Raw genomic sequence first — 57,671 nt, 5'->3', positions numbered from 1 at the left:
GCAAAAATTAGTGGAGCTTTATCAATCGAAAGAAGTGGAAGCGTTCATTGAAAAAACGTTTAAAGGAAACACCATTCCTGCCTATGTTTCTGTAGATGAATTAGTGAATTATCAAGACGCTTGGACAAAACCAGCTAATGAAAAGTAATGATGTATTCAAGAAAAAGGGGAGATAAGAGCATGGCGAGAGAATCAGTGCTGAAGCAGCATAAGCAAATCATTGAAGATCATATCGACCTTAATTCCGATTTATATATCGAAACGAGCCAAGCCATTCATGCCAAACCTGAAATTGGGAATCAAGAGTTCTTCGCCTCGGATACATTAACCGGAATACTTCGAAATGAAGGATTTGAAGTGACCCGCAATATTGCCGGGCATGAAACAGGATTCATCGCCAAAAAAATCTCTTCAAAGAAAGGACCTACAATTGCCTTTTTAGCCGAGTATGATGCATTGCCGGGTTTAGGCCATGCTTGCGGCCATAATATCATCGGAACAACGAGTGTTGCGGCAGGCATTTCCCTGGCTCAAGTGCTGGAGGAAACGGGCGGAGAGGTGATCGTTTTCGGAACACCGGCTGAAGAGGGTGGGCCGAATGGAAGTGCAAAAGGAAGCTTTGTGAAGCACGGTCTATTTGATGGGGTGGATGCGGCCATCCTTATCCATCCTGCAGGAAAAACGGGTGTAACAAGTCCGTTTTTGGCTGTCGACCCCCTTGATTTTCATTTTTACGGGAAGTCAGCACATGCAGCAGCTGCACCTGAAGAAGGCGTGAATGCACTTGACGGTGTGATTCAGCTGTTCAATGGCATTAATGCTTTGCGTCAGCAGCTCCCGGCCGAGGTCAAAATTCATGGAATCATCACCAATGGCGGGGAAGCGCCTAACATCATTCCTGAATATGCTTCCGCCAGATTTTACATTAGAGCAACAACATGGAAACTTTGCCAGGAGGTATCCAATAAAATACGTGCAGTTGCTGAAGGGGCAGCACTTGCCACAGGAAGCACGGTTAAAGTGGAACGTTTCCAAAATGAAGTACTCGATTTTGTCATCAATCCAGTTCTGGATGAACTGCTAAAAGAAGAACTGACTCAATTAGGGGAAGCGGTGGCTCCTCGAAAAGAGAGTGGCTTTGGCTCGACGGATGCAGGTAATGTAAGCCATGCAGTGCCGACAGCACATCCTTATATAAAAATTGGACATGATGAGTTGATTGCCCATACGAATGAATTCCGCGACTGTGCCAAATCTCCTGCTGGAGACAAAGCCATCCTGACCGGAGCAAAAGCTCTAGCACTTACAGGGTATAAATTGCTTTCGGATAAAAACCTGTTGGATCAAGTGAAAGCGGCATTTCATGAAGCGAAGCAAAAATAAATAAGATGCAGGAAAAAAATAGTTGACTACGGAGCATGTAGTTAGTATTATAATAATACCAAGTAATTAAATAGGAATTATAGGTTAATTGACCGGAAAACCGGAGACTTTTCTTTCATGTAAAGAGGTGTCTCCGGTTTTTTGTGAATGGGCAAGTCAATACGTATTAAAAAGGAGGATTTATCATGGGGATATTATTGCGTAAAGCCATTGAGAAAAAAAGGAATTTCCTGATCAATAAGTTGATTAGCAAGGGAGTTTATAAAAAGAATGACATCCATCTATTTGAATTGACCTTAACCGATTTAGAGAATGAATATATTAAAATAAGCAAAATCGAAGAGAAGGAATCCGCCGATCATTCCCCCTGTCTAGGGATACATTTCATATAATATCAGAATAAAAGGAGAGGGTGAAATGAGGAAGGGTGTGGAAGGAAGGCGGAAGGAATTAATTTATAAACTTATGATCCATACTGTAAATAAAACGGTGGAACAGCTTATGAAGTTAACCTTGAAAGAATTGGAAACGGAATATAAAAAGGTTCAAAATGACTGTCACCCCCATAGTGATGCGGGTTCCATACATTGGATCCATACAAAACGGCAGTAGGGTGAATGTGGAACCTTAATTCACCATAAAAAATTTCATCATTTTGCTAACGGCTGCTTGTGCTGATTCTGCATGATATTTTGAATGGTAAGGATCGCTGAATCCGTGTCCCCCCATGAATTTATGAACTTCGACATCCTTACTTTCTAAAGCTGAAATTAACTCGTCGACATTAAATGATGGCTCTTCTAATGGGAAAAATAGCAGTGCAGGGCATCGTGGCGCCAATTCTGCATAATTCCTAATACGCGAACCGTAGTAACCAACAATTCCATCGACACACTCTTCCTCACTGCACAGCCAAGCTACAGTTGCCCCTGCACTGAATCCAAGAATGAAAATCTTTTGGTATGCATCTTTTATATCCGACACTATATCCTTTATCTTATATAAAGCACCCGTGAAACCCACGTTCTCCATAAAATGCCGATAAGCAGCTTCCTCTTGGGAATAATCAAATGGCGTCTCACGTTCTAACAAATCCGGACAGATCACATCAAAACCCTGTTTTGATAATAACTCACAAAAACCCTGCATATGTCGGTTCAGGCCATATATTTCGTGAATGACAATGATGACAGTATCGGACTTTTTCTGTATGTTCAGCATGTATAACCTCCTAAAACTGTGTAAAAATTAAAAACTAGATAGATAAAAGCCAACCAATTCTTTTCATCCTTAACTATTACAAATCATAAGTACATTACCATCAGGATCTTGAAAGTTAAAATAAGCAAAGTCTCCAATACGCTCTATTTCTTTAACAATACGTATGTTATTACCCTTAATGAATTTATAGGCTTCGTCTATATCCTTTACGTAGAAATTAAACAATACATTGTTGCATGGTTCGAATCTATAATCAGGATCTAATGTATGGTCATCTAACGTTAATCCAGTTTCATATGTTATAGGAATATTGTAAACAGGCGATTCTACAGAATCACTATTATGAGGAATGCCAAGGAGATTACTATACCATCCAACTGATTTTTTTAAATCTTTAACATGAATGAAAACATTGTTAACTTTAGGGTAAATAGGAGAATTTATTGATTTCATACTTTTCCACCTTTCGTTAACCTTACCTAAGAATTCACGAATCTCGATAAAAAACCTTTTTTAATCATTGAGTAGACTCCATATTCAACAGCTGCACAGAAACGCCCATTTTTTTTAATATGTGTCAGCCTTTTCCCCATTATAATAGATAAAGAAAAGGTTGTTTAAGACAGCCCTTATCGTTAGCTATTCCAAATGCGTAGTACTATTTGAAAATCTTATAAGTTTGTATGGATGATCAGTATACTCAAGAAGATGTATTCCTGTATTATCAGAATTGAACCATACATCATTAATTGCGGGTGGTAATTGAAGAAAGCTTTCAATTATTTTAGTAATCATCCCTCCGTGGGATATAATGGCGATTCGTTTATAATTAGCACTGTTCTCTCTAATATAAGCGAGTACATTTTGAGCTCGTAATCTAAAATCTAAATTATTCTCCCTATCCTGCATCTCTCGTAAATCTTCCAGAAGTGTGACTGGACATTTGATAGTATTTGATAAAGTTTCGGCAGTTTTACTAGCACGAAGCAAGGTGCTTGACCATATAAGTTCTGGTGGAAACTCAACGGATACCCGTCTGCACATTTTTTCTACTTGTTTAACTCCCTTAACAGTTAGTGGTAAGTCAGTAGTTCCTTTGTAATTTTCTTCTAGAAAATCGTCTTCTGACTCACCATGCCGAATTAATAATATCTGCAAGATATCACCTCAATTTTGTTTATTTATCCCAATTTATAATTCTACTCAACTTTAATAAAACCTTTAAAAGAATAAAAATTGAGCTATTAGTTATATCTTTAAACTCTACATTAATGTTATAAGGTCGTATCATGCCCTTTTTCACACGTTTATTTGATTGTGGTGCTGTTAACAAGTAAGCTTCAGCACTCCTGAAGATAAGTTAACCCTTGAAATAGCAAAACAACCACGTGACAAAATTGTAAGACGGCAGCTTAAACTGTTAGGAAGAACGATGGCGATATATTTCCTTTCTCTTTAATATGTAAGAAAAAGAGGAAGGTTGGGTATGAAATGGACTTTTTTGAGTTGAATACCAATCTATTCAGAATGATCAATGACTTAGGGAAACAGTACGATTATTTAAACCCTTCTGCCATTTTCATTGCCGAGTACATGGTATTTTTATTAGCTTTGGCAGTCATCTTAATATGGTTCACTCGAAATGAACAGAGTAGGATGATGGTTGTTTGTGGGCTGATTACATTTGTAATAGCTGAAATGATGGGAAAAATGGCAGGGAGATTACATTCGAATAATCAGCCATTTGCCGAATTGGCCAATGTTAATCAGTTAATTGAAAAAGCAGTGGATAATTCATTTCCAAGCGACCATACGATCTTGTTTTTCTCGTTTTGTGTATCGTTTTGGCTTTTCAAAAGAGGATGGTGGTTATTATGGATCATGTTGGCTTTCCTTGTTGGCATTTCCCGTATTTGGGTAGGTGTCCACTTTCCGGCGGATGTGCTGGCAGGAGCAATACTGAGCACCATTTCAGGATTGGCGGTTTACCTTGTTGTTCCTAAAATAAGCGTGATTCATAAATTATTAGGGGGATATGAGAGGTATGAAGAAATGGTTCTATCCCCGTTAACTAAATCGAAGGAAAAAAAATCAAAGGATTTGTAAGCGAAAACAGGGTTGCTAAGGCAGCCTTTTTTTATAATACAAAAATATCCATATGATGATCCTGATGGTAAAATTATGTGAAAGCAATCCATCGCAATGGGGGACTTAATATTGATTGATATCCAAGAAATCAAAGACATTATCAGGCATCGCTATCCATTTCTTTTAGTTGATAGAGTTTTGGAACTGGAAGAAGGAAAGAGGGCGGTGGCCATTAAAAACGTCACGGCAAATGAAGAGTTTTTTTCTGGTCACTTTCCCGATTACCCAGTGATGCCAGGTGTGTTGATCGTAGAGGCATTAGCACAGGTAAGTGCTGTTGTCATGCTTACAAAAGAAGAAAATAAAGGGCGGATCGGGCTTTTGGCCGGGATCGATGGATGCCGTTTTAAAAGGCAAGTAAAACCAGGGGACCAATTACGTTTAGAAGTGGAGATTACTCGCTTGAAAGGTCCTATCGGTAAAGGCACAGGAAGGGCTACTGTCGAGGGGGAAACTGTATGCGAGACAGAGCTCATTTTTGCTTTTGGTGATTGATGATGATACCGATAAAAAAAGCTTACGGGTATGTGACAAGAATTAATAATGGAGAAACACAGGTATTGTTTTTTCAACATCCCATTAAGGAAGCCGGTATACAGATACCCAAGGGAACGGTGAAGCCTCAAGAAGATGCTTACCAAGCAGTGATTAGGGAAATGAAAGAAGAAACAGGTCTGGAAAACTTTCATGTGGAGAAATTAATAACAGAAGATTTTTGGGAGAACGTCGATGGTGCCATACATAATAGATATTTTTATCAAATAAGTGTTTCGAATGTTCCTGATGAATGGGACCATCAGCCGACGGGTGGAGGAGATGAAGCGGGGCTGACATTTCATTTCTTCTGGATTTCATCCGAACATGAAGTGCAACTTATCAAAGGGCATGGAGATTATTTAAACCGGATATTTACCTAACCTGCAGTTTATCACAGCCGGCCAAGATCATTATTGATCTTGGCCGGCTGTTTTTTAATGATCAGGTTTGTTTCTCGGTAATGAAAGCTTTTACGGTTGGCGGTTCATATGTAATGAATTGATCAAGAAGTCCATTAGGTTCAACATCTACCAGCGCCATGGAACGGAATTTTTCATGCAGGAACTGTTCGTCGGCCATATGGTTGAATAAAGCGACCAAGGGATCATAATAGTGATTGATATTTAAGAGTCCGCAAGGTTTTTGATGAAGACCAAGCTGAGCCCAAGTGAAAATCTCAAAGAATTCTTCCAATGTTCCAGGCCCGCCTGGCAAAGCCATGAACCCATCTGCAAGCTCAGCCATTTTTGCTTTTCTTTCATGCATGGATTCCACGACGATCAGCTCGGTTAAGTTCTTATGTGCTATTTCCTTTTTTTCTAGGAAATCCGGCATTACGCCAATTACATTTCCGCCTGCTTCCAAGACGGAATCTGCAACTGCACCCATGATTCCTACACTTGATCCTCCATAAACTAGGGTAATCTTACGTTTTGCCAGTTCTTCACCCAGTTTTTTAGCCTCTTCTACATAGACAGCAGATGCACCTTTGCTTGATCCACAAAATACAGCTAGACTTTTCAAAATATCACATCTCCCATTTAGTAATCTTGCTTTCTTATCATACAAAATTATAGGGGATTTGTTAAACTTGAATGATAAAAAAGGAAGGGTGGATGGATATGGACGTCACTGAATTTCAACAATGGGTAAAAGATTATTATGAAGCACGGGGATGGTCAGAATTGGACATTTTCATTCGCATTGGCTTTTTGGCAGAAGAAACTGGAGAGGTTGCACGAGCCATTCGCTCCCTTGAGATCGGCAGGGATAGACCTGATGAAGTTATTGGTTCGTTTGAAGAGAACATGCAGGAACTAACCGAAGAATTGGGAGATGTGTTAGGAAACTTGATTGTCATTGCGAACAAATACAATATCCCCTTGGAAGAAGTGTTCAATGCCCATAAAAAGAAACTATCTGAACGCTATAATCAAGCATAAGTTTCTTTTCGTGTGAACAAAAAGTTTGCCCACATAATTTCAGTAAACCTGTGAAAGAGCTGTGACTATCAGCTCTTTTTCTTATGGGTCAAACGATAGTTTATCATCCCATTTTATTCCTTAAAAAGAAATGATTTCAGCCTTTTATCACCCTCCATTAATAAAGAATTCACAAAATATGGGTAGTATGCACGATTGAGATTGGATTTTATTGGGTATACACTTGGATTAAAGGAATGAACGTTCATTCCGCATCTTTTGAAAAAAGGGGGGATCATTATGATCACGGCAGCAAATAAACGAGACAGTATAGTAAAAAGCGCTTTAGTGCTTTTCGCAGAACGGGGATATGATGCGACGACGATTCCGATGATTGCTGCTTCGGCAGGAGTTGGAGCGGGTACCATTTATCGTTATTTCGAGAATAAGGAAGTGCTGGGCAACAAGATCTTTCAAGAGTACTTGGATATTTTCACTGAAACGGTCAAGAATGGATTTCCTCATGATGATTCAATTCGCACGCAGTTTCACCATATTTTTAAAACGATGGTTCACTTTACAACCGAGCAGGACCAAGCTCTTTATTTTATTAAAATCCATAGTGGGGCCCATTTTTTAAATGAAGATAGTCATGCCAGCTTTCAAGGGCTATTGAATATATTCAAAAACTTCTTTGATTCAGGAAAAGAGAAAAAAGAAATTAAGGAGCTTCCTTCTTCAGCTTTGATTGCCATCATTTACGGAGCTTTTCTTGAGCTTGAGCGACTTGTTCGCATCGGGGAGTTAGAACCTGACCCAAAACTTTTGGCAGATGTGGAAGAAAGCTTTTGGGATGCAGTGCGATTGCACGTTTGAGACACTTTCAATATAAACGGAATGAACATTCATTCCGAAATTTAACTATCGTAAAGAGGTGCTAATAAAATGGAAAATACAACTCAGTTTCCACAGCCAAAGACATATGGCCCCCTAGGCAGCCTGCCTATCATTGATAAGGATAAGCCGCTTCAGTCTTTCATGAAGCTGGCACGGGAACTTGGGCCGATTTTTCAGTTTCAATTTCCGGGTCGAATCACTACATTCGTCTCCAGTGCTGCCCTCGCTAAAGAAATATGTGATGAAACAAGGTTTGATAAGAAAGTCGGTCCAGCCCTGCAGAAAGTGAGGGCGTTTGGCGGTGATGGTCTCTTCACAAGTGAAACGAAGGAACCGAATTGGAAAAAGGCCCATAACATCCTGCTGCCCAGCTTTAGCCAGCAGGCAATGAAGGGCTATCATGCTAAAATGGTGGATCTTACTACCCAACTCATTCAAAAATGGGCTCGCCTGAATCCGGCTGATGAGATAGATGTTCCTGAAGATATGACACGATTGACCTTGGATACGATCGGACTATGCGGGTTCAATTTCCGCTTTAACAGTTTTTATCGGGAGACCACCCATCCATTCGTCAACAGTATGGTGCGTGCGTTGGATGAAGCGATGAGCCAAACGCAGCGGCTTGGCATCCAAGATAAACTGATGATCAAATCTAAAAAACAATTCAGGGAAGACATTCAATATATGTTCTCTCTAGTGGATGAATTGATTGCCGAACGAAAACAAAATGGTGATCACGGAGAAGATGACCTTCTTTCCCATATGTTGAAAGGAGTCGATCCTGAAACGGGTGCATCACTGGATGATGAAAATATTCGTTTCCAAATCATTACCTTTTTAATAGCTGGGCATGAAACGACGAGCGGTCTCCTATCGTTCGCCATCTATTTCCTCATGAATAACAGAGACAAGTTAAAAAAAGCGCAGCAGGAAGTAGATGAAGTGCTTGGTGATGATGTTCCTGAGTATAAACAAGTGAAAAAGCTGAAATATGTCCGGATGGTGCTGAATGAAACGCTTCGTCTGTGGCCGACAGCTCCGTCGTTTTCCGTATATGCAAAAGAAGATACCATGCTGGATGGAAAATACAATGTGAAGAAAGATGATGTGTTCTCGCTGCTCATTCCCGAGCTTCACCGTGATCCATCCGTTTGGGGTGATGACGTTGAATCGTTCATTCCTGAGCGGTTCGAGGATTTGGATTCCATCCCTTATCATGCGTATAAACCGTTTGGAAACGGGCAGCGCGCCTGTATCGGACAGCAGTTTGCCCTTCATGAAGCGACACTGGTGCTTGGCATGGTTTTACAGCACTTTGACCTGATCGATCATGAAGAATATCAATTGGAAGTTAAAGAAACATTGACTCTTAAACCGGACGGATTGACCATGCGCGTTTCACCGAGGAAGCCGGCGATGTCGTTTACCGTTGCTTCTTCAGAACCAAAGTCTCCGGAAAAAGGTGCCGCGGTATCTCCAACCGAATCAGTACATGGAACACCATTACTCGTCCTGTTTGGATCAAACATGGGAACAGCGGAAGGGATTGCTCGCGACCTTGCCGAAACAGGGAAGCGGCAAGGCTTCCATGCCGAGGTTGCCCCTTTAAATGATTACACCGATCGGCTTCCAAAAGAGGGAGCTGTTCTCATAGTCTCGGCATCTTATAATGGAAATCCCCCTGATAATGCAGGTGACTTCGTTTCATGGCTAAAGGAAAGCCATGGTGACACATTGGATGGTGTTCACTATGCGATCTTCGGCTGCGGGGACCGCAATTGGGCCAATACGTACCAACGCATTCCAATCTTCATTGATGAGCAGCTGGAACAAAAAGGAGCAGTGCGGCTGTCAGAAACAGGCTATGGGGATGCAAGCGATGACTTTGAAGGGGATTACGAGAAATGGTCAGAAGCCCTTTGGCCGAATCTTGCCGAAGCCCTGAACATTGAAGTGAATAAGAATGATCGGGAAGTCAGCTCGATTACGATGAACTTCGTAAGTGATGTGAGCGGCACACCGCTTGCCCGCACCCATCATGCGTTTACATCCATTGTAAAAAGGAATACTGAATTACAGCATGAAAATAGCGGAAGAAGTACACGGCATATAGAATTAACGCTGCCAGAGGGAATACATTATCAGGAAGGCGATCATCTCGGGGTGCTTCCGCAAAATCCAGCGGAACTTGTTGAGCGAGTGCTCAGTCGATTTAACCTAAACGGCCAAGATTACGTGAATCTGACTGGGGATTCCGGAAAAGCAGCCCATCTTCCTACAGGAAAACCGGTAAAATTGGAAGAGTTACTATCAAACCATGTGGAGTTCCAAGAACCCGCCACCCGGTCTCAAATACGGGCGCTTGCCACTCATACGGTATGTCCTCCACATGTAAAAGAACTTGAAGATCTTCTATTGGATAATACCTATAAACAAGAGATCCTGAACAAGCGCGTAACCATGCTTGACCTAATCGAAAAGTATCTTGCATGTGAAATCCCGTTTGAACGTTTCCTGGCTTTACTGCCACCTTTAAAAGCAAGATACTACTCCATCTCAAGCTCACCACTCCACAACGAAGGAGAAGCAAGCATCACCGTAAGCGTCGTCCGTGGAGAAGCTTTGAGCGGCAACGGGGAATACAAAGGAATTGCATCGAATTATTTGGCAGAACGCTCCCAAGGAGACAAAATAGCCTGCTTTATCAATACGCCGCAATCCAACTTCCAGCTGCCAAAGCAAACAGGAAAACCAATCATCATGATCGGCCCTGGAACAGGCATTGCACCATTCAGGGGATTCATACAATCACGTCGCGCTTTAAAAGAAAAAGGTGAAACGCTAGGGACGGCCCACCTCTACTTTGGATGCCGTAATCCGGAACACGATTTCCTCTATCAAGAAGAACTCGTCCAAGCCGAACAAGAGGGCCTTGTAACACTGCACACCGCTTACTCCAGATGTCCCGGTCAAGAAAAAACATATGTCCAGAACCGATTGGCGGAAAACGCCCATGACATCCTTCCTTTATTAAAAGAAGAAGGAGGACACCTATACATCTGCGGAGACGGAAGCAAAATGGCGCCAGATGTTGAAAGAACCATAATTGACAGCTATATGCATATCTATCAAACACAGAGAGAAGAAGCCACAGAATGGCTGCAATCATTAGAGGAGAATGGCAGATATGCGAAAGATGTTTGGGCAGGAGCATAAATAAGAAGAGCAGCGATCCTTAAAGGAATCGCTGCTTTCTTTATGAAAACACGAACTCACGAGTAAAACAGCGAAACTCACGAGTAAAGCCCTAATTCACGAGTAAAACAGCAAAACTCACGTAAATCCCGAATTCACGAGTAAAACAGGAAAACTCACGAGTAAAGCCCTAATTCACGAGTAAAACAGCAAAACTCACGAGTAAATAGTGCAAATTCACGAGTAAATCGCTTGAATTCACGAGTAAATCGCTCAAACTCACGAGTAAAACAGCGAAACTCATTAAAAAAGTGCAAATACATGAGTAAATAGCGGAAATCTCGAATATATCACTCAAACTTTCGAATATATCGCCCAAAATCTTGAATATATCGATCAAACTCTAAATATATCAATCAAACTCACGTATATATCGCTCAAACCTGAATGATGACGGAGAGCGTTTACGGATTCTATATTCATTGTTAGAATTTGAGAATGTGTTAATACTTTGGAGGCAGTGGAAGTGAGGGATGTTTGGTCAAGATCCTTCTTACTATATATGTATTAAGTATTTTTTGCTTTACTCTGCTTAACCAGCTTAGTCATGATGTGGCAAGAACTAACGATAAAGGGGTTCTTTTTAAAATGTTTAAGTATACTGTTTGTTTTGTAAAGAAGAATAATGAACTTCTTATGCTTAACCGGGAGAAAGCTCCAATTATGGGTGTCTGGAATGGGGTGGGTGGGAAAATCGAGAAAGGTGAAACACCTGATATGGGTGCGCAGCGTGAGGTATTTGAGGAAACGGGAATAGAGGTAGAGTCCTTTTTTTCTAAAGGAACCGTAACGTGGGAGACTCCAGAAGGTGAATTGGATGGAATATATGTATATTTGTATATGGCGGATAAGGATTTAATTTTTGAAACACCGAAAAAAACGCGGGAAGGCATTCTTGATTGGAAGTCCATTGATTGGATACTTCATCCGCTAAATCTCGGAATTGCTGAGATGGTTTCACAGTACTTACCGGTTTTATTGAAAAAAGAAGGAAACTATACATTCACTTACAAAAATGGTCAAATGCATAGATCTTGAAAAACCACCTTACTCATTCTCGAATCTCGTACCCTTTTGAAACTTGAATCCTTAAAGGCGAAATTCATCAGAATAATAGTTGCTTTATTCCTATCAGCTAATTACCGGAAGTGTTGGGTTGTTATTCTATGTTGTTTCCATACTGGGTTTCTTAATGGACTAACAAGGTTAGTTCAATAACTAGGTTGTTTACGGCACCCTTGCAATTAAAGGGGAAGGTTAAAATAAAAAGTTGAAGAATATATAGAATGAACGGGAGGTGTATGAAAATGAAGATAATGGAACTGCCAATTGAATTTGAATTTAATGGACAAAAAAATCATATTAATCCTAGCTTGATTATTTCAAAGGATGAACTAACCTTGGTCGATACAGGGTATCCAAATTTTTTACCTTTCATTGAAAATGAATTTTTAAAAAATGGTTATGACATGAAGAAGTTAAAGAATATTATCATTACTCATTATGATATTGATCATATAGGCTCCTTATATGATTTCAAGGAAAAGTATCACCACATTAACCTGATCGCAAGTGAAGTGGAGTCAAAATATATTAGTGGTGAAATGAAGTCAGAGAGATTGGTTCAGGCCGAAGAAATGCTGGAAAATATGCCAATTCAAGAAATCGAATTCGGGAAATGGTTTATCCAACAATTAAAGAATTTAAAGCATGTTTCAATTGATGAAAAGGTACATGATGGTGATTGGATTTTGGATAACGAATGTAGAGTAGTAGCAACACCGGGACATACTTCAGGTCATATTTCATTATATTTTCCACGTTTAAAAAGTGTAATAGCAGGTGATGCAGCTGTTATAGAGAATAATGAATTGCTCATTGCTAATCCGCACTTTTGTTTAAATGTCGAGAAAGCAGAACAGTCTTTAAGAAAGATTAAGGATCTAAAAGCTGAAAACTACTACTGTTACCATGGCGGGACATTCACTTTATAAATGGGTCCTTGCTTAACCTCTTTTTGTCCATATACTCGATAATTGAGTCTGTCTGCAATTATTAAAGAACGTTCGGAGTTGATTTCAGAAATCCGCTCCCTTTCCGCCGACTGTCTGCCAAGCCCCTTACCGCAAGCGGCTGCGGGATTTCGGCTAGCCAGTTATTCGGCAGGAGTGTCGCAAATTCTTCAATCTAATAAGGTTTCATTTTATATCGAAAAGTGAAAATTAATGAAGGATAAACGGGTCTTCATTTGAATGGTCCGGGGTGAGACCATTCCGGAGATTTGTAGACTAACTCGATAATAATCAAGTTGTCAAAACTTGAACATTTATTTCCACTCTAGGCATTCACTTTCGGCAGGTGCTCGCCCTCGGCACTTTTGCGCCTGGGGGAACTCCTTAATACTCGATTTTCTCGCAGGAGTCTCGACCCTTCCGATCCACAACTAGAATGTTTTTTTACTAGACTTAAATCAGCCTAAATACTGCTTTAATATTTCTAATCCTATTTTTAACTCATCGAATGAGTTTGTGGAAGAAAGGGCAATACGCAAATACATATCAGGAGTGGTCTGCCCGCTTTGAAAACGATTGGAATGAAATACCCGAATGCCGCGCCTTTTCAAATCGGTTTCCAGCTGTAACGCATCGTTATGCCCTTTAATTGGAAGCCAGCGATATAGACTGAGAGGATGTCCGACATCCTTTCTTAAGGGGAAATATTCCGAATAAATATCATTTGCAGTTTGTGCAAGCCGTTTCTTATGAGAAACAATTTCATGAGCCTTTCCTGATAGGATTAGCTCTGTGATGACCTCTGCATCAAAAGAAGAGGTCTTTACATTTATGTTGAAAATGGCCTGGGAAATTTTCTCGCGTAATGTTTCTCCATAAACCATATAGGCAACTCTTAATCCGGAACATATGGACTTAGAGGTGCCGCAAATATAAACGCTCTGTTCCGGAAGCAAATGGAACATCGGCTGCCGGTAGTCGGAGATAATGCCTGCCGTCAGAAATGCATGAATATCATCCTCAATCAAAATTAAACGATGCTTTCGGATTACCGCTGCCAATTCTTGCTTTCGTATATCCGACATCATGATTGTGGTCGGATTGTTGCAGGAGGGCATCAGAAATATCCCGTCAATATTTGTTTGACAGCATTGCTTTTCAAGTTCATCTGGCAGCATTCCAAACTGGTCCCCGTGAATGGGAACTAACTTAATATGAAACATCTTTGCCAGCTCGATAAAGTTTGAATAGGTATATAAGTCGGTTGCAATTCTATTACCAGGCTCAAACAAAGCAGCGAGGGCAACAGCCAATGCATTTTGGGCACCGGAAACGATTGCTATATGCTCTTGATCCGCGTGAATGCCGAAAGATTCCATCCAGTTTAGAGCTGCTGTTTTTTGATGTGGGATACCAGTCGGATCGTTGTAATTAAGCAGCTGCTCCAAATAACTTTTGTTCACGGTTTTTTGTAAAGTTTCTGAAACGATATCATTGGTTTGCTCAAAAGATGCTACAAAACCAAGATCGATGCTGTTTGCCGTTTTATCCGCGGAAATGGTTATGGAACGAGTGGCATTAGGAGCCACAAAGGTTCCGCTTCCCGTAACGGCATATATCAATCCCTTTACCTCGCACATTTTATAGGAACGGGTAATCGTAGTGAAATTTAAGTCAAGAAAATCTGCCAATTCTCGTTGGGGGGGCAACTTGGTTCCAGGTGCTAAAAAGCCATTTGTTATATCTTGTTCAAGTAATGATGCGAGAGATTTATAAAAAGGACGCTTTAATGCATTCTTATCAGGTTTCCAGGACATTGGATAATTGTCAAATGAATTTACTGGCATATTTCACCTCTCCTAGACTTATTCCATACAATCATATCATTTTTTGTATGGAATTCTAATATTGAAACGGTCGGCTTTAAAAGAATATAAGGTGATTAGCCTATCAGACTCCCCCATTTTACTGAAATGGGGGAATTTTATTTTAATTGTAATCCATACAATTAACTTGTTTTTTGTACGGATTTTGTATGTTAAGTTTAAATAAATTTAGCCATCAGGATGTGATTTATATGAAAAAACGAACTCAACTGATACCAGCATTTCGTGCGGCTTTTCCGTACACAGTGCCCATTTTGGCAGGCTTTTTATTTTTAGGCATAGCTTATGGGATCTTTATGAATTCATTAGGATTCAGCGCAATTTACCCGATATTGATGAGTCTAACGATATTTGCAGGATCGATGGAGTTTATTGCAGCCAATTTATTGCTTGTCGCGTTCAATCCGATTAACGCCCTTTTTCTAACCTTAATGGTGAATGCACGGCATTTGTTTTATGGCATATCCATGCTTGATAAATATAGGGGGACAGGTAAGAAAAAGCTGTATCTGATTTTTGGGCTTTGCGATGAGTCTTTTTCCATCAATTGTACCGTTGATGTACCGAAGGATGTGGATAAGGGCTGGTTCATGTTCTTCGTGACACTGCTCAACCATTGCTATTGGGTGATAGGAGCAGCGATTGGCGGCATCTTTGGCTCTTTTGTCAAATTCAATACAGAAGGACTCGATTTTGTTATGACGGCTCTCTTTGTCGTGATTTTCATTGAACAATGGATGAAAGAGAAAAACCATCATAGTGCTCTTGCTGGGCTTGGCCTGTCAGCTGTCTGCCTACTTATATTTGGCGGAAGCAACTTCATTATCCCTGCCATGTTTGCCATTTTGGGGTTACTATCCTTACTTAGGAAGCCGTTAGAGAAAGTTGAGGTGAGAACCATATGACAATGACTTTAACTCAGCAAATCATTACAATTGCGATGGTTGTTTTAGGCACAATGCTTACAAGGTTTCTTCCGTTCATCGTTTTCCCATCAGGAAAACCCACACCGAAGTATGTACAGTATCTCGGTAAAATGCTGCCATCCGCAGTAATTGGGCTTTTAATCATTTATTGTTTAAAGGATGTAAGCCTGCAATCCGGAAGTCATGGCATCCCTGAATTCATTGGGGTGGCGGTAGTTGCCCTGCTTCACATTTGGAAGAAAATGATGCTCCTCTCGATAGCAGGGGGAACGATTGTCTACATGATGCTGATTCAATTGGTTTTTTAAAGAGATAATGATCAGCACAGCCAACTCCCATCACAATTATTGATATCAATGGAATTGGAAGGGGCAGGTATAGGCCCGTGTAAAGGAAGTCAAACGAAACTATGGAACAGGATTTTATCGGATAGACGTCCTGCATGAGCAAAACCTGTTCGCAGCCATGGAGGCAGTGTCATACCGAAAAGATCATTATTTTATAGAACTTGATGAACAAAATTAAGCACTAATAGTTTATAAGCAGAGCTGTCTTTAAGGCAGCTTTTTCTTATGGCATTTTAGGGCAGGGTAGTTACATGCATTTCTTTATAAGTTATTGAAACATTAATCAATCCTCTTTCCAGCAATCCTGAAATGGGTCGGTTATTCTGAATCGCTGAAAAGGCTAGGCAGTGGGCATGCCTAGCCTTTTCATACTCAGGAAAGTTGTTGTGCAGGAGTAAACTTGTAGTTTCTTAGGGAAATCATTACCGAACTTACTATCAATGATAGTACACCCACGAATACCACGTATTGTGTACCCAGCTCTGATATGAATAATCCACCTGCTGCAGCACCAATTGTCGTTCCCAAGTTAACCGCTGTTAAAAATAGTCCATTAGCGAAATCAGGAGATTCGGGGGCTGAAGACATGATCCAGTATTGATTGATATTACCCCCTATACCAGCTAAAATCCCCCAAATTAATGTAAGGATAGCCATAGGTATGGTGAATTGTCCAAATAAGAATAATATGATGTAAACTGCTCCCAATGCAAAAGGGAAAATCACTACAGTTTTGTTCGCATTTTTAGTAAGCAGCTTCCCTGCCGCGATGTTTCCAATAATATTGGCACCACCGTAAATGAGTAACATTAAACTGATTGTATTAGAAGACATATTCGTGACAGTTTTCAGATACTCAGTAAGATAGCTATAAACTCCAAATACGGCTGAGTTCAATAAAATGACAGCGACAATGGAAAGCCATGTAATCGATTTTTTTAATACGGATAATTGCGCTCCGTAAGAAAGTTTTTCCTCAACAGGCATGGATGGTACAAAAAACAATGTAGCAAGAAATACAATCGCATTAACAATCGCAAAGAATGCCATCGCCATTTCAATCGAATCGGCATTAGCAATAAAACTTACGATGGGTACACCGACTACCATTCCAGCGGATACTCCGATAAAAACTTTAGAAACAGCTTTTGGGGCTTCTTTCTTGCTGACGGAGTCTGCCGCTACGGTAAAAGCCAATGAACAGTAAATCGGATGAAAAAAGGCTGGAACTATACGGGCAACTAATGCAAGGGTAAAGTTAGTTGTAAATATGGATACGATGTTCCCCAAAACGAAAACACCTAGCACAAGCAGCATGACCCTCTTCCGGTTCATCCCCGAAAATAATAACGGCATAGTTGGACCGGATACAGCTACAGCAAGGGCAAAAAGACTCACAAGCAATCCTGCTTTTGAGATGCTGACATGAAAGTGATTGGCCATGGAAGGCAAGATGCCGATTACCCCCATTTCAGTATTGATGATTCCGAAAACACCGATGGTTAATATAAAGATAAGTAAGTTATTTGGTTTAGTCATAAAATAGATTTCCTTCTTTCAGGAAAGTGTCATTTTCTGGTAGAGAAAAGGAGTCATCTTACATTTATCAATTAGGTCAACTTTTTCAATTGTAACGGTAAAATCACTATTGATATCTACTCCAGATTCAATTTTCCCTAGTTTAATAAGACCTATCCAAAGGCCTTGTAAAATAGCTGAATTCCATGCATTGCGTATGGAATTCAGACAAAAAAATGTGAGTCCCCGACAAGATTTGCAGGACTCACACAGTGGTTTCACTCAAAGTAACATTGGCACGAAAAGCTCGCTGCGATTCATACAGGCCTTATTTCTTCTTCAGATTTTCTTTGAAGAAGGACTCGAGCTTATCAAAGGGGATTAAATTCACCCGGTCGTACAGATCCACATGACCTGCGCCCGGAACAATGTAGAGTTCTTTCGGTTCGGCCGCCAAATTGTAGGCTTCTTCGCTGAACTCTCTGGAATGAGCGTTTTCACCCGTGATGAAAAGCATCGGACGAGGGGAAATGGTCTCAATGTCTTCGAATGGGTAAAAGTTCATGAACTTGACGTTACTGGTCAGAGTAGGGTGTGTCGTCCGTTCCGGCGATGTGCCCTTGGGAGTGAATTCACCTCTTGGAGTGCGGTAGAAGTCATAAAACTCACGTTCAATCGCCGTTGAGTTTTCATTCAGTTCATGTACTGTCCCACTGGTGTATTTGGTTTTACCGCCTGTGAACTCCACATAGCGTTGCTCTGCTGCCTCTTCGAGAATCTTCTTTCTCTGCTCAAGAGTCTGCGAGTGTTTAAGCCCGTTACGGTTGGCGGCACCCATGTCGTACATACTGACTGTCGCAATGGCTTTCATGCGCGGGTCGATCTTGGCTGCGCTGATGGCAAAGCTCCCGCTGCCGCAAACCCCGAGAACACCAATCCGATCTCTGTCAACAAATGGCCGGGTGCCTAGGAAATCCAACGCAGCACTGAAATCCTCGGCATAGATATCCGGCGAAACAGCGTTGCGGGGCTGACCCTCACTCTCTCCCCAGAAAGACAAATCCAAGGACAAAGTAACAAATCCCCGTTCAGCCATTTTAGTGGCATACAAATTCGCACTTTGTTCTTTTACTGCGCCCATAGGATGCCCGACAATGATCGCGGGATTTTTGGTGTTCTTCTTCAAACCTTTAGGTATAAAAAGGTTCCCTGCGACATTCATGTTGTATTGGTTTTTAAACTCAACCTTCTTCATGGTTACCTTGTTGCTTTTGTAAAAATTGTCTGCCCCATTGGACATATCCGGCGTATATGCAGCGTCAACGAAGGTCTTGGATGCAATGATGGTCATGGATAAAAGTAAGCCCAGTGCTATCATTGTGAGTACACGCCTGATAATCGTTTTTTTCTTCATTTTTAAAACAACACCCTTTCTTATTTTTGTTTTGAAAAAAATTCTTTTGTGACTATCATGGTGTACATTGCCCTCGTTCAAAAGGAAATCCTCATTGATTGATTAATCAACATCTGTTTATAATTATTAAATAGAAACAGGATGCTCTCAATGGTTAAATGAACGCAATTCGTTGATTACTCAACAAATCAATAAAAATTGTTGATTATTTTTAGGAAAGATTGGTGACCAAACCATGCCGAAAGTAGACAGAAGAATAACCAAAAGTCAAGAAGCCATTAAAAAGGCTCTCATTGAACTGATGTCCGAAAAAAGTTTTGATGACATTACCATTCAGCATATTGCAGACAGAGCAAATGTTAATCGAGGAACCATCTATCTACATTACTTAGATAAATTTGATCTATTAGATAAAATCATGGAAGAACATATAAACAATATGAGTAATTTTTGTGAATCGGCGACTGAAATGGATTATATAGAATCGACTGTACACTGTATGGAATATTTTAAGAGCAATTATTTATTCTTTTCGACGATGTTAGCGAGTGAAGGAGCTCCATATTTTCGCAGTCAGTTCCTTAAGTTCAATATCGAAGAGTTCAAGAAAGATGTGGACATAACAAAAGGGAAAAATGCCGATCAAAATGAAGATGTAATTGTTCAATTTGTTGCAAATGCATACGTAGGGGTAGTGGAATGGTGGTTAAAGAATGGAATGCCTTATCCACCTCGTGTCATGGCAGAAAAAGTGGGGGATTTGTTAGAGAGGATTGTATAACTAGCTAATGAGAGACTTACCTGGGATAGTTGTCTCTGTAAGAAAAGGGGTGTCTTTAAGGCATCTCTTTTTTTTATGGAACAAAAGGGATAGATTGGGGGTAGAAGGACTATTACAGGAATAGTGGAATTATAATAAATGGAATATATTTTTAACTGTAGTCCAAGGTTCCTTAAAAGTTGCTTGATTTTAAATCAATTGCATAGTAAGGAGAATTTTAGTATGAAAATAAAATGGTTTGGACATTCTGCCTTTTTACTAACATCCGAAAGAGGAACCAGGATTCTTATTGATCCATATTATCGCTTCATCCGTTACCGTATGCCAAGCGTTGAACCAGATATAGTCGCCGTTACCCATAATCATTTCGATCACAATAAAATTCAGGCCGCAACAGGTGATTACTTGCTTGTGAATGAGCCGAAGGAATACATCCGCGAAGATGTAAGAATTAGAGGATTTAAGACATTTCACGACAAGGTAAATGGTGAGAAGAGAGGCCCCAATATTTTATATCGTTTCCAAATGGACGATCTGACCATCTGTCACTGCGGAGATTTAGGGCACCTATTATCAGAAGAACAAGTAAATGAAATTGGAAAAGTGGATGTTCTCATCATTCCTGTAGGAGGTACAGTCACGATTAATGCCTTAGAAGCCACTCAAGTAATGCGTCAATTGAAATCTACTATTACGATTCCCATGCATTATAGAACAAAGTCATTGTCGGTTGTTGGCCTGATGTTTTCAAAGGTAGATAAGTTTCTTCAGATTTCCGGAAAGCGAACAACCGAAGTTAAGACATTGGATATTTCCAAAGAAAATTTGCCAGAATATGCTGGTGTCGTTACCATGCTCTATGAATGAAATATAAGACTGCGATGTATGATTGCGATGTCTAAAAAATGTTGCGAATTGATAAGAGATCCTGTTAATAACGAAAGGGCAGGTTAGGTCAAGTACAAAAAGGAAAGATACTAATCAATGAATTGAATCAATTAAGCTTCCTCTTTACGTTATAAGGAGATAGAATATAAATAAAAAGGTGATGACAATAAAAAAAGTAAAAAGTATCCTATTCTTTCTTCTTGGGGCCATATCTCTTTTGATTGGTATCGCAGGGACTGTGTTACCAGTTCTGCCAGGCGGTCCGTTTTACTTATTTGCTGCCTTTTGCTTTGCTAAAAGCTCCAAGTCGATTGAAAACTGGTTCAAGAGCACCTCATTATATGAAAAATACGTTGAAGCATTCCTTCAAAAAAAAGGCATGACCCGAAGAGAGAAAATAAGAATCAATTTAATTGCCGATTTCTTCATCGTGATTTCTGTATTTTATGTGGACATCCTATTGGTGAAAATCTTATTGGTCGTACTCGCCCTCTACAAACATTATTATTTCATTAAAAAAATTAAGACAATTGATCGAAACGGTACGGAAAAAAGAGCGTTTTGAACCATCATATTACGGAGTTGCTTCGGCAGCTCTTTTTCTCATGGTTCTAAAGAAGTAGGATATTTCAATAATAAAAAAATACATATATATATAAATTTGGTAAAGAAGGGAGGAGAATCCTGAAAAAATATTTAGGGGTTATATCGTTTGCTTTAATGAGAATGCTATTCCAGGGTAATGGATTTTAAAAAGTTTATTCAACAAACAGGTACATAAGTTGAGAACCAGAGCGCCGAATGGTGGTTTTTTTGCTAATAATGGGTGCGTTAGTTGAAGGTAAGAGCGCCTTTAAGGCAGCTTTTTCTTATGGGAATATCGCGGCAGGTTAGTTAAACAAGCTATGATGAACCAACTGAATATTTAATGGAAAAAGGAATTTTTGACGGTTGTGTGAACAGGTAGGATTAGCAACTAGACATAAAGAATACCTATTTATAAAAGGGGGCTTCTTTAATGGAAAAAGAAAAATTACTAGCTGTGAAATGTTCGTGCTGCAAAAAAGAATTAGACGCAATAGACTTGGTCATCATAAATGAATCACTTCAGCTGACGCATATTCAATGCCCTTATAAAGGAGAAAAAGCAATTATTGATGTAGGATATTTTAATGATGTATTCCGACAATACCTGATCTGTACTCATGAAAAAGCCCCTATAAGTGGGGGGATGTAAAGCCCATTGCTTTGCATTTTCTATAAAGAGCTATGTCGATCAGTTCTTATGGAACAAAACGGGCAGATAGTTCAACAAATATAGTGGCTGGAACAGTGAAACGATGAAGATGACGCAACCAAAAGATGTTTGAGGTTAGAGGAGAAATTAACATAAAAAACTTCTTCCAGAATAGGGCGCGTTTCTGGAAGAAGTTTCGCTTTTCTTATATAGTACTATCATCAATATAGGTTCTTTGCGATTCATGGATGGCTAACGGGTACGTTAGCTGAAGATCGGATCTGTCTTTAAGGCAGAATTTTTCTTCTGGGGTACCGCCAAAAAGGTCGGGCAAATACTGCCCGACCTTTCAACTATACTCCACGACATAGATAATGGGATATTAATAATTCGAAACTATAAATATCATTCCTCAATATGTATGTAGAGTAGTTTTACTTTGCAAATAAGTGGTTGCCTATTCTAATGACTGTTTCCCTTGTGAAAATCCATTCATCTGTTGCCGACAACGGATTATAATAATAAACAGAACCATGGGTAGGATCCCAACCTTGTAATGCATCAATAACAGCTCGATAAGAATGGCTATTTGGGGTCAAATAATATTGCCCATCATGTACAGCTGTAAAAGCATTTGTCTGGAAAATAACATCGTAAGTATTTTTAGGAAAACCTGACGTTGACATTCGGTTCAAAATTACTGCAGCGACAGCTACTTTTCCTTCATAAGTTTCTCCTCGAGCTTCTCCATGAACAACCCTGGCCATCATTTCAATACTATTTAATTTTTGTTGTGTTTGGTTTCCAAAAACTCCATCTGGCAATATTCCAGAATCTAGTTGAAGTTGTTTCACTGCTTGATCAGTAATTGAACCATAATACCCTGTTGGTTGCCTGTTAAAGTAACCCATTTCCTTTAAATTTTCTTGTAAGTCATAAACTGCTTGTCCTTTACTTCCATTGTGTAAAATTTCTTGAGCAAATATTGAATTGGGTATAAAAAACATGAAACAAATAAAAATAACAAACGACATTTTTTTTACATTTAACATCAAGTAATACCACCCTTCGATTCATTTCCCTACTATTCTACTTTATCATACAAGAAAAATAGATTTATCTTACATTATTCCTATTTTAAACCAAAAATTTAGGAAATTTTCAGACAAATTCATGTGTTTATTGGGTACCGCCTATCGCCATCAAGCTCCCAAAACGAAAAATTAAGCTATATGCTGCTGAAGATGGCGTTTTTCGTTTTGAGGTGTAAAGAAATTTTAACTTGATGGGGATGCGACAAGACCCCTTATGGAACTATCGAGGCAGGTTAGTTCAACAAAACATCGAGAGTCATAAAGTTTACAAGTGGAACCCTGCGTAACACACATGTACTTAGACGGTGCTGACAAATGGCAGTCTGTTATAGGATAATGGGGATATATATTTGATGGGCAAAATATTAGGGGGAAACTCCCTATAGAAGGATGTGCTTAACGATGAATGTAGAAATGGTCATGCAGGAGCTTGAAGCCCTTGGCAAGGAACGAACTAAAAAAATGTACATATCCAATGGTGCGCATGAGCCGCTTTTTGGCGTGGCGACAGGCGCCATGAAACCAATTGTAAGGAAAATAAAAATAAATCAGGATTTGGCTGAAGAGCTTTATTCGACAGGCAACTATGATGCCATGTACTTTGCAGGCATCATTGCAGACCCAAAAGCCATGACTGAGTCTGATTATGATCGTTGGATGGATGCTGCATATTTTTATATGCTGTCCGATTATGTAGTGGCTGTAACTTTATCAGAGTCAGATATTGCACAAGAAGTATCCGATAAATGGATTGCAAGCGGTGAAGAGCTGAGAATGTCAGCGGGCTGGAGTTGCTACTGTTGGCTTTTAGGGAATCGAAAAGACGTTGAATTTTCAGAAAGCAAAATTTCCGATATGCTGGACCTTGTGAAGAATACGATTCACGAATCGCCAGAACGAACGAAATCCGCTATGAATAATTTTCTGTACACCGTGGGGATTTCCTATTTGCCGCTCCATGAAAAGGCAGTCGAGACCGCAAAGGCAATAGGGATCGTAGAAGTCAAACGGGACAAGAAAAAAAGCAGTTTTCTAAATGCATACGAAAGTATTCAAAAAGAAATCGGTAGAGGAAGGCTTGGTTTTAAACGCAAGCATGTAAGATGTTAAAATTGGTTTTGCAAAATGGAAGTGTAATCCAGGAAAATCAATGTGTAAAGCACTATTATTTAAACATTGATTATGGTGTTGAATATAAAGAATTAGAAATTGGCTGTTCAGTATATTCTTTATCCTTAGAGGATAATAAGTATATTCTTCACGATGATTTTAATGGTTACATCAAAATATCCTTCATCAACTAACGTGTGTTTTTTTTCAATAAGGGAGTTGCTTCGGGTCTGAGTTTGTAGACAAAAGGGGTTTTATCTAAATTTCAAAACAAAGTTGATTGGAGCGGGTGTGCGAGACTCCTGCGGGAATAGCGCGCATGGGGAGACCCCACAGGTGCAAAAGCGCCGAGGAGGCTCCCGGACCGCCCGCGGAAAGCGAGTGCCCTACGTTCCAATCGACGTTCTAGGTTTTATAAACCTAAATAAAAATTGAGACGACCTTGTTCTTCATCGAGTTTGTCTACAGTCTGGGAGTTGCTTAGGCAGCCTTTTTCTTTGTTGATGAACCAATACACGTTAAATGTGGGGTGAATGATACTTGAAGTCATTTCAACTAAACGAAAAAACAAGATCCTTTTTAGCGGAATATCAATTATTTGAAGATGATTTGATACAACAAGTGCAGTTGCAGCACCGTTTGGAATTAGTAGCGGCATTTGGGATCCAAAAAGGAATGCGTGTATTGGAAATAGGTTGTGGTCAAGGGGATACAACCGATGCAATAGCAGATGCAGTAGGGGAAAGCGGATCTGTTGTCGCAATAGATATTGCCAGTCCCGATTACGGAGCACCGTTAACATTGGATCAAGCAACAGAACGAATAAAGAAATCTTCATTAGGAGAATGGATTGACTTCCATTTTGAAATGGATTTTGATTTTTTTGAATCACCCATCCCATTTGATGTAGCTGTATTATCCCATTGTTCATGGTATTTCAAGCAACCAGAGGATTTATTGAAATACTTTAAAAAGATTCGCGGATTGGCAAAACAATTATGTTTTGCAGAATGGGACCTCGACCTCACCTGCCTTTCTCAACGTCCCCACTTTTGTGCAGTTTCCATTCTTGCACTGCATTCAAACTTCGTAAAGAGTGAAGGAAATATCCAAAACTTATATCATAAAACTCAAATACTCCAGCTGCTTCAGCATGCCAATTTTGAAGTGGTAAAACAACTTACAGTCGATGCAACATTTTTACAGGACGGTCAATGGGAAAAAGATTATGCCAATAGTATCCGTGCAGAATTTATTAAAGTCCCTAACATGATACAAACGTTAATAACTGGTTATTATGAACTGATGAACACTTCGGATGGTAAGGGGAATTCATTAAATAGCTTCGTTGTTTGTGCAAAATAATAATTGTACTCAAATGAATTCAAGATCCAGGGCAGCCTAATGGGTTGCTTTTTTTTGCTTACTAAACTAACGGGGCATCATGACCGACATCCACCTTATGAAAGGTTGAACGTAGAAATGTAGGAGCACCAACTCTGGAAGACATAGGAGGGGTGATTTCTATTAGGCATGTGGGTCTCTCAATGCTTTTTGAGAGTGATGTTTTAGTTACTTGGGGGAATGGTCGTGTAACCCTCCGAAGAAAGTAGTTTCTAGTGAATTAGCTCAACTTTTTTCGGAATGGTTTATGGTTTCGTTTGGTCCACTTGATATCTTAGCTTGATGGGCATGAGGTAGCAGCATTACGAGGAAAAATACTCTAAGCAAATTTATAAAGCAAATTTCTCCTAACCGAAAGGGACAGGCCAGCAGTTTTTCATCCGAAATTGCAATCACCATATTTTTTCAGGTGCTCCTTTCTGTTGTCCAGCTTCAGACTTTAGCCCTGCTCCAAGGCAAGGAAATAAAAGAAACACCCTCTCTTATCCTCTTCCTATGCTTGTGGGCCACATGAAGCGGGTTATGCACCCCTTACTCAGTGAAAAAGCTCTTTTAGAGAGTTGTATTGTGAATTTTCAAAAAATGATATTGCAAAATGGAAACAATTCAAATAAAATCTATTTTAAGGTAAATACTTTTTTATTACCTTAAAATAGATTTGCAATTGAGCTAATCTATGTGGGTTAAGCTAAAGTGTCCTAGCTGTTTTATGGATTTTGTATCCATTAGGTAAATTTAGCTTCTCAAAATGAACGTAAAAATTTGAAAGGAGTTAATTATTTTAGGTACAGTACTAAGCTATCTATGTTGGCGAATAATAATATACCCCATTAAGAGAGAGGGAATTTCATGAATCAAGAACGATATTTGAAAAAGAAAATGGGCTTTTGGTCACTTACTGCATTATCTCTTGGAGGAATTATTGGATCAAGCTGGCTTTTTGGACCATGGAATACGGCAAAAATGGCTGGACCAGCCGCTATTATGTCTTGGATTATTGCTGCATTCGTCATTACTCTTATAGCTCTTGTTTATGCTGAATTAGCAAGGGTCAGACCAGAAACAGGTGGTTTAGGTCGTTATCCCCTTTATTCCCATGGAAAATTGCTTGCTACAGTGACTAGTTATTCGATTTGGCTTGGCTACTGCGCCACTGCACCCGTTGAATCATCGGGAGTTATTCAATACGCTAACGAGTTTTGGCCAGGCCTATATGATATATCTAAGGAGCAACTAACGACAACAGGAATTCTAGCATCGACTGTTTTAATGGTATTTTTTGTTGTGGTGAACTATTTTGGCGTGAAATTATTTGCGGTCACGAATACCATTATCACCACGATTAAATTTATAGTCCCTGTCCTAACCATCATTGCTTTTTTTATGACAGGTTTTCATGAAGAGAATTATACAAGTCATGGGTTTGCCCCTAATGGCTATGGGGCAGGATTAAGCGCAATCTTAACTAGTGGTATATTTTTTGCCTATACAGGATTCGGAAATGTGGTAATGATGAGTGGCGAGGTGGTAAACCCAAGACGGAATATTCCACTTGCTCTTATCACATCGCTGTCAGTCTCAGCAATTTTATATGTTTTACTTCAAATCGTTTTTATAGGAGCCGTACCGCCCGAAATGCTAGCTAATGGTTGGAGTGGAATTAAATTTGACTCTCCATTTGCTAATTTAGCACTGATGGCGAATATGGTTTGGCTTTCTTGGACCATTACAGCGGACGCAATGATTTCCCCAACTGGATCAGCACTTGCTTATACAGCAGGAACTTCAAGACATGTTTTTGGAATGGCGAAGAGTGGATTCCTTCCTTCTTATTTTGGAACCATTAATAAAAGATTTGGAGTTCCAACACGTGCACTTACTCTTAATTTCCTAATCGGGTTGCTTTTCTTGTTTCCTTTAAAGAGTTGGACTGCGATAGTTGCAATTGTTGGAGCAATTGGTATTTTCAAATACGCTTCAGCATGTGTCACAGTAATGGTGTTTCGTAAGGTTGGTTTGACAAAAGACAACGGTATCCCAGGTATGAATTTTATTGCTCCTTTAGCCTTTATATTTGCCACTCTACTTATTTATTGGACAAATTGGAGTAGGGTTCAACTTGCAATTTGGGGATTGGCAATTGGAATTGTTGGATATTTGATTACTCATTTTATCAATAAACATAAATCGGTAGAAATTCTAGGTGGGATCTATCTTGTTATTTATATTCTGATGCTCGTTGGGATATCATCAATCGGAAATTTTGGTGGTAAGGGTATTATTCCAGAGCCATTTATGTCTTACATCGTGGCAATAATAGGATTCGTTTTTTACTATTTTGCTGTTTATAACGGTGTTTGGTACATGCGAAAAAAGGGGAACGTCCAAGAATTGCAAGATATGGATAACACAGATATTTAAAATCAATTTCATTTTACAAAAGGAGAAATGGTTATGAAGCTTTGGGGTGGACGTTTTAGAAAAGAAGAAAATAAATTAATGGAAGATTTTAATAGTTCTCTTCATGTTGATATGAGACTTTATTCTGAAGATATTAAAGGGAGTATTGCACATGTGAATATGCTTGTGAAATGTGAATTGCTTACCAAGGAAGAAGGAGAAAGCATTATAAAGTCTCTTCTTTCTATATTGGAAGATATCGAGAGCGGAACATTAGAGATCGAAGGCGATTTTGAAGATATTCATAGTTTTGTTGAAACAAAACTAACAGAACGAATAGGTGAAACAGCAAAAAAACTCCATACAGCAAGAAGCCGAAATGATCAAGTTGCTTTAGATATCAGGCTTTACGCAAAAAATAAGGCATTAGAAGTGATCGAGTATATTGAAGAGCTTCAAAATAACCTGGAAGAAAAGGCAAAAGCAAACAATGTGATTATGCCAGGATACACCCATCTACAGCGAGCTCAAGTAGTAACTCTTAAGCACCATTTAATGGCCTACTTTAATATGCTTGATAGGGACAGAAAAAGAGTTCTTAATGCAATTGAAATTATGAACGAAAGTCCACTGGGGTGTGGAGCATTGGCAGGGACGACTCATAATATAGACCGAGAAATGACAGCGGCGGAGTTGGGTTTTTCAAAACCTGTAAACAATTTCCTTGATGGTGTTAGTGATAGAGATTACCTTTTAGAATTAATGTCTAGTTTTTCGATCATCATGATGCATTTAAGCAGATTAAGTGAAGAACTGATTTTATGGAGTAGTCAAGAGTTTAAATTTATTAGTATTGATGATGCATATTCTACAGGTAGTAGTATTATGCCTCAAAAGAAAAATCCTGATGCAGCAGAGCTTATAAGGGGGAAAACAGGACGAGTATATGGTTCTCTTACTTCGCTTTTAACGACGATGAAAGGGTTACCATTGGCTTATAATAAAGATATGCAGGAAGATAAAGAACCGTTTTTTGATGCATTGGATACAGTTTTGTCTTGTCTGGAAATTATGTCTAATATGATTTCTACCATGAAGGTGAATACTGAAAATATGAAAAATGCTGTAAAATATGGCTTTCTCAATGCAACAGAAGTCGCTGATTATTTAGTCAGCAAAGGGGTTGCGTTCAGAGATGCCCACAGTATTGTTGGTTCTATTGTCATTTATTGTGAAGATCATAATAAATCAATAGAAGAGTTGACTCCGGAAGAATTGAAGAGCTTAAATCCATTAATTGAAGGGGACTTATATGACTTTATTGATTATCAAAATATATTAAATAAAGGCATTAAGGTGAATTTATTAAAATAATCTAATTTTCTCCAATTGAAGAGCTATAGCATAGAAGAGAAGTACGATCTATGCTAATAGCTCTTTATATTTTTAAAAAAACATAATCAAACTCCCCTTTAAATCAAGAGATACAATGTTTTGTGATAAATGTTTTTCCAATAGAAGAAGGATTAAACTTTAATTTCCTCCATTTTAAAGATAAGATTAAAGTAATTAAGTTTTTGAACTAAGGAGAAAAATATGTATAAAATTGGGGTAGTTGGTCCTAATTCATCAGTTGAGCGCATTATTAATTTAGGTAAAGAATATGAGTCGATCATGGAATTTAAAGCCTACCCATATGATGATTTCAGAGAAACTGAAAAAATAGTTTTGGAATTCAACAAAAATGTGGATGTCTGGTTTTTTTCAGGCCAAATTTCATATATGGTTGCAAAAAATACTGTGGGAATAGGGGAAAACCTATTATATATTGATCATACTGAATCAGGCATCTATAAAAGTCTTTTGCATATGGGATATTTTCAAAAGGAGTTTTTGAGTAAAGTAAGTATAGACGAAATAACTACAACCCATTTAGAGCAGGCGTTAAAACAAATTGATATTACTCCAAAAGAAATGTATATAAAAAACTTCAATATCGATTCAAGCACGGAAGAATTAATCGCATTCCATCTTGATTTATGGAAAGCCGGAAAAACGGAAGGTGCACTAACTTGTTTCGAGGCTGTATATCTAAATTTAAAAGAAGCAGGTGTACCAACCTATCGAATATCTACAACTGATATGGAAATTCGCCAATCATTAAGAATTCTTGCAGAAAAATCGAGAACTTTTTACTTTAGAGATACCCAAATTGGTGTTCAAATTATTGAAATTGAACATTTTGATAAAATATTTGAGAAAGCTAAAAGCTCGTATCATCTGCAATTTTTAGAGATAAAATTAAAAGAAACTCTTCTTAAATTTTGCGAACAATTGGAGGGGTCATTAGTTGAGAAGGGAAACGGCCGCTACTTTATCTTTAGTACACGGGGTACAATCGAATCCAAAATAAAAGATTTAAAAGATACTGTCTTTCTGTTGTCAAATGAATCCAATGCTACTGTAACTGTAGGTATTGGATATGGGCAAACACTTCACTCAGCAGAAATAAACGCTCAACGTGCCATCCAACTTTCAAAAGAAAAGTCAGACAAGGGCATCGTCATTGTACAAGAGGACGGAACAATGATTGAGTCTGCAGGTGAAGAGGAAGAATTACGTTTTTCTTACCGGATAGATGACAAGAATTTTATGGAAAAACTAAAAAAGGCTAAAATAAGTGTGAAAAATTATAATAAATTGTATGCTTTAGTCAACAGAATGAAATTGAAAGATTTTACAATAAAAGATTTAACAACACATCTCTATTGGGATGAAAGCAATGCACGGCGTATTGTAGTAAGTTTATGTGAAGTTAACTTAGCAGAAATCATTGGTGAGGAATCTTATTCTTCTCGAGGAAGACCGAGTAAAATTTATCGTTTAAAATAAGACCCATTTTCGGGTGTAGACTTTCAGCCTTTATCCCTGCTGGCAATATTAAACTAGATCTTAAAAACTTCTATGAAGTAAACGAAACATTAGATAGCTCGACTATTTAAAGGCATCCATTACAGGTGCCTGATTTTTTTGTGGACCTTAAAACAGTGTAAGCAACTGAATAATGAATCAAAAGAAAATCCATTTTGAACAATCCTTTTTCAAAATGGATTTTTTTTATTTACGCTAATATGGGGGTTAAAGAGGACATTTTTATTAATCTTTATTTCAAAGCTACAGCAGTTAAAACATTTCATTAACTTCCCATGATTCGACTATTTGATGCGCCATCCTTGGATCATATCCTTTACCCATCAGATAGGCAATAGCTGCAATTTCCATCATTGCATGAGGGACAGATGTTTTTTGAGCTTCGTTTAAACCATACTGTACCCAAGGGCCAACCTGTGACAATGTTTCTTGTTTGAGATGGTGCGGGTTAGTGTAAGAAGGATACACAATATTACATCCTTTCAAAAATATAGATAAATATCACAATCCTATTTTATGCACCTTAACTTATCCCGTGTTCGATATTCTCTAATTTTATAGATAAAAGTTATGGGTCAAAGGATTTTCTTCTTCAACAATGGAGGGAGGGTAGTTTAAGTGGAAAATTTCACAAGTGTTTCTAACTAAAGTATTGTAACTTCCTCGAAAAGAAACAATCAACCTAAAAGTGAATTTTTTGAAATTGGTTAAACTAGCGGTATCGATTGATCATTCAAAGATTTGTGAAAAATGTTGACAAAGTCCACTAATCAGAATAAAGCATTAGTGGATAAAGTCCACTAAAAGGAAGTAGATCATGAATATAAATAAAAATACCATGGCTGATATCCGGCAATTCAATAGATTTTATACGAATATACTTGGTGTGTTGGATAAGCATATATTGGATACCGGATATTCTTTCACTGAGGCACGGGTCATTATGGAAATCGGTTTGATGGAGCAGTGTATAGCAAACAACTTAGTTGATAAACTGGAAATTGATCGCAGCTATATGAGCAGAATAATTAACAAGTTAAGAAAAGATGGACTGGTTATGAAGGAACACTCGACCTTGGATAACAGAACGATTCTGATTCGGTTGACTCCAGAGGGGATGACTCTTTTTAACCAGCTTAATGAAAGATCTGATGAACAATTAGTGAGATTATTCCAAGGATTATCACAAAATGAAATTAAAGAAATCCATGCTTCTATGATGTTCATTCAGAAGAAATTGGATGGTTTGGGGAGATTAAAGGATGATACGTTTTGAAAATGATTATACAGAAGGTGCCCATAAGCGAATTCTGAACCGATTAATAGAAACCAATGAAGAACAAACACCCGGATATGGAGTGGATGAACACTGTGAAAAAGCGAGAGCTTACATTCGAAAAGAGTGTGATGCCGCGAATGCGGATGTACACTTTTTAGTGGGAGGAACACAGACGAATACAACTATCATCGCTTCAATTTTGCGGCCGCATCAAGGGGCGATTGCTGCAATCACCGGGCATATCGCGGTACATGAAACAGGCGCAATTGAAGCCACTGGCCATAAAGTGCTTACTTTGCCGAGTGATGATGGAAAAATTCAAGCTGAACAGGTGAGAGAATTATATGATGCCCACTGGAATGATGTTACCCATGAGCATATGGTACAGCCAGGCTTGGTTTACATTTCCAACCCTACAGAAAATGGAACGACTTATAGTAAAGCCGAGTTAGAAGCATTAAGTGAAGTTTGCCGGGAATGCGGTTTGCCATTGGTATTAGATGGTGCCAGATTAGGGTATGGCTTGGCTTCGCAGGACAGCGATTTAACCTTGGCGGATGTTGCAAGGCTATGCGACGTGTTCTATATAGGGGGAACGAAGGTAGGGGCAATGTTTGGTGAAGCGGCAGTCATCATGAATGATGCCCTGAAAAAGGACTTCCGCTATTTCATCAAGCAAAGGGGAGGAATGCTCGCTAAAGGGAGACTATTGGGGATCCAGTTTGAAACCTTATTTGAAGACGGCCTATACTATGAAATTTCTAAACATGCCGTGGAAATGTCAATGATGATTCGAGAAGCATTTGTTGAAAATGGATTTTCATTACGATATGATTCCACATCAAATCAGCAGTTCCCCATCTTGCCGGAAGATGTATTGCAGGAATTAGGTAAAAAGTATTCATTCTCCTTCTGGGAAAAAGTCGATGCTACACACAGTGCTGTGAGATTTTGTACCAGTTGGGCTACGAAAAAAGAACATGTTGACCTGCTCGTAAAAGATATCAAGGCAATAAAAGGAGAAGAAAATGGCCACGATCGAGTTATATTTAGAGAATAGTTATCTAAAAGAATGTTCGGCAAATATCGTTTCAATACAAGACCGGTTTGTTGTGTTCGATCAAACCATTTTTTATCCAGGCGGCGGTGGGCAGCCCTGTGACCGGGGAATCATAAAACAAGGTGATGAAACTTATAAAATATTAACAGTAAAAAAAGTCGATGGTGAAATCATTCATGAATTGGAACGGCCATTAAAGGACATTAATCAAACGGCAGACATGCAGATTGACTGGACTTGGCGGTATCAGAATATGCAGTATCACACACTATTGCATGTCATTTCAGGTTATTTTTATCAACATTACAATGCTTTAGCTACAAGCAGTCAAATTGAAAAAGAACATGCGAGATTAGAGCTGTCTTTTTCTCCTGAAATAATGGAAGAAATACCATTCGATCAATTGGAACAATTGATAAAGAAGATACTGGCACAACCCCATAATGTTTATACGGAAACAATTAGCAAAGCTGAAGCAGAGCAAAAAGAAGGGGTAATTAAAACGGTCATTAATTTACTTCCGGCTTCGCTTAACGAAATTCGAATCGTTCAAATAAAAGATATTGATGAGCAAGCATGCGGGGGAACCCACGTCAACAACACGAAAGAAATTAAAGACTTTTCCATAATGAAAATTCAACAAAAAGGACCAGCGAAGAAAAGGATTAAAATTCAATTATTGGGATAAGTTCTGCTAATGAAAAGTATGGACTCCATATCCTTTGAAGTCGCCAATTATTTTTAGTTGGTGGGAGTTTATTGAACCTAAATATAAATCCAAAAAAAATCATTTTGACAGGAACAGATTGAAATAAGGTACAAAGTAAATAGGGCTTTTAACATGAGAGTTGTTCTGGCAGCTCTTTTTTTTTTGGAGTTAACTGGGCAAATAGCGACTTTAATTTTTAAAATTTACATGCAATAATTGGGACATTCGTTAAAATAACTAAAAAGTAAACGAGGGGGAGTCTGATGGAGAGGATTAATTATTCTATTGTTGATGTGTTTTCAAATGGAAAATATACAGGAAACCAACTCGCGGTTTTTAAAAACGCTGGGAATATTCCGGATAAAGAAATGCAACAGATAGCCAAAGAAATTAATTTTTCCGAAACTACCTTTATCTTGTCTGATTCAAAAAATGATGGCGGTTATGATGTCCGGATATTTACACCTAATGAAGAGGTTCCATTTGCTGGACATCCGACTATAGGAACTGCATATATCATTCAAAACGAAGTATTAGAAGCACCATTGGATAACATTATTTTAAACTTTAAAGGTGGACAGATAACAGTATCATTCAATAATCAAGAAGAGCTTCTATGGATGAAACAAAATCAACCAACTTTTGGCCGGATTTTAGATACAGATAAAATTTCTGAAGTTTTAAATATACATAAAGAAAACATAGATGATAGATTCCCCATTCAAGAAGTTTCGACGGGACTTCCAGTGCTTGTTGTCCCATTAAAATCATTGGAAGCCGTTAAAAAAGTAAAGATAAATAGAGAAAAATATTTTGAGTTAATTGAACATATGGATGCAAAAGCCATTATGGTTTTTTCTCCAGAAACATATGATTCGAAAAATGATTTGAATGTTCGCGACTTTGCGGACTATTATGGTATCCCCGAAGATGCAGCCACTGGCAGTTCTAATGGATGTTTAGCTGCTTACTTAGTTAAATACGGGTATTTTGAAAGAAGTGAAATAGACATTCGCGTAGAACAAGGATACGAAATCGAAAGACCTTCTTTATTGTTTTTAAAAGCAGGTGATGATAATGGGGAAATCGACGTTCATGTTGGAGGTAAAGTAGTGAAAATTGCTCAAGGTGAATGGTTTCTTTAATAACCTGACCTTTTCAACTGACAAATGCTTTACTTCAAAACAGGGAAGGTTGCTGAGGCAGCCTTTTTCTTATTGAACGAACAGGCATACTTACCGATAATCCAATCGATTTAACTTGAAGATGAATGACAATTAATGGGGAGAGTCCCACACAAAAGGAGGTCTTCCAAATGAATAAAGAATCAGTACTGATCGTGGAAGACGAAGAAAAGATCTTAAGACTGCTTGAATTGGAGCTTGAAATCGAAGGCTATCAAGTCGGAAAGGCAATGGACGGCAAGGAAGCCCTTGAGGCATATCAATCAAGAAAGTGGGATTTGATCTTATTGGATGTGATGCTTCCGGGCATAAGCGGGATCGAGCTGCTTCGGAAAATTCGAACGAAGAATAATATCACTCCTGTCATCCTGTTAACGGCAAAAGGCTCGGTTGAAGATAAAGTTTCCGGTCTTGATCTCGGCGCGAATGACTATATCACCAAACCTTTCCAAATTGAGGAATTGCTTGCCCGAATTCGTGCGGTTTTAAGAATGCGGCCTGCTGCACCTTCAATGGAAGCTGAAATCGGTGGATGGCTAAATACTGCCGATTTAAAAGTGAATGTCAAAACACGCGAGGTCATTAGAGGTGATAGCCATATTGAACTAACGCCAAAGGAGTATGATTTACTTCTTTATTTACTGAAGAATAAGCGTCAGGTGCTAAGCCGTGATCAAATTCTGGGAGCGGTTTGGGGGTATGATTTCCAGGGAGAAACAAACGTGGTGGATGTGTATATCCGTTATGTTCGCAAAAAGCTCGAACATGGCTTTGAAACGCCGCTCATTCATACCGTAAGAGGCGTTGGCTACGTCATGAAGGAAGCAAAATGAGACTTCGCAAGAAAATAAACTTATATACTGCGGTGTTATTCATTTTCCTGCTGCTTTTGATGAATGTCTCCATTTATTTTGTTTTCAGTAATCTGATGATGGTGAATGAAATGAACCGTGCGAAAGCGGAGACAGGGAAAATTGCCTTTGATGTTAGTGAAAATGTTAATAATATATCTCCAAATGATTTACTTCGAGCCTATTTGCCTATAGATGGCATGATTGGTATCGTAATCGAAGGTCAACGAAAAGGAACAGCTGTTACATCCAATTCTGAAAAACAATTAAGCAATCGAAATAGTAGCTTTTACCCCGGTGAGAAGAGCGAGATCATCACTTATCAGCAGAAAAAGTATGTATTCGTTTCAAACCCGATCGTTTGGGGGGATGGAAGTGTAGTTAATCTTCAAATCACCAAAAGCATGTCAGCAACCGAAGAAATGCTCGCTGTTCTCCGCATCGTATTAATTGCTGTAACCATCATTGCCATGATACCTGTTCTGATATCAAGCACTATTCTTAGTAACTTCATCGCCCGTCCGATTCGATCGATGATCGATACGATGAAGGAAATTCAAACTAGCGGCCAATTTAAGCGGCTTAGCCTAGAAGAAAAATCAAAGGATGAGCTTGTGGAAATGGGAAAAACATTTAATCACATGATCGATTTACTGCAGGCCAACTTCGAAAAACAGGAGCAATTCGTATCGAATGCTTCACATGAATTAAAAACACCGCTAACTGTCATCGAAAGCTATGCAAGCCTTTTGAAGAGAAAAGGGTTGGAGCGTCCTGATTTGTTTGATGAATCCATAGAGGCCATTCATTCTGAAGCCATTAGAATGAGAGAGATGACAGAGCAAATGCTCCTGCTTGCAAAGCATCAGGAAAAATGGAATATAGAGAAGGAAAACGTCAATCTGACCGATATCATGGCAGAGTTAGCGAAAGTATATAAGAATGCGTACAATCGGACAGTGGAGATTTATAGTGGCGATGCAATTGAAGCAGTAACGGATGTTCAAAAGTTAAAACAGCTTTTGTTTATTTTTTTAGACAATGCCAGAAAGTATAGTGACGAGCTAATCTTCGTCTACATAGGACAAACAGGTAATGAAGCATATATCCGCATCGAAGACAGAGGGGATGGAATTCCAAAGGCTGAATTGCCAAAAGTGTTCGATCGTTTTTATCGTGTGGATAAAGCTAGAAACAGAAAGCAAGGCGGATCAGGATTGGGGCTTTCCGTGGCAAAGGAAATTGCTGATGCAATAGATGTGCGGATTGAAATGGACAGTCTCGAAGGCAGGGGAACGATCGTTACTCTTTTATTTAATTAAGCCAGAATGATGTTGGATGGGGGATACGATGAAGATTAGAAAAGTGCTGATAACAGCCGGGTCGACTCTCGTTTTTGGTCTGCTATCATTCGTCGGATTTCAATGGTGGGCTCCATCATTATCCGCGGAAAGTTTGACGAAAGAAGAAGTGAACCAGACAGCAAAGGATAAATTTCCTGGAACCATTATGAAGACAACAAAAAGTGAAGGTGAAGAATATCAGATTGAAATGCAGCTTGAAACCGGGGTCTATCAAATTAGGATGGATGCGAAAAGCGGGGAAGTCCGTTCTATAAAAAAAGAAACCATAGGTCATACAGCTGAAGCGGCTACGGAAAAAGCACCCCAAAAGCTTCTGACCCAAAACGAAATAAAGACGCGTATTTCCTCACAAGGTGACCTGGAACAAATTGATTTTGTACAGGAGAAAGACAACTCCTTTTATAAAGCAGTGGTAAATAAGAATAACGAAAAAATCACCTTGATACTCGATCCTTATACAGGAGCTATAATTGACTCGACACTAGTGGCAGATAGTATCATTACAGAAAGCGAAGCAATTGCGATTGCCGAAAAACATGTAAAAGGAACAGGTGACGATACAGAATTTTATCAACCTCTAGATCAGACACCTTATTATTTGGTCGAAGTTGAATTGGAGGACGATCGAGACGCAGTCGTTCAAGTGGACGGCTACACGAAGGAAGTAAAAACAATCACATGGGAAGATGACGAAGAGAACGATAATGATGGCCCTGAATAAAATAGTGGCTCATAAGACGTAAATTGAATAAAGCAAAAAAAAGGGTGATGCTATTAGCTGTCTAATATGCATCACCCTTTTTGGCTTTGGTGAGTAAGGAAAATGCAAAAAAAAAGAGAAGGAACTGTAATAATTCTCACCAATTTCTAATCCTTCTATCATTTAACTCTAATTAACTATCTCTAACATGGAATAAAGCACCAAATGATAAAACAGAGCCAAAGAAGTTAAGTGGATGAAAGGCATCTGGATTATTGTACATAAAACATTCCATCATATTCACACTTTAACAAAGTTTAGCAAAGAGAAAGGAGAATCAGTAATGTCAGTTATTTCTAGCATTCTGGATTACAACAAGACGTTTGTCGATCAAAACAAATATGAAAGGTTTCAAACGACAAAGTATCCAGATAAAAAGATCGTCATCATAACGTGCATGGATACCCGGCTGTTGGAATTGCTTCCAAAGGCGATGGGGTTAAGAAATGGAGATGCGAAAATCATTAAAAACGCCGGAGCTATTGTTTCTCATCCATTTGGCAGCATTATGCGCAGTATCCTTGTCGCCATTTATGAGCTGAAAGTGGAGGAAGTGTGTGTGATCGGACATCACGGATGCGGTATGGTGGGGCTTCAATCCTCTTCACTGCTTGATGCCGCAAAGGAGAAGAAAATCAGCCAGGAGCAAATTGATATCCTTACAAACTCTGGTATTGATTTATCAAAGTGGCTGACAGGCTTTCAATGCGTTGAGGAGAGTGTAAGGAATAGTGTCCATTTGATCAAAAACCATCCATTATTACCGGATTCCATTGCCGTCCACGGTATGGTCATCCATCCCGAAACGGGTAAACTGGATCAAATCATAGATGGATATAGCAATATTGTCAGCAAGGAAGAAATGCATATTCAATAAAAGAAGGAGCGATAAAATGATTGGTTCTAGCAGGTTTGAAGGATATAACTTAGGCCATTTTCAGAAAGACCTGGTTGCCGGGGTGGTAGTTGGGATAGTAGCGATTCCTTTAGCGATGGCTTTTGCCATTGCTTCTGGAGTAAGGCCGGAATACGGACTGTACACATCGATTATTGCAGGAATCATGGTCTCCCTTTTTGGCGGATCGAAATATCAAATTGCAGGCCCGACTGGAGCCTTTGTCCCGGTCTTGTTAGGGGTAGTCATGCAGTACGGATATGAAAAACTGTTAATCGCCGGTTTCCTGGCAGGTATCATGATTTTTCTTTTAGGTGTCTTCAAACTGGGAAGATTCATCAAGTTTATTCCGCGTCCAGTTACCATCGGCTTTACAGCTGGAATTGCCGTGATCATCTTCTCGGGGCAGATTGCCAATTTCTTTGGACTCAGTAACTTAAAAAAAGAAGAGGTCTTTCTTTTAAATATGAAAGAAATCTTAGTGAACTTCAATACAGTGAATATCTATAGTGTACTGGTAGCTAGCATAAGTCTGACTCTCGTCATATTAACTCCAAAATATTTACCGAAAATCCCTGGAGCATTGCTGGGATTGATTGTATCAACTCTTGTCGCCAGCTTATTCTTTCCAGGTCAGGTAGCGACCATAGGATCGGCATATGGCGCCATTCCAAATGCATTGCCCCATTTTCAGTTTCCCCATATCACTGGCGGTCTGGTGATTGAACTCCTTCCGGCTGCTTTGGTCATCGCCATGCTTGGAGGTATTGAATCACTCTTATCCGCTGTAGTGGCAGACGGCATGACCAACAGTAAACATAACAGCAATAAAGAGCTGATGGGACAAGGATTGACCAATATGATTGCGCCTTTATTTGGAGGCATTCCGGCTACAGGTGCCATCGCCCGTACTGCGACGAATATTAAAAACGGTGCAGTCTCCCCCATATCTGGCGTGATTCATGGGTTGGTGGTATTGCTGGTGTTAGTCAGTTTGGCGCCTTATGCTTCGGCCATTCCTTTGGCCAGCATGGCCCCGATTCTTATGTTTGTCGCATGGAACATGAGCGAACGCAAAGAATTTTCGCATATTTTAAAAGCCAAAACGATGGACTCGGTCGTATTGCTCGTTACCTTCGTGTTAACCGTAGTGATTGACCTGACAACAGGCGTCGGGATCGGATTACTATTAGCCATTCTATCGTTCGTTAAACTGATGAGCGGTACATTGAAATTATCAAAGGTATTACCAGATCCAACTGATAAACTAGTTAAACCAGAAATGGTGCAACAAGGTTCAAGCTGCCCGCAGATTAACATTTATACGATAGAAGGACCTTTATTCTTTGGCACAATCGAAAGGCTGCAAGAAGAAATCGAGGTAATAATGCGATCAAAACCAAAAGTCCTCCTATTAAGAATGAGCAATGTGTCCTTTATCGATACATCGGGGGAAGCACTGCTAACCGACATCGTGAAGCAATTCAAGTTTCATAACCTACAAGTGCTGATTTCAGGAATTCAGCAGGAACCTAAAGAAATGCTGAGAAAAACCGGATTTATTGAACTGGTTGGTGAGGAACAGTTCTTTTCCAGTACGGGTGATGCCATCAACAAAGCTTTATCCAAACTGGATGAGAACCGTTGTAAAGGGTGTAAACAGTTTTCATTTGCTGAATGTACCGCACTCTCACAGCAAGTTCAAAAGCCTGCGTTATTAAAACAAAGCAGAAAACGGGAGATAGGGTTAACTTGACTCCCGTCAAGAAGAAAAGGCATCTGCTTTTGGCGGATGCCCTTTTTCTTTGATTATAAAATCTGTGTCGCCTATAACCCACGGTTTATCAGATTTCTTTAAGACAATACAAAACGCATGCCCTAATTAAGAGCATGCGTGAACGTTTATTCTTCTATGATATCCAACTCTTTCAGGGCTTCAAGCGTAATCGTTTTGGCTTTGCTTCCGCTGCCGTCCATGTTCGTTGCGAAGGCCCATTCCCCTTTGTCCGTTTCGATGTACCCCACATACCAGCCCAATCCGATATCAGAAAGGCGTGTACCGGTTTTTCCATGGAGGACATATGAGTCAGCTTCTTCATTGATCATGATTCTCTTTACGGTTCTCATATGCTGCTTGTCGATAGGCAGCTTTTCCTCTACAAGCTTTTCCATGAATTGGACTTGTTCCAGGGCAGAAATCTTTATGCTGCTGTCCAGCCAGAACTGATCGATCCCGCCGGAGATATCACGATTGCCGTAATCGAGCAGATTCACATACTGCTGCATGTTTTCCGCCCCGATATCGCGGGCCATTGCTTGATAATACCAAATCACGGAATGCCTCATGGCTGAAGCAAGCGTATGATCTCTGTTCCAATCTTCAAATTCCCTGATTACGCCATCCCAGCGCTTCACTTCATATTCATCGCTCACCGCTTTTGTCTGTAAACCGATTAATGCATTCGCCACTTTGAATGTCGATTCTGGTGTGTAGCGTACTTTACTTCTCTGTTTATTATAGATAAATACCTTATCATTTTTTAAGTTTTGGAGTACCATCGTGCCTTCCGCACCATCGAAGGAATCCCCGATATCCAGTTCTTTCACCATTTGATCGTTAGCACTTGCATGAATCGTGCCCATGGAACCAGTGACTAGCAGGACAAGAATGAAACATAACGTTTTGATTTTCATTACACACTCTCCTTTAAGGCATGGATTGATCGATCAATAATTTCCATAAAATAGGTTGATAGCTAAAGTATACCTATTCCTGATGAAAAACGAAACCTTATTCTTGGATTCTATCTAGATAGTATCGATTAAGGAGGAATGCAGCGAGTAGTTAATGAATATATAGAGCAAACGATGGAATGGGAGGAATCTATCATGGAGGTTAACCAAAGAAAAATAAATAGTAATGAAAAAGAAATTACATACACACATATTGAAACCGGAAGTCCGGCCGTTTGTTTTATGTTTTCAGGTGCGGGGTACACGTATGAGAAGCCACTATTCTATTATTCGACGATGATCATGCTTCAAAATCAGTATGATGTCGTGCATATTCATTACGCCTATGACCAGGATATATTCAAGCATCCATTGGTGGATATCACAAAAGTGATCGTTAATGATATCAATCCCGTCATTGCGGAAGTGCTTCAAAATCATGAATATCAAGGAACTGTGTTTCTAGGCAAATCACTTGGCACCATCCCCATCATCAACGGAATCATGAAAAGTGAGCAGTTTACGAATGCCAAAATGATTTTGCTGACGCCTCTATTGAAGTTCGATTCGATTTTTGATGGGTTATTGAGCTGCAATCATTCAGCACATATAGTTATAGGTGAAAAAGATCATCATTATATTCCAGATAAAATTCAAGCGATTGAAAATAAACCGAACATAAGCATGAATAAAATCCCGCATGCAAATCATTCCTTGGATATTGAACCTTTTGATACTTCAAGGTCGATCATCGTGCTGGAAGGTGTAATGAATAGAATGGAAGAGTTTTTAAATATAGGTTAGCGAAATACAAAGGGATTCAATCCAGGAGTTAGCAGGTGAAGAATGTTATAATAAGAGTATTGTAGTTTGGAGTTCTGAAAGGAGAAATGATGGTGGGAACCAATACATTTCATTCAATTGATGAATATATCATACAATTTCCCGAGGAAGTTCAGGAGATATTAAAAACGTTAAGAAAAGTCATAAAGGATGCAGCACCGGATGCAGAAGAGAAGATAAGCTATCAAATGCCTACCTTTGTTTTATATGGAAATCTGGTACATTTCGCTGCCTATAAAAAACATATAGGATTCTATCCAACTCCAAGCGCGATCTCCGCGTTTGAATCTGTCTTATCTGAATATAAATGTTCAAAAGGGGCCGTTCAGTTTCCACTAAACAAGCCAATTCCTTATGAATTAATAACCGAGATGGTTATATTTAGAGTGGAAGCGAACAAAAAGAAAAAAGCAGAAGGCAAATCTCAAAAGAAAAAATAACATCGATTATTATCAGAATTCACAAAATGCTTAATATTTGAGAGTATGAGCTGCAAGGATTTAAGGACCGAAAGAGAAAGGTGGAAATAATATGTTCAAAAAATTATTCAGTAAAAAAGAAAGTGTGGAACAACTGCTTGCTCCTATAAACGGACAAGTAATAAAAATAGAAGATGTTCCGGATCCGGTGTTTTCCGGGAAAATGATGGGGGACGGAATAGCTATTCTTCCTGAGGAAGGGTTGGTCGTATCTCCAATCGATGCAGAAGTGATCCAGGTTTTTCATACTAAACATGCTCTAGGCCTCCGTACGAAGAATGGCATAGAATTGTTGATTCATATTGGATTGGAAACAGTTAACCTTAAAGGCGAGGGATTTGAAGTCCATGTCGCAGAAGGGCAAAGGGTAAAAGCAGGAGACAAGCTTGTGACATTTGATATCGATTTTCTAAAATCCAACGCTCCAAGCATCGTTACTCCGATCGTTGTCACGAATGGCGAGCTGGTTGGAAAACTGGAAAAAACAAATAATACCCAAGCAACTATTAACGATACGGAGATCATGAGTGTTTATTTGAAATGAAAAGAAAGATTCCATGCTGACCTCTCCTTTTAGGCTGCAAGCAGGAAAATCGAAAATTGCAGCGAATAGTAGGTGAGTGAACAAATAAAATCAAGCGAGGGTGAATTGGATGGGAATTCAAGCAGAAAAGATTTTTGTAAACTTGCCTGTTAAAGATTTGGATGCCTCAGTAGAATTTTTCACAAAGGTCGGTTTTGAGTTTAACGAGCAAATGACCAATGAAAATGCGACATGCATGGTTATAAGTGAGTCCATATATGTCATGTTGTTAGTGGAAGAATACTTTAAAACGTTTACCAAGAAGGAAATCCCTGATTCTGCTGCGAGTAAGGAAACCATCGTCGCCCTGTCCGTTAAAAGCAAGGAAGAAGTCGATGAGATAGTGAATAGGGCACTGGATGTTGGCGGAAAGCCTTTCAATGAAGCCATTGATCATGGTTTCATGTACGGTTGGAGTTTTCTGGATATTGACGGGCATTCTTGGGAAGTATTTTACATGGACGAAAGCGGATTTAATCAAGAATAAAAAGCAAGGCACAATCCTTCACGAAGGACTGTGCCTTTTTTAGCAATCTTAGCTGAATTTCATTCATAACAATACGGGGCTAATGTCTTTCCACTCATAAATCAATAGATTCAATTCAGCACCAGCTATTTTGATTTTTTCAGTTTTAAGCAATTCAGCACCGAATGCTTCATAGAAGTATCGAGATTTATTATCTTCAAGCACCTCTACGAAAATTGTCTTGAATCCCAGTTCTTCGAATTTAAAAAATAATTCTTTGATGAGTTTCTTACCTATCCCCATTCTTTGTGAATTTTCGAGGATATATATCGCAGTTAAATCGCCCGAATCCTCAACTTGATTCGTCTCCCTTTTCCCTCCGCATATAAATCCTACTATTTTTCCTTCGTTATTTTCTGCGACATAAACATAATTTCCATTACTAGTTATATTCTTTATCCATATGTCTTTCCTATTCTCATAAGAAAGTTTATCTAAAAATTCACCCGGAATTATATCTTTATAAGTGGTCCGCCAGCAATCCACATGGACTTTCGCTATCCCTTCCGCATCAGCCAACGTTGCCTCTCTTATTAGCATAGTGGTTCCTCCTTTTTTAAGTTTGCTATACCTCTTATTTTTTACTACTGTTATCCAATTAGCAACTAATTGACCCAGGATATTCCAATGATTAAATTTGTATGTTACTATTTCCTATAGTTTGCTTGATGTGGGAGAAGGAATGAGATGAAACAGATTTTCCGTAGTAAAATATTTTATTTAATAAGCTTCTTGATTATCTTGGGGGTTGTGCTGGTTTTTAATAATGACGAAGAACCGACTGAGAAATTAACTGACGATGAATTTACAAATTTAGCGGATAGAAAAGTGACATTTATAGAGGTGGAGCAGCGAAAAAGTGTGATTGAAATAAGCGGTCGGCTGGCAGGGTATGAAAAGGAACAATACTTTGTCGCGTCTGTCCCAAATAGTGAAACTTCGCTAGATAGAATGAATAATGCTGCAGAGGAACATGATATAGAAAAAATGGAGTTTACACCATACAATGAGGCAAGCGGGTGGGTCACCCTGTTTACAGCGACCATTCCGTTCATGGTCATTGAGTTATAATAAAAAGATAGTTTTCGACGATATATTTCTATTTTCGGAGATAAAACTGTGAATTTTGTCGATATTTCTAGTGAGTTATGGCTTCTGCAAAAAAAGTGATAAACCTTTAAAATGGTATTGAAGATTGCTGAATAGTTTGATAGAATAAAATAAATGAAAAAGACTATGTGCAACTGGCGAAACACGGATAACCGTGAGGGAACACATAGTGTCGTAGCCGTTCGCCTGGGCAGAGGTAAGGGATTTTATCCCTTGCCTCTTTCTGTATATTAACAGATAGTAAAGGTTTAAAGTCAATATTTTGAAATTTCAAAAACATCATAATCAAAAGAGGAGCTAACAAAATGAGCACAATACTTTTAGAAAAAGTCAAAACGATCAAAGCGTTAAATAATATTGCCGAAAGCGGGCTGAATGTTTTCAATAAAGGCGATTTTAAAGTCGACAATGACAGTGAAAACCCTGATGCGATCGTTCTTCGCAGCTTTAATATGCATACTATGGAATTCGGCGATCAGTTAAAAGCAATCGCAAGGGCAGGGGCTGGAGTCAATAATATTCCGGTCGACAAATGCACTGAGCAAGGAATTGTCGTTTTCAATACACCTGGGGCTAACGCAAACGCTGTAAAAGAAATGGTGCTGACGACATTGATGGCTTCATCTCGTAACCTTTTTGCCGGTGTGGCTTGGACAAAGACGCTTGAAGGCGAAGGGGAACAAATTCCGAAGCTTGTCGAAGCAGGAAAGAAACAATTCGTTGGTAAAGAAATCAAGGGAAAAACTCTTGGCGTAATCGGTTTAGGAGCAATCGGTGCACTTGTAGCGAATGACGCGCTTGATTTGGACATGGATGTCATTGGCTTTGACCCGTTCATCTCTGTTGATACAGCTTGGAACTTATCCCGCAATGTACAGCGCGCAATGACAATTGAAGAATTGTTTGCAGAATCTGATTATATTACAGTACACGTTCCATTAACTGACGACACAAAAGGAATGTTTAACCAAGAAACATTCAGCATCATGAAGCCGGGCGTACATATCTTGAATTTCTCACGCGGTGAGCTAGTGAATGAAAATGATATGCAAGCTGCACTTGAAAGCGGAAAAGTAGGCAAGTTCATTACTGACTTCCCGAATGAAAACGTGTTGAAAATGAAAAATGTCGTTCCAATTCCGCATCTTGGTGCCTCTACGCTAGAATCAGAGGAAAACTGTGCCATCATGGCAGCTCGTCAGTTGAAGAACTTTTTAGAAACAGGGAACATCAAGAACTCTGTGAATTTCCCGAATACTTCCCTTCCTTTTACAGGAAACCGTCGTGTAGCAACTTTCCACGAAAACGTTCCGAACATGGTTGGGCAAATCACGCTGGCTGTATCAAGCTTTAATTTGAACATCGCTGACATGGTTAACAGAAGCCGTGGGGGATATGCATATACGATCATCGACATTGATGGTGAAGTAAACGGTGATATCATTCCTGCCTTGGAAGATCAAATCAAACAAATCGAAGGCATCGTTACAACTCGTATCATCTAATTGGAACCAAAATAAAGCTGATAAATAGTGAAAGCCTCAATTCCTTTATGGAGTTGAGGCTTTTTTAGGCTTTATTAATGATTTTGGAATAAATATTGGGGTGGTCATACTAAACTGGCTCACGTGTTAACAACCTAGGGATTACAACGGACTCAGCCTGCGGGCAGCTCGATACATTCAGTTGAAGTCCAAACAGCTTCCACACGCATTACTTAGCATCGAAATTCTCAAAATCCGTCATGCTTTCCTTCTGTGTTATCTTCATAATGTACAAAAAACATCAAGTAGATTGCGAAAAGGAGATGCAAATAAAGTGGAACATCTTTATCATTTTGAATGACCACAAATATGTACATTCCATATAACAAAATGGGAATGCTTAAAAGGATTCTGTGCTTAGTCACATGTCATCCCCCCATTTATCCTCAAATATCAATACATGAGCCACTTGGAAACCCTTTTCTGCTAGAAAATCTGCTAATTTCATAGCTTCATCCTCCTAATTAACCAAATATTCTGTCACTTCTATTAATACAATAGTATGAAGTACAGAGAAAATGCTGTCAATCTATATTCCATCTGTACTCATTTTAAGTTAACGGATTCATAAGTTATCAGCCAAAATAACCATCTCATATATAGGCAAAACGGTACCAAAACGGGGAAGCAATGCGATCAACTGAACGCAGGGAAGCAACGTGCTGCGAACCTGAACAATGGAATCAATTGTATGCCTCCTTGCCTACGTTCACTTCAGCGCATCTAAGTAAAAGAATCGCCCCTAATCCAGAGACGATTCCCTATCTTAAACACCCTTTCTACAAAAAAAGGATGACCCTATATTGTTCTTCCCAAAAAATTCTGGTGCTGATGAAGGATATTCGATGTTAAAAAAGCTCCTACAGGAGGCAGTTGCCCGGTATACGCATTACCGCTAACAGGAAATTGATTCTGAGCTATATCTGTAGTGGCAATCCAAGATCCAGACTCACCTGCTTGCAGAGAGGGAGGCTTCATAAGAAAACGTCCTTGAAGAATGAAATGCCGAATTCTGCTCTGTTGATCATCGATTATGGTTAAATTGCCAGAGAACGTGGCATAAGGTGAATCAAATGCGATTTGTTTGGCGTTTTCATTCCAAAATCCATTAATCGGAATGGGTCTGCCACGAAAATTAACCGTACCAACCACCCTATTATCTATAATGGAATGAATGGAAAGTGTGCCCCAAATAATCGTTCTGCCAGCTATTGAAGAGTGGATACCCCATACAGATGGGAATGGAAAGCTAACCGAAGCAGTTCCCTGTGAAGTTACCAATGCTATGCCCTCCCTTAATGGTTGTTTATGTTCCGAGGAAGCTTCCTTGTTTAAAGCAGTATATGCAGCACGAGTAGAATAATTTAATAAAGAAAGGTGAACTCTTACATCTCCTTCCTGAAATTGCATGATGAGTTACCAGTTGCCGAAAAAGGATTGAACGGATCAGAGGGAGGAATGGAGGGAAATGAGGTACTTGCGGCGAAAGTAATCTATAGAAATGTGTTGAAGATAGGATGAGCAGCAAATGTGAACGGATCAGATGAACAGCTATTGAGCATGAAGAACGGTTTGAGAAACGAAATGATAATAGATCGTAAAAAAACATGAAGGAGTGACGCATATGCATAAAAAGGGCTGTTCCAAATTGAAGTGTCAGTGTTTCATCGTACCTAACTATATCTTAGAGAACATGGCACAAAATGAAGTGGAAGAAGCACGGATCAGTTTAGCGAAAAGCCGTCAAATGCGCAGGCGCAGAATATTGAAAGAATACGATATTGACGGTGTTGTCGCACTGACGGATGCAGGATCTGAACGTCAAGGTGAATCTGCCCGTCATGTTTACGATTGCAAGGGAGGAACGAAACTCCGGGAGAATGAGGCTAGGAAAGAAGGAGACCGATCAAGTGCAGATCCCATTGTTAACGCTGCATATGATTATAGCGGAGTTGTGCGTGATTATTTCAAGGATGTTTTGCACCGTAATTCAATTGATAACCAAGGTCTTGATCTCATTCTGAACGTTCATTATGGCAATAAATTCACGAATGCTTATTGGGACGGCGATGAAATGGTATTTGGTGACGGCGATGGGGTCATCTTTAGCAATTTTGCCAACTCACTCGATGTAATTGGACATGAATTGACACATGGGGTTACGCAGTTCACAAGTGGATTGGAGTATGAAGGTCAGTCCGGGGCATTGAACGAACATCTTTCAGATGTGTTTGGAGTTGCCATAAAACAATTTCACTTAAAGCAAACTGCAGGAGATGCCGATTGGCTGATCGGTGCTGATATAATGGGACCGACACTGAAAGGGCAGGCACTCCGTTCGATGAAGGCACCAGGTACGGCATTTGACAATAAGTTAATGGGTAAGGATATTCAGCCTGATCATATGAAGAACTTCTATAAGGGAGAACGCGATAATCATGGTGTCCATATCAATAGCGGCATACCAAACAAGGCCTTTTATCTAGTATCCATGGAAATTGGAACGGACAAAGCGGCCTTGATTTGGTTCAATGCGATGCAGAATTTATTTGCGACGGCGAATTTCAATCAATTCGTGCAAATCGTCATCAAGGCAGCTCAAAAACTTGTTGATAGCGGCGATGTTACGAAAACAGCCATCAAGACAATTGAAAATGCTTTTAAAGCGGTTGGACTGCCTGAGTAGAAATATTCCATGAATAGGAGGCTTCATCTACCATGCATATCAAATTTAGCTGCATAGGGGGATTTGCCAACCTCGACTTGAATTTCGAAATAGATACGGATGAATTGCCGAAAGAGAAGTATGAGGAATTGCAGAACTTAATGAAACATGCTGACCTTCATAATGCTGCCCAAAGTAAAATGGTAAAAACGCAAGGGTTCGACTCGTTTTCGTACCAGCTGGATATAGCCGTTGAAAAGAAGAAGCAGTCTTTCTCATTCACAGACACAACAGCTCCAGAGGAAGTCCGGCCCTTATTGGATTATTTACGGAATTTAGCAATTGAAATAAAGCTGGCAGAATAACCACGTCAAAAAAGTCTATCATTCAGATAGACTTTTTTTGACGAGTCGTAAAACTTCACAAAAATGTCATTTCGTTTCACTTTTATCTGGATTTTGGCTGTTTGTTCTCTAAATGGACACAAAATAGCGATCCGCAGTAGCAAATTTGAAACGGAAATTAGATAGTATAGCCCTTTGATGAGATTTTGTAAAGAGTTAGCCAATCAAACAGGTAAAGCAGTCACAAAAGGGAACTAATTTTGAAAGAGGTAATACAAGAGCGGTTTTACAAAAAAAGCATAAAATAGGATAATGGTCGCAGAGAGGTGAAGTGAATGACATATCAAGAAATGAAAGTGACGATAGCCGGAAACAGCCTTACCCAATTCGGGAAAAGAATATTAATCTCGCAGATTCAATTCTCGACATTGGAGGCGATATTCGAAGTCGATGAGGCGGTTCAAAGAAAGCTTGATCTCAATCGAAGGACTGAAATCAGGGAGTTCATCATCGATTCTGTATCGGAAGGGGACTTTTACTTTTCCCCATTCATCTTCTCGAGCAGGGGAGCGATCCAAGAAGTGCCCGTCGGCGGGGAACTGCCACCAGGAAGTAAAATATACATACTTGACGGTCAGCATAGGACCTACGCCCTCATTTCAGCCATCAGTCACCTAAGGGCACGGAAGGAAACGGAAGAAGAAATCGGAAACTTTCCCGAAGCGGCAAAGCTCCAAAACCAAATTGATAAGTTAAAAACCTATCCGGTCACGATTCAAATCTATTTAAATCTGGAAACGCATGAAGAAAGACAGCTATTCAATGATATTAATACGAAGCGAAAAGAGCCGCATAACGGCTTGGTGATGAAGTATGACCAGCGCGATGAATATGCAGAGCTAACACGGAACATTGCCAGGATATTAGAAAGTAAGATGGAGATAGAGGCCACCCTTTCGAGGGTCACCGTGAGATGTACGGCGCTGACTACGCTGACGATCATGAGGCGCTGCCTTATTGCTTTATTTGAAGGAAACGTCACCGCGAAAGCGGGTAAAGCCAATTATGGTGATATGACCAAAGCAGAAATCATCAACACCGCGACCGCGTTTTTCGAGTCATGGCTGGAAATCTTTCCGAAGAAGATGACAGACCGGACTACATTCACATCAGGGTATTCCGGCATTCAAATAGCCCTTGCCCAAACGATCCACCAACTCCGAAAACATCATGAAATCCCCTATGAAGAAGCAATAAATCATATGCTGCATTTGAAGAAAGCCTGTACTTGGAAGCATGATGATACCCTTTATTCACACATTTACGACCCCTTGAAAAAAAGAGTCAAAAACCATTCGACAACAAATGCCATCCAGAAAACGGCTCTCGCGTTCAAACGAAAAATAGAACAAGAAGGAGGATGGCTGCATGATTCTAGGTGAATTGGACCGGAAAAGAAGGACGATGGTTTCCTGCTCCATCATCGAGCTGGTCCATATGTATCGCAACGGTCAGATCGCCACGAGGGAAATCAACCAGCTGCGGGTCCGATCGATCAAAAACTATCTTTTGGACAATGCGTTAACGAAAAATATCTACCTGCCGCCACTTGTTGCCAGCAGCAGGGAAGGAGCAGCCCCTAATGGAGATCCTATTGAACTTTCGATCATTGACGGAACACAACGAATAGCGGCTTTCGCGCAATTGGAGGACAGTATCCTTAAAGCGTTAAAGAAAGGTGAAGAAAAGGTGAAACTAGCATACGAACTGGATTCACTCATGAAGGACAGCTCGATTGCGATTCAAGTATTTGAAGGGCTAACAAGAGCGGAAGAATCCCAGCTCTACCTGGATCTCAATCTAAAAGGCAAGAAAGTGGCCCTTTCCAAACGGATATCATTCGACTCGCGAAACAACCTCAACGTCATTACCAATCAGGTGCTCCATACCCATCAATCGCTAAAAACAGCCGGTGTCGAACTTGAAAAGCGTTCCATCAATCGTCCAGCCAATAAAAACCTCTTATCGCTATCGCAATTGAGGCAGGTCATCGGCATCTTCATGACTGGGAAGGCACACGTAAACATCGAAGAGAAAGTATCACAAAGTCCGCTTTCGAACAGTGAATACATCACACTCATTCATCTCTATCTTAATGAACTATTCGACATATACCCGGCAGGACAGATGGGTGATTACACAAAATGCATGCTTGCCAGTTACCCGCTTTTCATTGCCGTTGCCCTTTATGTCAATGACAAAATGGAAAACCAGCCAATCGAACAAAGACAACAGCTGATTGCCACGAGAATGTCAAAATTGAAAGAAGTGGACTGGAGCCCTGATAATCCCATTTGGAAAGAGTTTAAAGGAACATACAAAGGGCGGCCGCCATTATTTCACCTAAGCAAAGATAAAAACAATATCGAAGAGCTAGTACGCTGGCTGTATAGCTGTTGAGGAGGTGAGGGGAAATGTGATAATGAAAAAGTGAAAAACCCCTAGGTGAGGACGTCCGGTCAGACAATCACCTAAGGGCTTGCGAGCAGGAGTATACCTGCCTCTATGTCCAGTATACTCCATAAAAAGGAATAGTGAAATGGGGAGTGAATGGAATGATGATACGAAAAAACTATTTATTGAATATGGAAACGGTAGGAATGATGGAGCGATACGACGCCAATGGTGTCGAGATGACTACGGTAGTGGAGGGAGACGGCACTTTCCATGTTAGGCAACCGCGCCAGGAAATCCTGAATAACACGTTAAACCACTTTGGATTGGATCTGGATGGCGGACTAGCAGCAGCCAAATCCGTACTGGGCGGTAAATACAGACTGCCCGTCTGCATAAACGCCCAACTGGGGATGGTCTGGTTCTCCTCCCGCTCATTCCGGAAAAGAGGAGGAGTCTGGTTTTCCTACATCCACATTCGTGACTTAGAGGAAATGAACGAAAAGGAAACACTAGTCCACACAAACTACGGTCATTGCCTACCAGTAAACTTAAGCAAAAATCAGCTCGCCTTCAAAAGGGATCAAGCAGCCTATCTGCATACGACCTTCCATGAACGCTCATTGGGTAAAAAGACCTTTTATTACGAACCGGGAAGCGGAATCACCTTTTGCAAAGAACCTGGGGAGGTCCATTACAGGGTGAAAGGAAAGGAATAATATAATCCATGAGACCGCTGAATTGGCGGTCTTTTCTTAGGCGTGGATCAAGTGAGAGCGGGTATTATTTAACATCCAGAAAAATAGTTATTGTAAAAAATGGAATGATACATTATGATTAGTAAATGTTAATATTTAGGGAAGGAAGTACGTATTTTGCAACGAACATTTGCCATTTTACTATCTTTTGGACTAGTTTTAGGTCTCTCGTTTGGCGCAAATGACGTTGCCAGCGCCAAAACAAAGGTGAAGACTTATAAAAACTGTACAGCATTGAATAAAGACTACAAAGGAGGCGTAGCCCGTACATCCTCCGTTAAAAATAAAGGAGGAAAAACGAAATACAAGCCTCACGTTTCAAAGGCGCTTTATGATGCCAATAAAAAAAGCGATCGCGACAAAGACTTTATCGCTTGTGAAAAATAAGGATTATTAAAAGAGACCTTTTATAGGAAGGTCTCTTTTAATTTTTGTAGATAAAACGTGTTCCATATTGATTGGAGCGGGTGTGAGAGACTCCTGCGGAAAGCAAGTGCCTGAGAGGAAAGTTCATTTTTGTACAAAACTAAAAAAACGGAAGCTAAAGCCTAAACAGGTTTTTAGCTTTTTTCTCGTGGGTTATCTTTCAAACCGTCCAAAATGTGTATTTTCCCGATTTATAAGTGCATCCCCAAGATTGATTCTGCTCATAAGTCTTTCATGGTCCGAAGGAAAACGTTCTTTAACATTTGCGACACCCTCTGTTGTTGGGATATTACCATTAGGCATAGGACGTTCTTCTCTTTGAAACCCAGGGTTCAAACTATCATTATTAGGGTCTCTACGAGCATCAAGGTTCCCGGCAGTATTATTTGGATCATTGTTATTATCTTGTGGCATATATTTCACTCCTTCGCTTATATTATCCGCTGATGGCATTAATCTATTCGCACGCTGTACTTTATCCTTTATTTATCCTGTTTTCCTCAATTTGCAGCAACGCCAATTTCCCTTGAATGATCAACAAGTACGAAGGGTCTTTTTTATGCTTTAAAAAAACTTCTAAATATTATGATTGACTTACATTTTAATTTGTCTTACAATTTCAATGTAAATAGTCGAAAGATTCAATCAAATGGAAGGAGAACTTACTTAAGAGCTAATTCACTTCAACATGAAGCATGACAACATACTGCGCGTTAACTTTATGTCAATTCCGGAAATGACGTAAAGTTCCGTCATACTTTCAATATCTGAATGTCTAGAGTTATCTAAGTATTATTGCTTTAGAAAAAATGAAAGCGAATACATACTCTTTGGAATGGAGTGAATAACTTGAAAAATCAATCAAATCTTGCTGAATCCACTGTGATTGCTCCGGAGGTCGAAAGTAAGAAAACAAATTTCTTCACGAAGTTTAAAACCGCCTATGGTCCAGGGATTCTTGCCGTGTTAACGTGGCTTGGCGCCGGGGATCTGGTGACTTCTTCTGTTGCCGGTGCAGATTATGGATATAGTTTAATGTGGATTTTAGCTCTGTCATTAATTCTTCGTTTTCTTATCGTTAATGTTATTGCCCGGTTCCAGCTTTGTAACACAGAGGGTTTAACCATTCTTGAAGGCTATGGACGTATCCACCCATTTTTCGGTTATTTCATGTTTGGTTATGCATTAATCATGGGCCATCTGTTTAATGCCTATATGATTAAGGGAGCGGGAGAGGTATTATCGACACTCTTCCATGTCAATCAGCCATTCTTAGCTTCAATGGTAGTTGTAGGATTAGTGTTTATGCTTATTGGCAGGAATATTTATAATAGAATTGAAAGTGTAATGAAAGTGCTTTTGGCATTATTGACCATTGCCTTCTTGTTCCTGGCCATTCAAGCTACACCGGATGTGGGGCAAATCATTAAAGGAACAGTTGGTTTTAGCATTCCAAGTGATACTGGCGTTCATGGAGCATTATTGGTGGCGATTTCAATTATCGGTGCAGTGGCAGGATCGATTTCGAACTTTGTACATCCATATTTCATGAAGGAAAAGGGCTGGACGAAGCCGAGTCATGTCAAGGTTCAAAGAAATGACTTACTGTTTGCCATCGGAGTTTGCATTGTGATTAATTTAGCCATTTGGGTGGTGGGGGCAGAAATTTTAAAACCGAATGGAATTCATGTGGAAACGATTGATGACTTGGCAATGGCATTACAAATGTCGTTAGGACAATTTGGCTGGTACATTTTTTATCTTGGGGTATTTGGCGTATTGTTCGCGAGTATAGTAGGGAAATCAACTGGTTTTCCAAGATTGATAGTAGATGCCTTTTACGTAATAAATAAAAACCGACGCGAAAAGTACAATGGTAAATATGAAAAAGATCCAATGTTTAAATGGATTATGATATTTGTATTAGTTACGCCGCTTATTTGGTCCATTCCCGGCATGCCTGGTTTCATTGCATTGACAATTGGCGTAAATGCAATAAATATAATCGGCTTTCCGGTAATCGCAATTGGCATGCTCGTGCTTTCAAATAAAAAAAGCTTGATGGGAAAATATAAAAACAATTGGTTCGAAAATATTATTCTAACGTTAGCTTCAGTTTTAGCGATTTGGTCCGCCGTTCAATTAGCTACTACCTTTTTTTAAAATAATGGTAGATTATAGATAGAGGCGTTAAACAAAAAAGGTTATGTCAGCATTTGAACCCGATGGGGTCCTACTTTATTGGAAGTGAGGTATCAATGATGAAACCGAAAGTAATCGTCTATAAGAAAGTGGATCAAAAGGTGCTGGATTATATTCAAGAGACTTGTGATGTCGTTTATTTTGAGGGTCTTGATTCACAAAACTATCCTGAATTTCATCAGGAGCTGAAGAACGTACAAGGTATATTAGGTTCAGGATTAAAGGTGGATAAAACTTTACTGGATCAAGCACCGCAATTAAAAATCGTCTGTAATTCATCGGTTGGTTACGACAATTTGGATATAACCGAGTTGTCCAATCGAGGAATCATGGCTACGAACACTCCCGAGGTATTGAACGAGACAGTCGCCGATACGATCATGGGTTTGATGCTCTCCACAGCGAGAAGAATGCCTGAGTTGGATCAAATGGTAAAGTCAGGGCAATGGACATCGAATATCGGAGAAAAATCGTTTGGGTTGGACGTCCACCATAAAGTATTAGGCATTATCGGAATGGGCGGAATCGGATCTGCCGTTTCAAAAAGGGCACGTTTTGGGTTCGATATGAACATCTTATATCATAACAGATCCAGAAACGAAGACGCGGAACAAAAGTATGGAGCTACATACTGTTCTCTGGAAGATCTGTTAAAGCAATCTGATTTTGTCTGCTTAATGACACCGCTGACTCCTCAAACCGAAAAGATGATGGGGGAAAAAGAATTCAAGCTCATGAAAGAGTCCGCCATCTTCATCAATTGTTCAAGGGGGAAAACAGTGGATGAAGAAGCGTTGATCGATGCGCTAAAGACCGGAGAAATTCACGCGGCAGGACTGGATGTCTTTGTACAGGAGCCCGTCCAGGAAGACAACCCGCTGCTTTCCATGAAGAATGTCGTCACTCTGCCTCATATCGGTTCCGCAACATATGAAACCCGCCTGAAAATGGCGATGCTGGCCGCAACAAACCTTGTCGCCGGATTACAGGGCGAAACTCCGCCTACGTTGATTAAAGCTGGCGTAAAGGTGAAGTGATCTTTTATAAATTAAGCTGGATAGCCTTAATTGGGGCTATCCATTTTTTTGTTTCGGATTATTATTATTACTCATCCTGCAAAACAAAAAGCCCTCCCATAAAGGAGGGCTTTTATATCAATTCCCCAGACTTTTGTTATTCATCAACCACATCTGCCATTTCATCAAAATCGGAAACTACGATCTATCAAACAGTTCAGCACAAGAAATACCTGGGTTTGTCATCGCGTAAGAATAACTTGTAATCGGAGACTGCACGCAATGTTTGGATACATAATATGCATGCACTGGTACTTGTTTTGATCCCTAGAAGTCTTTCTTAATACGATTGTCTTGATTTAGATTGTTGACACCGTGTTTCCTCGTTTATAAGTTTATGCTACGTCTGATTGTTTAATTGAATTAACGTAATGGTTTGCTTTATCCTGGTCAAATTCCCCTTCCCATTTCGACATGACAATCGCCGCCAATGAGTTCCCAATGACATTAACCGCTGATCTTCCCATATCCAAAATTCGGTCGATACCGGCAATGAACGCAACACCTTCCACCGGCAGTCCCATAGAACCAAGTGTTGTTAAAACAACAACAAATGAGGCACCTGGAACGCCAGCCATTCCTTTTGACGTTAACATCAATACGAGTAACAAAGTGATCTGTTCTGTAATGGATAAATCTATACCATACATTTGTGCCACGAAAAGTGAAGCAAGTGCTTGATAAATCGATGAGCCGTCTAGATTAAACGTATAGCCTGTTGGAATAACAAAGGAAGTAATGGATTTCGGGCAGCCAAACTTCTCCATTTTGTCCATAAGTCTTGGTAATACCGACTCTGAACTTGCTGTTGTAAATGCCAAAATCAATTCATCCTTTAACACTTTCAGGATAACAAAAATGCTTGTCCCTGACATTTTCGCTATAATTCCAAGAATGGCGAATACAAAGAATACCATCGTCACATAAACAGCAATTACTAGGTTACCTAAAGGAATTAATGTTGAGATACCGAATTTCGCAACGGTTACACCAATCAGTGCAAACACACCAAA

General features: G+C 39.5%; 61 protein-coding genes and 1 riboswitch (2 of these 62 running past the window's edge). Of the genes, 46 read left to right on the top strand and 15 right to left on the bottom strand.

What is annotated here, in order from left to right; all coding sequences use genetic code 11:
• From NYE65_RS07295 to NYE65_RS07280, 4 genes are all read left to right on the top strand, one after another.
• Positions 1-148 carry the end of a MetQ/NlpA family ABC transporter substrate-binding protein gene (locus tag NYE65_RS07295; RefSeq protein ID WP_106026236.1) on the top strand. Its footprint begins 725 nt before the window's first position, so only the last 148 of its 873 coding nucleotides appear in the window; its start codon lies off the left edge, out of view; it ends in the stop codon at positions 146-148.
• A 32-nt stretch (positions 149-180) separates the two neighbouring features.
• On the top strand, positions 181-1,383 hold the full coding sequence (locus NYE65_RS07290) for a M20 family metallopeptidase (RefSeq protein ID WP_328175867.1): 1,203 nt from the start codon (positions 181-183) through the stop codon (positions 1,381-1,383).
• Positions 1,384-1,568: 185 nt separating this feature from the next.
• Positions 1,569-1,775, top strand: a complete 207-nt coding sequence (locus tag NYE65_RS07285; RefSeq protein WP_340860239.1) for a Fur-regulated basic protein FbpA — start codon at positions 1,569-1,571, stop codon at positions 1,773-1,775.
• Between the two features lie 25 nt (positions 1,776-1,800).
• Positions 1,801-1,995 (top strand): Fur-regulated basic protein FbpA, encoded by a 195-nt coding sequence (locus NYE65_RS07280; RefSeq protein WP_340860238.1) that lies wholly within the window; start codon positions 1,801-1,803, stop codon positions 1,993-1,995.
• Positions 1,996-2,010: 15 nt separating this feature from the next.
• On the opposite strand, the gene NYE65_RS07275 is transcribed toward NYE65_RS07280, so the two are convergent.
• The 3 genes from NYE65_RS07275 to NYE65_RS07265 form a co-directional block, all read right to left on the bottom strand.
• A complete protein-coding gene (locus tag NYE65_RS07275) occupies positions 2,011-2,604 on the bottom strand; it encodes a dienelactone hydrolase family protein (protein WP_262871375.1) in 594 nt (197 codons plus the stop codon).
• A gap of 69 nt (positions 2,605-2,673) precedes the next feature.
• The gene (locus NYE65_RS07270; protein WP_340860236.1) at positions 2,674-3,057 is read right to left on the bottom strand and encodes a VOC family protein; all 384 of its coding nucleotides are present in this window, start codon (positions 3,055-3,057) and stop codon (positions 2,674-2,676) included.
• 186 nt (positions 3,058-3,243) lie between these two features.
• On the bottom strand, positions 3,244-3,762 hold the full coding sequence (locus tag NYE65_RS07265) for a histidine phosphatase family protein (RefSeq protein ID WP_268590174.1): 519 nt from the start codon (positions 3,760-3,762) through the stop codon (positions 3,244-3,246).
• Between the two features lie 333 nt (positions 3,763-4,095).
• Between NYE65_RS07265 and NYE65_RS07260 the strand changes: the two genes are divergently transcribed.
• From NYE65_RS07260 to NYE65_RS07250, 3 genes are all read left to right on the top strand, one after another.
• Positions 4,096-4,710 (top strand): undecaprenyl-diphosphatase, encoded by a 615-nt coding sequence (locus NYE65_RS07260; protein WP_340860233.1) that lies wholly within the window; start codon positions 4,096-4,098, stop codon positions 4,708-4,710.
• 111 nt (positions 4,711-4,821) lie between these two features.
• Positions 4,822-5,247 (top strand): 3-hydroxyacyl-ACP dehydratase FabZ, encoded by a 426-nt coding sequence (fabZ, locus tag NYE65_RS07255; protein WP_063575217.1) that lies wholly within the window; start codon positions 4,822-4,824, stop codon positions 5,245-5,247.
• A gap of 2 nt (positions 5,248-5,249) precedes the next feature.
• Complete coding sequence (locus NYE65_RS07250; protein WP_340860230.1) at positions 5,250-5,669, top strand: NUDIX hydrolase; 420 nt, start codon at positions 5,250-5,252, stop codon at positions 5,667-5,669.
• A 61-nt stretch (positions 5,670-5,730) separates the two neighbouring features.
• On the opposite strand, the gene NYE65_RS07245 is transcribed toward NYE65_RS07250, so the two are convergent.
• Complete coding sequence (locus tag NYE65_RS07245; RefSeq protein WP_340860228.1) at positions 5,731-6,312, bottom strand: LOG family protein; 582 nt, start codon at positions 6,310-6,312, stop codon at positions 5,731-5,733.
• Positions 6,313-6,410: 98 nt separating this feature from the next.
• Between NYE65_RS07245 and NYE65_RS07240 the strand changes: the two genes are divergently transcribed.
• From NYE65_RS07240 to NYE65_RS07220, 5 genes are all read left to right on the top strand, one after another.
• Entirely contained in the window at positions 6,411-6,731 is a 321-nt protein-coding gene (locus NYE65_RS07240) for a MazG-like family protein (RefSeq protein ID WP_340862101.1), read from the top strand.
• A 279-nt stretch (positions 6,732-7,010) separates the two neighbouring features.
• Entirely contained in the window at positions 7,011-7,586 is a 576-nt protein-coding gene (locus NYE65_RS07235; protein ID WP_034304153.1) for a TetR/AcrR family transcriptional regulator, read from the top strand.
• A 69-nt stretch (positions 7,587-7,655) separates the two neighbouring features.
• Positions 7,656-10,826, top strand: coding sequence for a bifunctional cytochrome P450/NADPH--P450 reductase (locus NYE65_RS07230; RefSeq protein WP_340860224.1), 3,171 nt, complete (start codon positions 7,656-7,658; stop codon positions 10,824-10,826).
• A gap of 627 nt (positions 10,827-11,453) precedes the next feature.
• Complete coding sequence (locus NYE65_RS07225) at positions 11,454-11,903, top strand: NUDIX hydrolase (RefSeq protein WP_340860222.1); 450 nt, start codon at positions 11,454-11,456, stop codon at positions 11,901-11,903.
• 269 nt (positions 11,904-12,172) lie between these two features.
• Positions 12,173-12,859 carry an MBL fold metallo-hydrolase gene (locus NYE65_RS07220; RefSeq protein WP_340860221.1) on the top strand — a complete coding sequence of 229 codons (687 nt, stop codon included), beginning with the start codon at positions 12,173-12,175 and terminating at the stop codon, positions 12,857-12,859.
• Positions 12,860-13,335: 476 nt separating this feature from the next.
• Here the strand turns inward: NYE65_RS07220 and NYE65_RS07215 are convergent, their stop codons facing one another.
• Positions 13,336-14,724: an aminotransferase-like domain-containing protein gene (locus NYE65_RS07215; protein WP_053536227.1), complete on the bottom strand. Its 1,389-nt coding sequence runs from the start codon at positions 14,722-14,724 to the stop codon at positions 13,336-13,338.
• 188 nt (positions 14,725-14,912) lie between these two features.
• Between NYE65_RS07215 and azlC the strand changes: the two genes are divergently transcribed.
• Both azlC and NYE65_RS07205 read left to right on the top strand, forming a co-directional pair.
• Positions 14,913-15,668: an azaleucine resistance protein AzlC gene (gene azlC / locus NYE65_RS07210; protein WP_328110838.1), complete on the top strand. Its 756-nt coding sequence runs from the start codon at positions 14,913-14,915 to the stop codon at positions 15,666-15,668.
• Positions 15,665-15,997: a branched-chain amino acid transporter permease gene (locus NYE65_RS07205; protein ID WP_063575223.1), complete on the top strand. Its 333-nt coding sequence runs from the start codon at positions 15,665-15,667 to the stop codon at positions 15,995-15,997. The genes azlC and NYE65_RS07205 overlap by 4 nt, the downstream gene beginning before the upstream one ends.
• 411 nt (positions 15,998-16,408) lie before the next feature.
• Here the strand turns inward: NYE65_RS07205 and NYE65_RS07200 are convergent, their stop codons facing one another.
• Positions 16,409-17,575, bottom strand: a complete 1,167-nt coding sequence (locus NYE65_RS07200; RefSeq protein ID WP_340860218.1) for an MFS transporter — start codon at positions 17,573-17,575, stop codon at positions 16,409-16,411.
• Positions 17,576-17,882: 307 nt separating this feature from the next.
• Complete coding sequence (locus tag NYE65_RS07195) at positions 17,883-18,968, bottom strand: alpha/beta hydrolase (protein WP_340862100.1); 1,086 nt, start codon at positions 18,966-18,968, stop codon at positions 17,883-17,885.
• Positions 18,969-19,203: 235 nt separating this feature from the next.
• Here NYE65_RS07195 and NYE65_RS07190 point away from each other — a divergent pair, with 235 nt between their 5' ends.
• From NYE65_RS07190 to NYE65_RS07175, 4 genes are all read left to right on the top strand, one after another.
• Positions 19,204-19,749 (top strand): TetR/AcrR family transcriptional regulator, encoded by a 546-nt coding sequence (locus NYE65_RS07190; protein ID WP_134784139.1) that lies wholly within the window; start codon positions 19,204-19,206, stop codon positions 19,747-19,749.
• Positions 19,750-19,971: 222 nt separating this feature from the next.
• Complete coding sequence (locus NYE65_RS07185; RefSeq protein ID WP_340860216.1) at positions 19,972-20,616, top strand: MBL fold metallo-hydrolase; 645 nt, start codon at positions 19,972-19,974, stop codon at positions 20,614-20,616.
• A 181-nt stretch (positions 20,617-20,797) separates the two neighbouring features.
• A complete protein-coding gene (locus tag NYE65_RS07180) occupies positions 20,798-21,202 on the top strand; it encodes a YbaN family protein (protein WP_048687144.1) in 405 nt (134 codons plus the stop codon).
• Positions 21,203-21,655: 453 nt separating this feature from the next.
• Complete coding sequence (locus NYE65_RS07175; RefSeq protein ID WP_054399731.1) at positions 21,656-21,874, top strand: hypothetical protein; 219 nt, start codon at positions 21,656-21,658, stop codon at positions 21,872-21,874.
• Positions 21,875-22,308: 434 nt separating this feature from the next.
• Here NYE65_RS07175 and NYE65_RS07170 read toward each other — a convergent pair whose 3' ends face one another.
• The gene (locus NYE65_RS07170) at positions 22,309-22,926 is read right to left on the bottom strand and encodes a cell wall hydrolase (protein ID WP_340860211.1); all 618 of its coding nucleotides are present in this window, start codon (positions 22,924-22,926) and stop codon (positions 22,309-22,311) included.
• 444 nt (positions 22,927-23,370) lie between these two features.
• On the opposite strand from NYE65_RS07170, the gene NYE65_RS07165 reads away from it, so the two are divergent.
• The 5 genes from NYE65_RS07165 to NYE65_RS07145 all read left to right on the top strand — a co-directional run bounded on the left by NYE65_RS07165 (position 23,371) and on the right by NYE65_RS07145 (position 30,774).
• Complete coding sequence (locus NYE65_RS07165; protein WP_340860210.1) at positions 23,371-24,078, top strand: DNA alkylation repair protein; 708 nt, start codon at positions 23,371-23,373, stop codon at positions 24,076-24,078.
• 540 nt (positions 24,079-24,618) lie between these two features.
• The gene (locus tag NYE65_RS07160; RefSeq protein WP_340860209.1) at positions 24,619-25,443 is read left to right on the top strand and encodes a class I SAM-dependent methyltransferase; all 825 of its coding nucleotides are present in this window, start codon (positions 24,619-24,621) and stop codon (positions 25,441-25,443) included.
• Positions 25,444-26,331: 888 nt separating this feature from the next.
• Positions 26,332-27,903: an APC family permease gene (locus NYE65_RS07155; RefSeq protein WP_063575231.1), complete on the top strand. Its 1,572-nt coding sequence runs from the start codon at positions 26,332-26,334 to the stop codon at positions 27,901-27,903.
• A 33-nt stretch (positions 27,904-27,936) separates the two neighbouring features.
• Positions 27,937-29,256 (top strand): argininosuccinate lyase, encoded by a 1,320-nt coding sequence (gene argH / locus NYE65_RS07150; protein ID WP_063575232.1) that lies wholly within the window; start codon positions 27,937-27,939, stop codon positions 29,254-29,256.
• A 222-nt stretch (positions 29,257-29,478) separates the two neighbouring features.
• Positions 29,479-30,774 (top strand): hypothetical protein, encoded by a 1,296-nt coding sequence (locus tag NYE65_RS07145; protein WP_340860206.1) that lies wholly within the window; start codon positions 29,479-29,481, stop codon positions 30,772-30,774.
• Positions 30,775-31,065: 291 nt separating this feature from the next.
• Here the strand turns inward: NYE65_RS07145 and NYE65_RS07140 are convergent, their stop codons facing one another.
• On the bottom strand, positions 31,066-31,281 hold the full coding sequence (locus NYE65_RS07140) for a hypothetical protein (protein WP_054399744.1): 216 nt from the start codon (positions 31,279-31,281) through the stop codon (positions 31,066-31,068).
• Between the two features lie 349 nt (positions 31,282-31,630).
• On the opposite strand from NYE65_RS07140, the gene NYE65_RS07135 reads away from it, so the two are divergent.
• From NYE65_RS07135 to NYE65_RS07095, 9 genes are all read left to right on the top strand, one after another.
• Positions 31,631-32,089 carry a MarR family winged helix-turn-helix transcriptional regulator gene (locus tag NYE65_RS07135; RefSeq protein ID WP_197483631.1) on the top strand — a complete coding sequence of 153 codons (459 nt, stop codon included), beginning with the start codon at positions 31,631-31,633 and terminating at the stop codon, positions 32,087-32,089.
• Positions 32,076-33,152: a threonine aldolase family protein gene (locus NYE65_RS07130; protein ID WP_340860202.1), complete on the top strand. Its 1,077-nt coding sequence runs from the start codon at positions 32,076-32,078 to the stop codon at positions 33,150-33,152. Before NYE65_RS07135 ends, NYE65_RS07130 begins: the two co-directional genes overlap by 14 nt.
• Complete coding sequence (locus NYE65_RS07125; RefSeq protein WP_340860200.1) at positions 33,121-33,840, top strand: alanyl-tRNA editing protein; 720 nt, start codon at positions 33,121-33,123, stop codon at positions 33,838-33,840. Before NYE65_RS07130 ends, NYE65_RS07125 begins: the two co-directional genes overlap by 32 nt.
• 284 nt (positions 33,841-34,124) lie before the next feature.
• Positions 34,125-35,006: a PhzF family phenazine biosynthesis protein gene (locus tag NYE65_RS07120; protein WP_095393371.1), complete on the top strand. Its 882-nt coding sequence runs from the start codon at positions 34,125-34,127 to the stop codon at positions 35,004-35,006.
• Between the two features lie 170 nt (positions 35,007-35,176).
• Positions 35,177-35,878 (top strand): response regulator transcription factor, encoded by a 702-nt coding sequence (locus NYE65_RS07115; RefSeq protein WP_034304119.1) that lies wholly within the window; start codon positions 35,177-35,179, stop codon positions 35,876-35,878.
• A complete protein-coding gene (locus NYE65_RS07110) occupies positions 35,875-37,218 on the top strand; it encodes a sensor histidine kinase (RefSeq protein WP_328177052.1) in 1,344 nt (447 codons plus the stop codon). The genes NYE65_RS07115 and NYE65_RS07110 overlap by 4 nt, the downstream gene beginning before the upstream one ends.
• Positions 37,219-37,246: 28 nt before the next feature.
• On the top strand, positions 37,247-37,981 hold the full coding sequence (locus NYE65_RS07105; RefSeq protein WP_340860199.1) for a PepSY domain-containing protein: 735 nt from the start codon (positions 37,247-37,249) through the stop codon (positions 37,979-37,981).
• Positions 37,982-38,303: 322 nt separating this feature from the next.
• On the top strand, positions 38,304-38,897 hold the full coding sequence (locus tag NYE65_RS07100) for a beta-class carbonic anhydrase (protein ID WP_328177055.1): 594 nt from the start codon (positions 38,304-38,306) through the stop codon (positions 38,895-38,897).
• Between the two features lie 16 nt (positions 38,898-38,913).
• The gene (locus NYE65_RS07095; protein ID WP_340860198.1) at positions 38,914-40,671 is read left to right on the top strand and encodes a SulP family inorganic anion transporter; all 1,758 of its coding nucleotides are present in this window, start codon (positions 38,914-38,916) and stop codon (positions 40,669-40,671) included.
• 146 nt (positions 40,672-40,817) lie between these two features.
• Here the strand turns inward: NYE65_RS07095 and blaOXA are convergent, their stop codons facing one another.
• Positions 40,818-41,609, bottom strand: coding sequence for a class D beta-lactamase (gene blaOXA, locus NYE65_RS07090; protein WP_340860196.1), 792 nt, complete (start codon positions 41,607-41,609; stop codon positions 40,818-40,820).
• A gap of 195 nt (positions 41,610-41,804) precedes the next feature.
• Here blaOXA and NYE65_RS07085 point away from each other — a divergent pair, with 195 nt between their 5' ends.
• The 4 genes from NYE65_RS07085 (at position 41,805) to NYE65_RS07070 (ending at position 44,040) form a co-directional block, all read left to right on the top strand.
• Positions 41,805-42,452, top strand: coding sequence for an alpha/beta hydrolase (locus NYE65_RS07085; protein ID WP_340860195.1), 648 nt, complete (start codon positions 41,805-41,807; stop codon positions 42,450-42,452).
• Between the two features lie 89 nt (positions 42,453-42,541).
• A complete protein-coding gene (locus NYE65_RS07080; protein WP_445670404.1) occupies positions 42,542-42,931 on the top strand; it encodes an iron chaperone in 390 nt (129 codons plus the stop codon).
• A 91-nt stretch (positions 42,932-43,022) separates the two neighbouring features.
• Positions 43,023-43,514 (top strand): PTS sugar transporter subunit IIA, encoded by a 492-nt coding sequence (locus tag NYE65_RS07075; protein WP_340860192.1) that lies wholly within the window; start codon positions 43,023-43,025, stop codon positions 43,512-43,514.
• 109 nt (positions 43,515-43,623) lie between these two features.
• Positions 43,624-44,040, top strand: a complete 417-nt coding sequence (locus NYE65_RS07070) for a VOC family protein (protein WP_098937469.1) — start codon at positions 43,624-43,626, stop codon at positions 44,038-44,040.
• Between the two features lie 63 nt (positions 44,041-44,103).
• Here NYE65_RS07070 and NYE65_RS07065 read toward each other — a convergent pair whose 3' ends face one another.
• Complete coding sequence (locus tag NYE65_RS07065) at positions 44,104-44,619, bottom strand: GNAT family N-acetyltransferase (RefSeq protein ID WP_340860189.1); 516 nt, start codon at positions 44,617-44,619, stop codon at positions 44,104-44,106.
• Between the two features lie 147 nt (positions 44,620-44,766).
• Between NYE65_RS07065 and NYE65_RS07060 the strand changes: the two genes are divergently transcribed.
• Both NYE65_RS07060 and NYE65_RS07055 read left to right on the top strand, forming a co-directional pair.
• Positions 44,767-45,150, top strand: coding sequence for an ATP-dependent metallopeptidase FtsH/Yme1/Tma family protein (locus NYE65_RS07060; RefSeq protein ID WP_340860187.1), 384 nt, complete (start codon positions 44,767-44,769; stop codon positions 45,148-45,150).
• 159 nt (positions 45,151-45,309) lie between these two features.
• Positions 45,310-45,388, top strand: a riboswitch (ZMP/ZTP riboswitch).
• A 106-nt stretch (positions 45,389-45,494) separates the two neighbouring features.
• Positions 45,495-46,694, top strand: coding sequence for a phosphoglycerate dehydrogenase (locus NYE65_RS07055; RefSeq protein ID WP_034304108.1), 1,200 nt, complete (start codon positions 45,495-45,497; stop codon positions 46,692-46,694).
• A 227-nt stretch (positions 46,695-46,921) separates the two neighbouring features.
• On the opposite strand, the gene NYE65_RS07050 is transcribed toward NYE65_RS07055, so the two are convergent.
• Positions 46,922-47,098 carry a hypothetical protein gene (locus tag NYE65_RS07050; RefSeq protein ID WP_156500252.1) on the bottom strand — a complete coding sequence of 59 codons (177 nt, stop codon included), beginning with the start codon at positions 47,096-47,098 and terminating at the stop codon, positions 46,922-46,924.
• A gap of 433 nt (positions 47,099-47,531) precedes the next feature.
• Positions 47,532-48,143 (bottom strand): hypothetical protein, encoded by a 612-nt coding sequence (locus NYE65_RS07045; protein ID WP_340860184.1) that lies wholly within the window; start codon positions 48,141-48,143, stop codon positions 47,532-47,534.
• Positions 48,144-48,357: 214 nt separating this feature from the next.
• Here NYE65_RS07045 and NYE65_RS07040 point away from each other — a divergent pair, with 214 nt between their 5' ends.
• The 6 genes from NYE65_RS07040 to NYE65_RS07015 all read left to right on the top strand — a co-directional run bounded on the left by NYE65_RS07040 (position 48,358) and on the right by NYE65_RS07015 (position 53,341).
• The gene (locus NYE65_RS07040; protein WP_241635300.1) at positions 48,358-49,419 is read left to right on the top strand and encodes a M4 family metallopeptidase; all 1,062 of its coding nucleotides are present in this window, start codon (positions 48,358-48,360) and stop codon (positions 49,417-49,419) included.
• A gap of 32 nt (positions 49,420-49,451) precedes the next feature.
• Positions 49,452-49,763: a protealysin inhibitor emfourin gene (locus tag NYE65_RS07035; RefSeq protein WP_063575250.1), complete on the top strand. Its 312-nt coding sequence runs from the start codon at positions 49,452-49,454 to the stop codon at positions 49,761-49,763.
• A gap of 314 nt (positions 49,764-50,077) precedes the next feature.
• Entirely contained in the window at positions 50,078-51,184 is a 1,107-nt protein-coding gene (locus NYE65_RS07030) for a DNA sulfur modification protein DndB (protein ID WP_340860182.1), read from the top strand.
• The gene (locus NYE65_RS07025) at positions 51,171-52,202 is read left to right on the top strand and encodes a DNA sulfur modification protein DndB (RefSeq protein WP_063590192.1); all 1,032 of its coding nucleotides are present in this window, start codon (positions 51,171-51,173) and stop codon (positions 52,200-52,202) included. Before NYE65_RS07030 ends, NYE65_RS07025 begins: the two co-directional genes overlap by 14 nt.
• A 155-nt stretch (positions 52,203-52,357) precedes the next feature.
• Complete coding sequence (locus NYE65_RS07020; protein ID WP_328110604.1) at positions 52,358-52,915, top strand: competence protein ComK; 558 nt, start codon at positions 52,358-52,360, stop codon at positions 52,913-52,915.
• Positions 52,916-53,071: 156 nt separating this feature from the next.
• On the top strand, positions 53,072-53,341 hold the full coding sequence (locus NYE65_RS07015) for an excalibur calcium-binding domain-containing protein (protein ID WP_340860179.1): 270 nt from the start codon (positions 53,072-53,074) through the stop codon (positions 53,339-53,341).
• A gap of 192 nt (positions 53,342-53,533) precedes the next feature.
• Here the strand turns inward: NYE65_RS07015 and NYE65_RS07010 are convergent, their stop codons facing one another.
• A complete protein-coding gene (locus tag NYE65_RS07010; RefSeq protein WP_057276994.1) occupies positions 53,534-53,794 on the bottom strand; it encodes a hypothetical protein in 261 nt (86 codons plus the stop codon).
• A gap of 435 nt (positions 53,795-54,229) precedes the next feature.
• On the opposite strand from NYE65_RS07010, the gene NYE65_RS07005 reads away from it, so the two are divergent.
• Together NYE65_RS07005 and NYE65_RS07000 are read left to right on the top strand one after the other, a co-directional pair.
• Positions 54,230-55,543 carry an Nramp family divalent metal transporter gene (locus tag NYE65_RS07005; protein WP_053536195.1) on the top strand — a complete coding sequence of 438 codons (1,314 nt, stop codon included), beginning with the start codon at positions 54,230-54,232 and terminating at the stop codon, positions 55,541-55,543.
• A gap of 98 nt (positions 55,544-55,641) precedes the next feature.
• Positions 55,642-56,619, top strand: coding sequence for a 2-hydroxyacid dehydrogenase (locus NYE65_RS07000; protein WP_328177112.1), 978 nt, complete (start codon positions 55,642-55,644; stop codon positions 56,617-56,619).
• 374 nt (positions 56,620-56,993) lie between these two features.
• Here NYE65_RS07000 and NYE65_RS06995 read toward each other — a convergent pair whose 3' ends face one another.
• Positions 56,994-57,671 carry the 3' portion of a cation:dicarboxylate symporter family transporter gene (locus NYE65_RS06995; protein WP_340860177.1) on the bottom strand. The gene runs 594 nt beyond the window's last position, so only the last 678 of its 1,272 coding nucleotides appear in the window; its start codon lies beyond the right edge, outside the window — the gene reads right to left on this strand; the stop codon is at positions 56,994-56,996.

The sequence above is a fragment of the Peribacillus sp. FSL R5-0717 genome, from assembly GCF_038002945.1.
Taxonomy (GTDB): Bacteria; Bacillota; Bacilli; order Bacillales; family DSM-1321; genus Peribacillus; species Peribacillus frigoritolerans.
Note: the sequence above shows the minus strand (reverse complement) of the source record. Positions and strands in the feature narration are given on the sequence as shown.

Bases quoted from the DNA above. Each gene is read 5' to 3' on its own strand.
- NYE65_RS07225 (WP_340860222.1), top strand. From the start codon at position 11,454: ATGTTTAAGTATACTGTTTGTTTTGTAAAGAAGAATAATGAACTTCTT.
- NYE65_RS07130 (WP_340860202.1), top strand. From the start codon at position 32,076: ATGATACGTTTTGAAAATGATTATACAGAAGGTGCCCATAAGCGAATT.
- NYE65_RS07075 (WP_340860192.1), top strand. From the start codon at position 43,023: ATGTTCAAAAAATTATTCAGTAAAAAAGAAAGTGTGGAACAACTGCTT.
- NYE65_RS07060 (WP_340860187.1), top strand. From the start codon at position 44,767: ATGAAACAGATTTTCCGTAGTAAAATATTTTATTTAATAAGCTTCTTG.
- NYE65_RS07290 (WP_328175867.1), top strand. From the start codon at position 181: ATGGCGAGAGAATCAGTGCTGAAGCAGCATAAGCAAATCATTGAAGAT.
- argH (WP_063575232.1), top strand. From the start codon at position 27,937: ATGAAGCTTTGGGGTGGACGTTTTAGAAAAGAAGAAAATAAATTAATG.
- NYE65_RS07120 (WP_095393371.1), top strand. From the start codon at position 34,125: ATGGAGAGGATTAATTATTCTATTGTTGATGTGTTTTCAAATGGAAAA.
- NYE65_RS07105 (WP_340860199.1), top strand. From the start codon at position 37,247: ATGAAGATTAGAAAAGTGCTGATAACAGCCGGGTCGACTCTCGTTTTT.
- NYE65_RS07200 (WP_340860218.1), bottom strand. From the start codon at position 17,575: ATGACTAAACCAAATAACTTACTTATCTTTATATTAACCATCGGTGTT.
- NYE65_RS07185 (WP_340860216.1), top strand. From the start codon at position 19,972: ATGAAAATAAAATGGTTTGGACATTCTGCCTTTTTACTAACATCCGAA.
- NYE65_RS07065 (WP_340860189.1), bottom strand. From the start codon at position 44,619: ATGCTAATAAGAGAGGCAACGTTGGCTGATGCGGAAGGGATAGCGAAA.
- NYE65_RS07085 (WP_340860195.1), top strand. From the start codon at position 41,805: ATGGAGGTTAACCAAAGAAAAATAAATAGTAATGAAAAAGAAATTACA.
- NYE65_RS07205 (WP_063575223.1), top strand. From the start codon at position 15,665: ATGACAATGACTTTAACTCAGCAAATCATTACAATTGCGATGGTTGTT.
- NYE65_RS07020 (WP_328110604.1), top strand. From the start codon at position 52,358: ATGATGATACGAAAAAACTATTTATTGAATATGGAAACGGTAGGAATG.
- NYE65_RS07195 (WP_340862100.1), bottom strand. From the start codon at position 18,968: ATGAAGAAAAAAACGATTATCAGGCGTGTACTCACAATGATAGCACTG.
- NYE65_RS07100 (WP_328177055.1), top strand. From the start codon at position 38,304: ATGTCAGTTATTTCTAGCATTCTGGATTACAACAAGACGTTTGTCGAT.
- NYE65_RS07095 (WP_340860198.1), top strand. From the start codon at position 38,914: ATGATTGGTTCTAGCAGGTTTGAAGGATATAACTTAGGCCATTTTCAG.
- NYE65_RS07110 (WP_328177052.1), top strand. From the start codon at position 35,875: ATGAGACTTCGCAAGAAAATAAACTTATATACTGCGGTGTTATTCATT.
- NYE65_RS07040 (WP_241635300.1), top strand. From the start codon at position 48,358: ATGCATAAAAAGGGCTGTTCCAAATTGAAGTGTCAGTGTTTCATCGTA.
- NYE65_RS07165 (WP_340860210.1), top strand. From the start codon at position 23,371: ATGAATGTAGAAATGGTCATGCAGGAGCTTGAAGCCCTTGGCAAGGAA.
- NYE65_RS07045 (WP_340860184.1), bottom strand. From the start codon at position 48,143: ATGCAATTTCAGGAAGGAGATGTAAGAGTTCACCTTTCTTTATTAAAT.
- NYE65_RS07010 (WP_057276994.1), bottom strand. From the start codon at position 53,794: ATGCCACAAGATAATAACAATGATCCAAATAATACTGCCGGGAACCTT.
- blaOXA (WP_340860196.1), bottom strand. From the start codon at position 41,609: ATGAAAATCAAAACGTTATGTTTCATTCTTGTCCTGCTAGTCACTGGT.
- NYE65_RS07000 (WP_328177112.1), top strand. From the start codon at position 55,642: ATGAAACCGAAAGTAATCGTCTATAAGAAAGTGGATCAAAAGGTGCTG.
- azlC (WP_328110838.1), top strand. From the start codon at position 14,913: ATGTTAAGTTTAAATAAATTTAGCCATCAGGATGTGATTTATATGAAA.
- NYE65_RS07030 (WP_340860182.1), top strand. From the start codon at position 50,078: ATGACATATCAAGAAATGAAAGTGACGATAGCCGGAAACAGCCTTACC.
- NYE65_RS07230 (WP_340860224.1), top strand. From the start codon at position 7,656: ATGGAAAATACAACTCAGTTTCCACAGCCAAAGACATATGGCCCCCTA.
- NYE65_RS07190 (WP_134784139.1), top strand. From the start codon at position 19,204: ATGCCGAAAGTAGACAGAAGAATAACCAAAAGTCAAGAAGCCATTAAA.
- NYE65_RS07285 (WP_340860239.1), top strand. From the start codon at position 1,569: ATGGGGATATTATTGCGTAAAGCCATTGAGAAAAAAAGGAATTTCCTG.
- NYE65_RS07220 (WP_340860221.1), top strand. From the start codon at position 12,173: ATGAAGATAATGGAACTGCCAATTGAATTTGAATTTAATGGACAAAAA.
- NYE65_RS07025 (WP_063590192.1), top strand. From the start codon at position 51,171: ATGATTCTAGGTGAATTGGACCGGAAAAGAAGGACGATGGTTTCCTGC.
- NYE65_RS07145 (WP_340860206.1), top strand. From the start codon at position 29,479: ATGTATAAAATTGGGGTAGTTGGTCCTAATTCATCAGTTGAGCGCATT.
- NYE65_RS07125 (WP_340860200.1), top strand. From the start codon at position 33,121: ATGGCCACGATCGAGTTATATTTAGAGAATAGTTATCTAAAAGAATGT.
- NYE65_RS07260 (WP_340860233.1), top strand. From the start codon at position 4,096: ATGGACTTTTTTGAGTTGAATACCAATCTATTCAGAATGATCAATGAC.
- NYE65_RS07135 (WP_197483631.1), top strand. From the start codon at position 31,631: ATGAATATAAATAAAAATACCATGGCTGATATCCGGCAATTCAATAGA.
- NYE65_RS07180 (WP_048687144.1), top strand. From the start codon at position 20,798: ATGACAATAAAAAAAGTAAAAAGTATCCTATTCTTTCTTCTTGGGGCC.
- NYE65_RS07240 (WP_340862101.1), top strand. From the start codon at position 6,411: ATGGACGTCACTGAATTTCAACAATGGGTAAAAGATTATTATGAAGCA.
- NYE65_RS07250 (WP_340860230.1), top strand. From the start codon at position 5,250: ATGATACCGATAAAAAAAGCTTACGGGTATGTGACAAGAATTAATAAT.
- NYE65_RS07170 (WP_340860211.1), bottom strand. From the start codon at position 22,926: ATGTTAAATGTAAAAAAAATGTCGTTTGTTATTTTTATTTGTTTCATG.
- NYE65_RS07235 (WP_034304153.1), top strand. From the start codon at position 7,011: ATGATCACGGCAGCAAATAAACGAGACAGTATAGTAAAAAGCGCTTTA.
- NYE65_RS07115 (WP_034304119.1), top strand. From the start codon at position 35,177: ATGAATAAAGAATCAGTACTGATCGTGGAAGACGAAGAAAAGATCTTA.
- NYE65_RS07070 (WP_098937469.1), top strand. From the start codon at position 43,624: ATGGGAATTCAAGCAGAAAAGATTTTTGTAAACTTGCCTGTTAAAGAT.
- NYE65_RS07155 (WP_063575231.1), top strand. From the start codon at position 26,332: ATGAATCAAGAACGATATTTGAAAAAGAAAATGGGCTTTTGGTCACTT.
- NYE65_RS07280 (WP_340860238.1), top strand. From the start codon at position 1,801: ATGAGGAAGGGTGTGGAAGGAAGGCGGAAGGAATTAATTTATAAACTT.
- NYE65_RS07175 (WP_054399731.1), top strand. From the start codon at position 21,656: ATGGAAAAAGAAAAATTACTAGCTGTGAAATGTTCGTGCTGCAAAAAA.
- NYE65_RS07275 (WP_262871375.1), bottom strand. From the start codon at position 2,604: ATGCTGAACATACAGAAAAAGTCCGATACTGTCATCATTGTCATTCAC.
- NYE65_RS07055 (WP_034304108.1), top strand. From the start codon at position 45,495: ATGAGCACAATACTTTTAGAAAAAGTCAAAACGATCAAAGCGTTAAAT.
- NYE65_RS07270 (WP_340860236.1), bottom strand. From the start codon at position 3,057: ATGAAATCAATAAATTCTCCTATTTACCCTAAAGTTAACAATGTTTTC.
- NYE65_RS07080 (WP_445670404.1), top strand. From the start codon at position 42,542: ATGGTGGGAACCAATACATTTCATTCAATTGATGAATATATCATACAA.
- NYE65_RS07035 (WP_063575250.1), top strand. From the start codon at position 49,452: ATGCATATCAAATTTAGCTGCATAGGGGGATTTGCCAACCTCGACTTG.
- NYE65_RS07215 (WP_053536227.1), bottom strand. From the start codon at position 14,724: ATGCCAGTAAATTCATTTGACAATTATCCAATGTCCTGGAAACCTGAT.